Consider the following 57,671-nt stretch of genomic DNA (forward strand, 5'->3'; position numbering starts at 1 on the left):
ACAAGGTGCTCAGCCTCAGCACCGAGAATCGTTTCTTCAACCGGGCCCAACGCCGCGCCATCGCCGCCCGCGACGGCGGCTGCGTCATCCCCGGCTGCACCGTGCCCGCCGCCTGGTGCGAAGTACACCACGTCATCCCCTGGCACCGCGGCGGAAAAACCGAGATCGACAACGGGGTCCTCCTGTGCTGGTACCACCACCACAGCATCGACACCTCGGGCTGGAACATCCGCATGATCCGGGGCACACCCCAAATCCGGGCACCCTACTGCTACGACCCCACCCGCACCTGGCGGCCTGGGGGAGGGAACCGGTTGGGGGCTCGACAGGCTCCACCAACGTTGGCGTGATTTTTCGGGATCGGGTCACCAAATGGCCCAGACACGGACGTTGGTTAGAGCCTCCGGAATCAAGTCACAGGTGCGTTCCGGGACAGAAAAACCCCCGCACCCAGTGAGAAAAACCGGGATGCGGAGGAACGAGAAGCGCGGGTAGTTTACGTAATTCCCACAGGCCACTCATAGAGCTAAAGGGAGCTGCGACGAATAGTTTCGATTCCATCACATCGCCGAATTAATTCCATCTCAGTGCCCGACCGGTCGCCGTCCTAGCGATGCCGGCCCTCCATGTAGCGAACGGTGGGTTGCGCCGAGGAAGAAGCAGCGGATTGCAAGGCATACGCAGCCGCAGATTCCGCAGGCGTTGCCGGTAATGATCCTGTCTTACGGGCACAGGTAAAGCAGTCTCATTTCAGCTGGCTCGTCTGAGCATCGTCGAAGGATGGAGCGTTTCGTCAGCCGCGAAGATGTTCCGGGTCTCGTAGCCGAACGCGAAACGGTGGGCCGACCGATTCTCCCAGCACTGCGTACTAAGGATGCAGGATCGCTCCGCCCGACGGTGGCGGCCACCGCTACGTCGGACGCCAACAGGGCGGCGCGAACCGGGCGGCGACTTCCCGGCGCGCCGGACTTCGGGCAGCTAACCGCACGGCCCGGCTGGGCACCTCGTTCATGCATACCGTCATCGATGACAACTCCAGCGTCGCCTACGCGGAGATCTGCGCTGACGAGAAAGCCGACACCGCCATCGGGGTGTTGCGACGGGCGGCGGCTGGGCCTACGGACGCTTCTACACCTCAGACACCGAACGCCGCGCAGCCTTGGAGCCCTGGCTGCACTACTACAGTCACCACAGACTCCACTCAGCAACCGGAAACGAACCATCCCACAGCCGCATAACCAACCTCCCTGGGCATTGCACCTATGTCGTCCTCAAATTAGAGCAAAAGTCCAGCAACGCGAGCTAGCTTGACCGTGGGAGCTGCACTCGGTGCGTCTCCGTCTTCGTGCCCGGAAAGGCCGTTCTCATGCCAGACAACACCGTCACTGGTCGCCGCATTTCTACCTCCGTCCTCGTCATCGGGACCGGGGGTTCCGGCCTGCGCGCCGCAATCGAACTCTCCGAACGCGGAGTCGACGTTCTCGCCGTCGGCAAACGCCCCAAGAACGACGCACACACCTCGTTGGCGGCTGGCGGAATCAATGCGGCTTTGGCCACGATGGATGCCGAAGACAGTTGGCAACAGCACGCAGCCGATACCATTCAGGAGAGCTACTTTCTCGCCAACCCACACACGGCCGAGATTGTGACGAAGAACGCTGGCCGAGGCATCCAGGATCTCGAGCGCTGGGGTATGCCGTTCGCGCGCGAGGCTGATGGTCGTATCAGCCAGCGATATTTTGGAGCCCATAAGTACCGTCGGACCGCGTTCGCCGGCGACTACACGGGACTCGAGATTCAGCGCACCCTGGTCGCCCGAGCCGCCCAGCTCGAGGTTCCCATCCTGGATTCGGTGTACATAACCCGCATCTTGGTGCGCGACAACGTGGTGTTCGGTGCGTACGGCTTTGATCTACGCGACGGCAGCCGGGTGACGATCATCGCAGACGCGGTCATCATCGCCGCTGGCGGACATAACCGCATCTGGCGTCGCACCTCCAGCCGGCGGGACGAGAACACGGGCGACTCCTTCAAGCTGGCGGTGGATGCCGGCGGTCGACTGCGCGACGCAGAGCTGGTCCAGTTCCACCCGAGTGGCATCCTCGAGCCGGAAAATGCCGCGGGCACCCTGATCAGCGAGGCCGCCAGGGGCGAGGGCGGGGTGCTGCGAAACGTACTCGGCGAGCGGTTCATGGCCAACTACGACCCTGAGCGAATGGAGCTGTCGACCCGCGACAGGGTCGCGCTGGCCGCATACACCGAGATCAAGGAGGGACGCGGCACTGCGAAGGGCGGCGTGCTGCTCGACATCTCCCACCTGCCCCGCGAGACGATCATGACGCGCCTGCCCCGCGTCTACCAGACCATGCTGGAACTGCAGGTGCTGGATGTCACCACCACTGCCATCGAGATCGCCCCGACCGCGCACTATTCCATGGGCGGCGTGTGGGTGCGACCGGACGACCACTCCACCGATGTCGTGGGGATGTACGCGATCGGCGAGGCCTCCAGCGGGCTGCACGGAGCAAATCGACTGGGCGGAAACTCGCTCATCGAGCTCCTCGTCTTCGGCCGGATCGTCGGTCAGGCTGCAGCGGAATACAGCGCAGGCATCACCTCCCAGAACCGCTCACAAGAAGCAATCGACGCCGCGGAACGCGAGGTGACCGACACTCTTGCCTCGGACGGAGAAGAGAATGTGCGAGCCCTGCAGCGAGACATCCGCAACACCATGACCGACTTCGGTGGGGTCGTACGCGACGAGGCGGGGCTGCTCGAGGGCCTACGCGAGCTGGACGAACTCGACGATCGCCAGAAACGAATCGGCGTGCATCCGGATGTCGCCGGCTTCTCCGGCCTCGCGCATGCCTTCGACCTGCGCGCCTCCCTCATGGCCGCCCGAGCAACCCTGGCCTGCGCTCTGGAGCGCCGGGAGAGCCGCGGTGCTCACAACAGAAGCGATTACCCGGACATGGACCCCGCCTTGCAGGTGAACCTGGTGTGGTCAGCCGATGGCTCGATCGCCCATGAGCAGATCCCGCCGGTTCCCGCCGAGATCGCGGCACTGATGGAAAACGTCAGCCAGACCGGCAAATTGCTCGAATAACGGCAGGGCCAGCGCAACTAGGTGTACTGCCCAGAGAGGTTGGTTGGGGTTGTGTGGTGACACGCCCTGAGCTTCGGGCGTGAAGAAGGCCTCCGGTTGTGAAGTGAAGATCTTCAAGTGCTCGCTTCACAAGACCGGAGGCCTTTGCGTCGCTGGCCGTGACACTCGCACTCGTCTCGGCCAATATCCGAAAGATTTTGACGTTCATCCAGAGCGAGCTCGCCCGAGTGCCCCTCACCACGAAGAACAAATCCTTCGCGAGCACATACTATTCCAGCGCTGAAATCACTGCGGCGACGCCACCCACCGACACAGCGCCGTCACCACCCAGCTAAGCCGTCCGGTCGTCAACAATTCCCTTACCTGCATTAAAAGCCGATTCGCCCTGCCAAAAACAGGGCGAAGCGGTGTTTAACCGCCGACCACGCCCAGATCGCAGCGTGTCTTGGGACGAGCACTCTCAGAATCGGCGCCTTAATGCAGAAAACCGGCGATGCGATCGCCGGTTTTTTGTTGCCGCAGGAATTTCGTAAACTAATCGCCGGAATTACGTAAACTCCTCAGCGCGGAGACGGTGGGATTTGAACCCACGGTACCCCGTGAAGGGTACTCCACCTTAGCAGGGTGGTGCACTAAGCCGTACTATGCGACGTCTCCTTGGGGTCTGCAGCGCAAACCCACGTAGGCAAGCATAACGGTACTGACGGCATCCGCACGAACCGAGGACTGCGGGCGCCGCCCGGAGACTACTGGTCCTCGAGCGACCGGCCTGCAGAGCAGGTGACGTCTCCGGCGGTCTGGCCCTGGACTGAATCGGAAAGCACTGCGGTCGGGGGCGTCGCGGCCGGATCCGGGACCGGTGCGGCCGGATCGGTCGTGGCATCGGGATCCGGGATCGCAGCCGGGTCCTCCGCAGCCGGGTCTCCGGCCAGTTGGAGCGAGTCGTCATCTTCGACGGCGGTGAACAGGTCGTCGAAGTCCGGCTGGATCGGTTCCACGCCGCCGTCAACATTGCCGGTCGGGGCCTGCACGAAGACCACCTTGCTGAGGTCGATGTCCTTCAGGGCCACGGCGATCGACGCCAGGGTGGAGACGTCGTTGAGACTCGTGGACAGGTTCATGTTGGCCGTGACGGCCTTGGCCAGCGAGTACACCTTGACGGGATCGGAGAGTGTGGACGCACTCTTCACGGTTCGTACGAGGGAGGACAGGAACACCTGCTGGTTGCTGATCCGCGTCAGGTCGCTGCCGTCGCCGACGCCGTGGCGGGTGCGCAGGAACTGCAGCGCCTCCAGACCCTCGAGCGTGTGCATTCCGGCCGGAAGGTAGGTGTTCGTGTACTCGTCTTCGATGTCTTCGGCGACACAGACCGGCACGCCGCCGACGGCCGTCGACATGGCCATGACGCCGTCGAACTGCACCTCTGCCGCATAGGGGATGCTCAAACCGGTGAGCTTCTCGACCGTGAGCACGGTGCAAGCCAAGCCACCGTAGGTGAGCGTGGTGTTGATTTTCTGGCTGCTCATCGCGTCGAAGGTGCCGCCGTCAGGGTCCGGGCACTCGGGGATGGGAACATACATGTCCCGGGGGAAGCTGATCACGGAGGCGTTGGTGTGGTCTTCGGAGATGTGCAGCAGCATGGTGACATCGTTGAGGTCGCCGGTGGAATCCTCCGGCCCGAACGAGGCATCCTGACCCTTTCGGCTGTCACTGCCGACCACCAGCAGGTTCACGCCGCCCGGGATCGCATCGATCTTGGGGGCGGGACCCTCGGTCTCGTTGGCCAGGGGCACGCTCTCCTGCACACTCGACGCGACATCGTAGGTCGCGATCGCGGCGACGGATGCGCCACTCACGAGCAGCACGGCCAGTGACGCGGCGAGCACCTTGGCCACGGTCACGAACGGGTTGGAGCGGCGCAGCCGGCCGTGGCGGGCGATGGTACTGAGTTTTTTCGATCGTGTCGAGCGGGGGCGTAATTCGTCGCTCACTCAGGTCCCTTCGTTTGTGCAGGCCGTGGAGAATTGAGGTGCGGAGGGCGTGGGATTCGAACCCACGAGACATCTCTGCCCACCAGTTTTCAAGACTGGCTCCATCGGCCGCTCGGACAGCCCTCCCGGTTCGCTGCCCGCGGCGCTGGTGGAACACGCGGTCGCGGGCTAACGAATACCGACCGATTCTAACCGCTTGCAGACTAACCACAGTGCCAGAGGATGCTGGCAGCGGGCTGGGCACCGCCTACAGGCTGCTCAGAACGAGCGCGAGCCCATCTTCGTGAACGGCACCGGTGATCTCGCCGGCCGCCGCGAGCACCTCGTGCGGAGCCTGCCCCATGGCCACTCCCCGACCCTGGACCGACGCCCACTGCAGCATCTCGATGTCGTTGCGCCCGTCGCCGACGGCCATCACGCGGCTCCGCGGAATCCCGAACTCGGCGCGCACCCGCTCCATGGCGGTGGCCTTGTTCACGCCGTCGGGGGCGATATCGAGCCAGGCAGTCCAGCCGATCGCGTAGCTCACCCGGTTCAGCCCCATCCGGTCGACGATCTGAAGAAAATCCTCCATGTCGTGGTCAGGCGAGATGACGACCACCCGGGTGGCGTCCTGGCGCAGCAGATCGTCGAACTCGACGTGCTCGCTATCCAGCCCGATCGTGGCATCCGGGAACGGCTCCGTGTAGCGGTAGAAGCCGCGCTCGTCTTCGACGGCGTACCTGGCCCCGACCAGGTGCGAGCGGATCTGCATCAACACATCGGTCGGATCGAAGGTCTCGACCCATTCGCGCCGGTACCCGGTGGGGGAAGCCGGGTCGCGGTGCAGGGTGATCGCACCGTTCGAGCAGACCACGAAGCGCGGGGTGATGTCCAGGCGCTCGAGCACGGGGAGCGTGGCGGCGGACGAGCGCCCGGTGGCGAGCATGACCTCATGACCGGCCGCGGCGAGCCGCCGCACCTGGTCGAGGACGCCGTCGCTGATCGTGCCGTTCTCGTGCATGGTGGTGCCGTCGATGTCGAGGGCCACCAGCCAGGGGGCATCCGTCGGCGTCGTCATGCGCCCACCGGCCGAATGACGTCGAGGCCGCCCAGCCATGGGCGCAGCGCCTCGGGTATGAGTACCGAGCCATCCGCCTGTTGGTGCGTTTCGAGCAGGGCCACAATCCAGCGGGTCGTCGCCAGGGTGCCGTTGAGGGTTGCGACCGGCGTGGTCTTGCCCGACTCGGTGCGGTAACGGATATCGAGCCGGCGCGCCTGGTAGGTCGTGCAGTTGCTCGTGCTGGTCAGTTCGCGGTAGGCGTTCTGGGTGGGGACCCACGCCTCGATGTCGAACTTGCGGGCGGCGCTGGAGCCGAGGTCGCCGGCGGCCACGTCGATGACGCGGTAGCTGAGGCCGAGCGCCTGGAGCATGTCCTCCTGCAGGGCGACGAGGCGGTCGTGCTCGGCCTCGGCATTCTCCGGCAGCACGTAGGTGAACATCTCCAGCTTGTTGAACTGGTGCACCCGGATGATGCCGCGGGTGTCCTTGCCGCCCGAACCGGCCTCGCGCCGGTAGCAGGTGGACCAGCCGGCGTAGCGGAGCGGTCCGCCGGACAGGTCCAGGATCTCGTCCGAGTGGTAGCCGGCGAGCGCGACCTCGCTGGTGCCGGTGAGGTAGAGGTCGTCGGCGGGGAGGAAGTAGACCTCGTCGGCGTGCTCGCCGAGGAACCCGGTGCCGTCCATGATCTCGGGCCGCACCAGGGTGGGCGTGATCAGGGGGATGAAGCCGGCCGCCAGCGCCCGGTCGAGCGCCATGTTCATCAGCGCGATCTCGAGGCGGGCACCGATGCCGCGCAGGAAGTAGAACCGGGCGCCGGACACTTTGGCCCCTCGGGCCATGTCGATGGCGCCGAGCAGTTCGCCCAGCTCGAGGTGGTCGCGCGGCTCGAAGTCGAAGGCGGGCACGGCGCCATGGGTGCGGAGGGTGACGAAGTTCTCTTCACCACCGGCCGGTACGCCGTCGATGACGGGGTTCGCGAGGGTGCGCACGACCGCGGTGAACAGCGCCTCGGCCTCGCTCGAGGCGGCCGCGGCGGACTTGACGTCGGCAGCGAGGCTCTGTGCCTGGGCGACGAGGGCCTTCTTCTCCGCGGGAGGCGCGGAGGCCACTTGCTTGCCGAACTGGTTCTGGGCGGCACGCAGCGCCTCGAACGCCCGGATAGTGGCGCGACGCTCCGCGTCGGCGGCGAGCGCGTCGTCGACCGCCTCGACCGACGCACCGCGCGCTTTCTGCGAACGCTTGATGAGGTCAGGATTCTCTCGCAGCAGCACAGGATCAATCACCGAATCAGTCTACAAGCGCATGGTCCGGCACCTTGCTAGCCTTACCGCGTGGATACTCCCGATCAACCGACAGTTGTTCGGCGGGCGGCAATCATCTACAACCCCACCAAAGTCGACCTGGACCGCCTGCGGGCGAGCGTGACCCGCGCGGAGACCGCGTCGGACTGGGCCGGCTCGCTCTGGCTCCCGACCGCCGCGGACGACGCCGGCAGGCAAGCCGCCCGGCTCGCCCTGGCGAAGGGTGCGTCCCTGGTGCTCGTGGCGGGCGGCGACGGCACGATTCGCGCGATCGCCGACGTGCTCCGTGGCTCCGGTGTGCCCCTGGCCATCGTGCCCCTCGGCACCGGCAATCTGCTGGCCCGCAACCTGGGCCTGCCGCTGTCGAACCTTGACGAGGCCACCATGGTTGCCTTCACGGGCGGAAACAAGCCGATCGACGTGGGTGTGGCATCCGTGCGCACCGACGACGGCGCCCTGTCCGACCACGTCTTCCTCGTGATGGCGGGCATCGGCATCGACGCCCAGATGGTCGTGAGCACGCGGCCCGAACTGAAGCGGGCGGTGGGCTGGCTGGCCTACGTCGACGCCGTGGCGCGCGTGCTCCCCCGGGTCAAGCCGTTCCAGATCCGGTACAGCCTGAACGGGCGCCCACACCGGCCGGCGCACGTGAGCACCATCCTGATCGGCAATTGCGGCCTGCTGCCGGGAAATATCCAGATTCTGCCGGATGCCCGCCTCGACGACGGCATCCTCGACATCGCCATGCTGCAGCCCAAGGGTGTGCTCGGCTGGCTCACAATCTGGCGCCGGGTGACGTGGGAGAACGGCGTTCTGCGCCGCTCGGCGGCCGGGCGTCGCATCATCGAGCGAACCGAATCGACCACTGCACGGGTGATGACGACGCTGCACGCAGCCGATATCCGGATCGTGCTGGTCGAGGCGCAGGAGTTCGAGGTGGACGGCGACGCGCTCGGCCCGGTGCGCTCGGTGTCCCTGCGCACCGACCCTGCCGCCCTCGTCCTGCGGGTTCCCGTCGCAGCCTGAGGGCCGGGCTGGACTGGGCTGGTGGGACCGTCAGACCGCGGGCTCGCCGAGCAGGCCGCGCAGCCAGGCGCGCGCACCGATGAAAACGTTGTCGTTGTAGCGCGAGGTGAACTCGATCGGCTGCTTGTCGGCCCGCGGGTACGAGCCGAGGAAGATCACCTGGGGGCTGAACCGGCGCAGGCCGAGCAGCGCGTCGGCCACGCGTTCGTCGTGGATATGACCGTCGGCATCGATCACGAACCGGTAGCGCCCCAGGGCGTCGCCGATGGGGCGCGACTGGATCAGGCTGAGGTTGACGCCCCGGGTGGCGAACTGCTCGAGCATCTCGAGCAGGGCGCCTGAGCGGTCTTCGGGCAGCTCCACGATCAGGCTGGTCTTGTCGGCGCCAGTGCGGGGCGGCACGGTGGTGGTTCGGCTGACGAGCACGAAGCGGGTGACCGCGTTGGCGTTGTCGCCGATACTGCGGGCGAGCACGACCACATCGTGGTGCTTCTCGATGCCGGGCGGGGCGATGGCAGCATCCGCCTGCCCTGATTCGACCAGCGACGCGGCGGCGGCCACGTTGCTCGACGCCGGAAGGTGGCCGTGGTGCGGCAGATTGGATTCCAGCCAGCGGCGGCACTGCGCATAGGCGACCGGATGCGCGTTGACGATCTTCACATCGGCCAGCGCGGTGCCCGGGCGAGCCACCAGGACGAAGTTCACCGGAACCAGGTACTCGCCGATGATGCGCAGGTCGGGCACGCTCGCGAGGGCATCCTGCGTGGCGGACACGCCACCGTCGACGGAGTTCTCGATCGCGATCATCGCGGCCACACTGCGGCCGGACACGACGTCGTCGAACGCCTCGCCGACATTGTTCACGGCCCGCCACGGCTTGCCCTGGGCTTCGACGACCTGGGTGAGGGCTGCCTCGGTGAAGGTGCCCGTCGGCCCAAGGAAGCTGTAGCTGACATTGCGCGACTCGGACATGCAGATCAGCCTAGTTGCAGTGCAAGACTGGACACCATGAACGAACGCGCGGGCACAGCGGCCCTGGAATCTGACCTTGTCGATGTCGAAGCGCTGGTGAAGGCGTACTACGACCTGAAACCGGATGTCACGGTGCCAGGCCAGCGAGTGGCCTTCGGCACCTCCGGTCACCGAGGGAGCTCCCTCAACACGGCCTTCAATGAAGACCACATCATCGCGACCACGCAGGCGATCGTTGAATTCCGCGCCATGCAGGGCATCACCGGGCCGCTCTTCATCGGCACCGACCCGCACGCCCTGAGCGCGCCAGCCTATACGACCGCCCTCGAAGTGCTCGTCGCGAACGGCGTGCGCGTGCTGGTCGACGAGTTCGACGACTATGTGCCTACTCCGGCCCTCTCGCACGCGATCCTGGCCTACAACCGGGCCGGGAACAGCGACGAGGCCGATGGGATCGTGGTCACCCCGAGCCACAACCCGCCCTCCGACGGCGGCTTCAAATACAACCCACCGCACGGCGGACCGGCCGACAGCGACGCCACCTCGTGGATCGCCGCCCGGGCCAACGAACTCATCGCCGCCGGGCTCAATGATGTCAAAAAGAGCGAGCCCAGCGCGGTCGAGACCTACGACTTCCGCGGTGGGTACGTGAATGACCTTGAGAACATCATCGACATGGCCGCCATCAAGGCCAGCGGCATTCGTATCGGAGCCGACCCGCTCGGCGGCGCGAGCGTGGGCTACTGGGGTGCGATTCGCGACCGCTACGAGCTCAACCTGACCGTGATCAACCCCCACGTCGACCCCACCTGGCGCTTCATGACCCTGGACTGGGACGGCAAGATCCGGATGGATCCGTCGAGCCCGTCCGTGATGGCATCCGTCGCCGCCCACAAGGACGAGTTCGACATCGTCACCGGCAACGACGCCGACGCCGACCGGCACGGTATCGTCACCCCCGACGGCGGGCTGATGAACCCGAACCACTTCCTGGCCGTGGCCATCGACTACCTGTACAGCCACCGCGAAGGCTGGCGGGCGGATGCCGCGATCGGCAAGACGCTCGTCTCCTCCACCATGATCGACCGCGTCGCGGGTTTCCTCGGCCGCGACCTCTGGGAGGTGCCGGTCGGATTCAAGTGGTTCGTTCCGGGCCTGATCGACGGCTCGGTCGCCTTCGGCGGCGAGGAGAGCGCCGGCGCCAGCTTCGTGCGCTTCGACGGAACCGTCTGGACCACCGATAAAGACGGCATCCTGCTGGCCCTGCTCGCCTCGGAGATTCTCGCCGTGACCGGCAAGACGCCCAGCCAACGCTACGCCGAGCTGGCCGAGCACTTCGGCGACCCGGCCTACGCTCGCGTGGACGCGGCCGCGACGCCCGCCCAGAAGGCGCAGCTGTCCAAGCTCGACGGAGCCGCCATCACTGCCACCGAACTCGCCGGCGAGAAGATCATCGCCAAGCTGAGTCACGCTCCCGGCAACGGTGCGGCAATCGGCGGCGTCAAGGTCGTCACCGAGAACGCCTGGTTCGCGGCCCGGCCGAGTGGCACCGAGGACGTTTACAAGATCTACGCCGAGTCCTTCACTGGCCCGGAACACCTGAAGCAGGTGCAGATCGAGGCCAAGGCCATCGTCGACGGCGCCATCGCCTGACGCGTCTGATCCGGACCGGCTTGACCACCGCGGCGGTCGAGCCTGTCGGGACCGGAGATCAGCGGTAGGGAGTGCTTCGGTACTTAGGGAATGCTCCAGTAGTACGCCGTGGCGCCCGGGTGCTTCTCGGTGATCGCGTAGTCAACCGACCGGAAGTCGGTGTCGTCGGTGTGGCCGGCATAGTAGATCTGGATGTCGTCGCCCGACCCCTCGATCCGGGTGACGACCCCGGTGTGGTCGCGGTCCCCGGAGTTGTCCCAGTCGAACTGGGCGACGTCGCCGAGCTTGACCTGGTCGCGCTGGTCATCCGTCAGGGCGGTGGCGCGGCCGGACTGCACGACGTAGTCCCGGAACGCGGTTGAGCTGATCCACGGTGACGAGGTGTCGAAGTCGGAGCCGATTCCCTCTGCGTACCACTGGTCGTCCATGGTCCAGCCCCGCTCAATCAGGGATTGGCTGGTGAAATTGACGCAGTCGTTGTCGGTGATGACGCCGTAGCCATCCGTGTTGTAGTCGGTCCAGTGGGCGAGCATGTAACTCACCTGCGCCTGCACCTGGGCGTCGATGGGAACCGGCTCTGCGGCCTCCGCGGGGGCGACCCGATCTGTGGCCGTCGCGTCAGACGCGGCCGCATCGGCCTTCGGCGCCGTTTGCGTGGAGTCAGCAGCCGGGGTCGGAGTCGCCGAGACGACGGGTTCATCCCCAGTCATCCCGGCCACGGCGGCCGTTCCGGCCACGAGGCCGCCCAGAACGAGTACGGCAGCGACGATGCGGAAACGTCGGGTCAGAACCACAGATTTCTCTCTTCGTTCGAGGTGCCACCGGGGTGTGTGGCAGACACGCCCTGTTCGGGGGACGGTTCCCAGATAATCACACTTATCCGGGAAATGCCCGGGTGGACGACACACCGGCCCTGCGCCGATCAGGAAACGGGATTGGGGAACGAGATCAGTGGTAGCCGGGAGCCGCCGGGAGCCCGAAGAACTCCTCGAGGGTAGCGGTTCCGGTGGCGTGCATCTCCGTGGCCAGTTCCGTTCCGATGTAGCGGAAGTGCCAGGGCTCGTAGCCGTAGCCGGTGATGGCCACCTTATCGGCCGGGTAGCGCAGCAGGAACCCGAAACGCCAGGCATTCCCGGCAAGCCACTGCCCCTGTGGGGTGTCGCCGAAGCAGGCATCCAGCGAACAGATCCGGGGCAGTGCGCTGATGTCGATGGCCAGGCCGGTCTGGTGCTCGCTGTTTCCCGGCCGGGCCGTGCTGGTGTCGGCGAACGCCTGTCCGTTCGCGGCGACATCCGCGTCGTAGACCATCACCTGGGCCGCGAAGCTCCGGTAGGCGCTGTGGGACTGCAGCTTCAGCCCGGTCTCCGCCTCGAACGCGGAGAACAGGGCCACGGTTGCGTCCGACGCCTCCCGGCGAAGTTGCGGGCTCCAGACGTGAGCCACCGGGACGTCGACAAGGTCGGTCGGGGCGTAGTCGGTGGGGTTCAGCGGGCGGGTCTTGTCAACGACGACCCAGAGGCTGGCCGGGTCGTCGAGTGAGCGCGCGGAACGGTCAAAGGTAGGCATCACGGCCGGCTCCGGGGAACCTGTCGGGGCGGAACGAGGCGGGGTGGGGGTGGCGCTCGGTTCGACACGGGCAATCAGCGTCGGAGCGACGGCGGAACCGACGACGGGCGGCGCGGTTTCCCCGGTCAGGGCTCCGGCCGCCACCGCACCGGCGGCGAGTACAGAGATGACGATGGACAGCACGACGATACGCCTCCGCCGTAACGGATGCGCGACCCCCACTGCCCGATCTGCCCACACGATGCTGAGCCTAGACCGGAGCGGGTTCCCCCAGCCTCCGACGGCCCGCAGGCGCTTGAAGATTGTTTGCCCATCGTGTAACTTTGCGCACAATGCAAACTTCTCCCGCTCTCGCCGCCCCGCCGCTGATGTCCCACCGGCAGATTCTCTTCGTCATCTTCGGACTGATGGCCGGAATGTTCCTCTCCGCCCTCGATCAGACCATTGTCGGAACATCGATGCGCACCATCGCCGACGACCTCGACGGCATGGCGCTGCAGGCCTGGGTGACGACCGCCTACCTGATCGTGTCGTGCATCAGCACGCCGATCTACGGCAAACTCAGCGACATTTTCGGGCGCCGCCCGCTGTTCCTGATCGCGATCACGATCTTCCTCATCGGCTCGCTCCTGGCCGGCCTGGCGAACTCGATGTACGAGCTCGCGATCTTCCGGGCCATCCAGGGGCTCGGCGCCGGCGGCCTGATGGCTCTCCCCCTGACGATCATGGGCGACATGCTGGCACCCCGGGAGCGGGCGAAATACCAGGGGTACTTCCTGGCCGTCTTCGGGGTCTCCAGCGTGATCGGCCCGCTCATCGGCGGCGTCCTGTCGGGCTCGGACACGATCCTCGGAATCACGGGCTGGCGGTGGGTCTTCCTGATCAACCTCCCGATCGGCATCATCGCCCTCGCAATCGTGCTGAAGTTTCTACACGTTCCCCACTTCGCCCGGCCCGTTCGCATCGACTGGTGGGGAGCGGTGACCGTGATCCTTGCAGCCGCGCCGCTGCTGCTCGTGGCCGAGCAGGGCCGCACCTGGGGCTGGGGTTCGATCCCCTCGATCGCCTGCTACGTGATCGGACTCTTCAGCATCGCGGCCTTCATCCTCGCCGAGCGGCTGATGGGCGACGACGCGCTCATCCCGCTGAAACTGTTCCGTTCGTCCACGTTCAGGATGGCGACCATCCTGGGCGTCTTCGTCGGCTTCGGCATGTTCGGCGCCATGATGACGGTGCCGCTCTACCTGCAGCTCGTGAACGGGGCCACCCCGACGGAGAGCGGGTTCCTGATGCTGCCGATGATCGCGGGCCTGATGATCTCCTCCATTGTGAGCGGCCAGCTGATCGCCCGTACCGGCCGCTACAAGGTTTTCCCCACCATCGGCACTGCCTTCATGTCGGCAGGCTTCCTGCTCTTCACATTCGCCACCGCCGACAAGCCGGTCGGATTCATGATGGCCGGGATGCTCCTGATCGGCCTCGGCCTCGGCCAGCTGATGCAGACGCTCACCATCGCCAGCCAGAATTCGGTCGGCCCTCGGGATATCGGCGTGGCCACATCCGCCGCGACGTTTTTCCGCCAGATCGGCGGCACGCTCGGCACCGCCGTGCTCTTTTCGGTGCTGTTCACCCGCATCCCCGACACGATCGGCGCGGCCTTCGACAACCCGACCATCGTCTCCGGGGTCAGGGACGCTGCAACGGACCCGGCCGTGCAGGCCGACCCGGCGAACACCGGCATCCTGGCCCTGTTGGCCAACCCGGGCAGCGTGGGCGGCGCCCTCGACGGCGACACCTCGTTCCTCAACACGGCCGACCCGCGGCTCGCAGAGCCGTTCCTCGTCGGCTTCAACGACGCATCCGTCACCGTCTTCTGGGTGAGCCTGGCCGTCGTGCTGGTCGCATTCGTACTGAGCTTCTTCCTCACGGCGCCGCCGCTGCGCAACACCTCCGCCCTGCAGGAGGCCGCGGACGAGAACGCGGCCGAGCTGACCGCGCAGGCCGAGCTGACCCGGGACGCGCAGCGGGCCGCCGACAGGATGGGCGCCCTGGTCGAGCCGGGGATCGACGTCGACGAGTTCGAGCGCGAGGCCCGCACCCAGCCCCGCTAGCACCCGAACGAATTCGACGGAGATTTTGCTCCTACCGCCCCATTTAGGCCTCAAATCGTCACTTTGTGGCAAAATCTCCGTCGAATGCGCACAGGGCGCGCAGTCACGGATGGCCCGGTCCGGGCGTTGGGGAATTGTGGGGGCCGTCGGGGCGTTGTATTGGTAATGCGCATTGTTATTGCAGGTGGACATGGAAAAATCGCCCGGCAGCTCACGCGGGAGCTCACGAAGAACGGCCACGAGGTCCTCGGGCTGATCCGCACGGAGGAACAGAGGGCGGACCTCGTCGCTGACGGAGCCGTTCCGGTGGTGTTCGACCTCGAAAAAACCTCATCGGCCGAGGCGGCGCACCTCTTGGCCGGTGCCGACGTCGCGGTGTTCGCCGCGGGCGCCGGAGCCGACGGCAGCGAGGAGCGCCGTCAGGCCGTCGACTTCGGCGGCTCCGTGCGACTGGCCGACGCGGCTGAGTCCGCCGGCGTGGCGCGCTTCATCCAGATCTCGTCGACCGGCACCGAGAAGGTGCGGGACGGTCAGACCCCGGCGGATGTACCGGCGGACTTCCTGGGCTACCTGCAGGCCAAACTGGCGGCCGAGGAAGACCTGATCGCTCGGCCCCTGGCTTGGACGATCGTTCGCCCCGGCGGCCTCGTCGACGACGCAGGAACCGGACTGGTGCGCCTGAACCCGGCCGGCCCCGGCCTGCCGGAAGATCGCGCGACTGTGCCCCGCGCGGACGTCGCGGCCGTGCTGGCCGCACTCATCGAGACCGGCGCCGCCGAGCGCCGGGTGCTGCACCTGGTCTCCGGCGACGAACCCGTCGCTGTCGCCGTAGCCGCGTTCGCCTAAGGCTTCGGCCGCCAGGCGGGCCCCCGCCGGTCGACCCGGTGCACCTTCAGCCGACCCAGCGCCGGCCCTCCGCACAACACCGCGGGGGGCCGGCGCTTGAATGCGCGATAGATGTCTGGCAGTCTGTGAGAGCGCTCTCATCAGTGAGATGGTGGAGCCTTCGCCGGCCGGAACATCCGCCGGAGTGAATCCAATGGAGGATCGCATGCCCCTCGAGACCATCATTCAGCCCACCGGCCGGGGCGAGATCCCGTTCGACCCCGCAGATGGCACTGACCCTGCGGAGGGCACCGTCCGGGGCGGACCGGTCGATCTGGACGGGCGCCGGTTCTACCGGATCGAGGCCTACGACCAGATGCCGCCGTTCTTCATGACCCTCGTCGGCGCGAGCAACGTCTGGCTCTTCATCTCGAGCACGGGCGGCCTGACGGCAGGACGGGTCGACGCCGATCGGGCCCTGTTCCCGTATTACACCGACGACAAGGTCACCGAGAGCGGCGGCCGAACCGGTGGGCTCAGCGTGCTGCTCGTTCGACGCCCCGACGGGACCGGGATTCACTGGCAGCCGTTCGCGGAGGTGCGTCCCGGCGATCAGGCCGTGCAGCGCACGCTGTACAAGGACGCCCTCGGCACGACCCTGGTCTTCGAGGAGACCCGCCCGGATCTCGGCCTGCGCCTGCGCGTGACCTGGCAGACGAGTGCCCGCTTCGGCGTCGTGCGCAGCTGCGCCCTGACCTCGCTCACCGACCAGAAGCTCACCGGCGAGCAGCTCGGCGAAACGCTCGACGTCGACCTCCTCGACGGCCTGGCGAACATCCTTCCCGCCGGAGCCCTCAAGAAGACGCAGAACGAGCTGAGCGTGCTGCTGGACGCCTACAAGCGGGCCGAACTCGACTCTTCTACGGGCCTCGGGCTGCTGACGCTGAACGCGACGCTCTCCGACCTCGCTGAGCCCAGCGAGTCGCTGCAGGCCAACGTGGCCTGGCAGGTAGGGCTAGGCAACGCCGAGCACCTGCTCTCGATCAGCCAGGTGGCTGCCTTCGCCCGGGGCCGGGGCATCACCGCCGAGACGGATGTCCGCGGCCAGCGCGGCGCTTACCTCGTGCACGCGCGGATCACGCTGGCCCCCGGAAGCACGCAGCGCTGGCAGATCGTCGCCGACGTCAACCAGGACGCGGCCGATGTCGTCGCCCTGCGCGAGAAGCTGCGAGATCCCGCCGGGCTCGCCGAGGAGCTCGCGGCCGACATCGTCGGCACCCGGTCCGACCTGGAGACGATCCTCGCGGCCACCGACGCCGCCCAGCACAGCGGCGACGAGCTCGCGACCATCCACCACACCGCCAACGTGCTTTTCAACACGATGCGCGGCGGCGTTCCCGCCGAGGGCTACACGGTGGAGTTGAGCGACGTGCGGGCGTTCATCATTCAGCGGAGTCAGTCGACCGCCCAGCGCTGCGCCGGCGTGCTGGCGGCGCTGCCCGAGCGGCTGCGCGCCGACGAACTCATCGCCATCGCCCAGGAGCACGGCGACGTAGACCTGTGGCGCCTCGCCACGGAATACCTGCCGCTCACGTTCAGCCGCCGGCACGGCGATCCGAGCCGGCCGTGGAATCAGTTCCGGATCGTTCTGAAAGACGAGAGTGGCATCCGTCGCCTGGAATACCAAGGCAACTGGCGGGACATCTTCCAGAACTGGGAGGCGCTGGCCTGGTCATTCCCCGAATACGTGGAGTCGATGGTCACGATTTTCCTTGACGCCACGACCGCCGACGGCTACAACCCGTACCGGATCTCTCGCGAGGGCATCGACTGGGAGGTCCCCGAGCCCGAAGACCCCTGGGCCAACATCGGTTACTGGAGCGACCACCAGATCATCTACCTGCTCAAGTTGCTCGAGACCTCCCGCCGCTTCCACCCGGGGCGCCTCGACGCGCTCATCAACCGGGCGGCCTTCACCCACGCCGACGTGCCGTACCGGATCGCCGCCTATGCGGACATCCTCACGGACCCGTACAACACCATCACCTTCGACGACGAGCGGCAGCGCACGATCACGCGGCGGGTCGCCGAGGAGGGCTCGGACGGTCGGCTCGTGCACGGTGCCGACGGCGACCTCGTGCGGGTAACGCTGGCCGAGAAGGTGCTGCTGCTCCTGCTGGCCAAGCTCGTCAATCTGGTGCCGGACGGCGGCATCTGGATGACGACCCAGCGCCCGGAATGGAACGACGCCAACAACGCGCTCGTCGGCCGTGGCCTGTCGGTGGTCACCCTCGCCTATCTGCGCCGCTACCTCGTCTTCGTGCAGGACCTCCTGACGGTCGACGTCGAGCTCTCGAGCGAGCTCGCCGGACTGCTCACCGCGGTGCGCGACGTGCTCTTCGAGCATGCGGACGGCCTGGCCGTCGGGTTCGATTCCACTCGCCGCCGGGCCGTGATGGACGGCCTGGGCGAGGCAGGGACCGCCTATCGCGAGCGGGTCTACGCCGGGTTCGGTGGGGAGCGGTCGGCGGTCGCCGCGGGAGACGTCGCCGAGCTGCTCGATCTGGCTCGGCGCTTCATCGAGTCCGGCCTGCATGCCAACCGGCGGGACGACGGGCTCGTGCACTCCTACAACGTGCTGGAGTTCGGAGACAATGGGGCCGATGTGCGACGGCTCGCGGAGATGCTCGAGGGCCAGGTCGCCATCCTTTCCTCCGGCCTGCTCGGCCCGGAAGAGACGCTGGACCTGCTCGGTGCCCTGCGCACGAGCCGGCTGTACCGCGCCGACCAGCACAGCTACATCCTCTATCCCGACAAGGACCTTTCGTCCTTTCTCGCCCGCAACACCTTCAGTGCGGCACGGGCCGCCGACTGCCCTCTCGCCCTGCGCCTCATCGCTGCCGGCGACCGCAGCATTGTTGTGCGGGATGTTCAGGGCGACCTGCACTTCGCCGCCCACATCCGAAACGCCAGGGGCGTTTCGGAGGCGCTCGACCGGCTCAGCGTCGACCCGACGCTGCAGGGCGCCGTGGAACAGGACCGGGCCGAACTGCTCACCATCTTCGAGGAAGTCTTCCGGCATGCGGAATTCACCGGGCGCTCCGGCTCGTTCTTCGCCTACGAGGGCCTCGGCAGCATCTACTGGCACATGGTCGCGAAGCTGCTGCTCGCGGTGCAGGAGACACTCGACCGGGCCGTCGCCGAGCAGGCGGATGAAACTTCGATCCAGGGGCTGATGGCGGCGTACGAGGACGTGCGTGCCGGCATCGGCTACCGCAAGGATCCGCTCACCTACGGTGCGTTCCCCACCGATCCTTACTCGCACACGCCCGCCGGCCAGGGCGCCCGGCAGCCGGGGATGACCGGGCAGGTCAAAGAGGAGGTGCTCACCCGCCTGGGCGAGCTCGGCCTGCGGGTCGAAGACGGTCGCATCCGTTTGCGGCCCACCCTGCTGCGGGCCGGCGAGTGGACCACGGCTCCCGGCACGTTCGCCTACCGGGATGTTCTCGGCGAGCAGCACAGCGTCGAGCTACCCGCGGACACGCTCGCGTTCACGTTCTGTCAGGTCCCGGTCGTGTTCCACCGCGGCGGCCCGCTCGAGATGGTCGCACACCTCGCCGACGGCGCCCAGGTGCCCGGTCCCGGCGGCACGCTCGACGCCGACGTGAGCGCGAGCGTCTTCCGCCGCGACGGCCGGGTGCGCTCCCTCACGGTGACCGTACCGGACCAAGACGGACTCTGACCGCCGAGCCAGGAGAGAGCGCTCTCTTGACAAACCATCGATGCGCGCACTAACGTAAGCACCACCACGTGAGAGCGCTCTCACGGCACAATGAGAGCGACCTTGCATCCACCCATCAGCACGCACACAAGGGAGTGACCGTGAAGCGTTTCCCGCGCACCACACTTGCAGTAACAGTCGCCGGAGCAGCATCCTTCGCACTGGTTCTATCCGGTTGTTCAGCGAACGCCGGCGGAGAGCAGTCGACCGACGAAAACGTCAAACTGACCGTCGCGACGTTCAACGAATTCGGCTATGACGACCTGTTCGCCGAGTACGAGAAGGCCAACCCGAACGTCACCATCACGCACAAGAAGGCCGCCACCTCCAACGAGGCCCGCGACAACCTCACGACCCGTCTCGCCGCAGGCAGCGGCCTGAGCGACATCGAGGCCATCGAGGTCGACTGGCTGCCGGAACTGCTCCAATACTCCGACCAGTTCATTGACCTCGCCTCTGACGACGTCGACGAGCGCTGGCTCGACTGGAAGACCGAGGCCGCGACGGATGCCGACGGCCGCCTGATCGCCTACGGCACCGACATCGGTCCGGAAGCCGTCTGCTACCGCTCCGACCTGTTCGCCGCCGCCGGTCTTCCGACCGACCGCGCCGAGGTTGCCGCACTCCTCGGCACCAGCTGGGAGAGCTACTACGCAGCCGGTGAGAAGTTCGCTGCTGCCGGCACGAACGTGCCGTGGTTCGACTCTGCCGGAGCCACCTGGCAGGGCGTCGTCAACCAGATCCCCAACGCCTATGAAGAAGAAGACGGCACCATCATCGCCACCGGGAACCCGGAGGTGAAGAAGGCCTACACGAGCGTGCTCGAGGCCAGCAGCACGCTGTCCGCGCACCTCGGACAGTGGAGCGACGACTGGACCGCCAGCTTCCAGAACGACGGCTTCGCCACGATGCTCTGCCCGGGCTGGATGCTCGGCGTGATCTCCGGCAACGCTGAAGGCGTCGCCGGCTGGGACATCGCCGACACGTTCCCCGGCGGCGGCGGCAACTGGGGCGGCTCGTACCTGACCGTTCCCGAGCAATCCAAGAACCAGGCCGAGGCCCAGAAGCTCGCTTCCTGGCTGACCGCCCCGGAGCAGCAGCTCAAGGCGTTCGCGTCCAAGGGCACGTTTCCGAGCCAGCTCGAAGCCCTCGAGAGCGACGAACTCCTCGGCGCCACGAACGAGTTCTTCAACAACGCGCCGACCGGTGAGATCCTTGCCAACCGCGCCGCCGCTGTGGACGTGACCCCGTACAAGGGCGAGTTCTACTTCGCGATCAACGACGCCATGCAGCAGGCGCTCACCCGCGTCGAAGACGGCACCATGACGGCTGACGAGTCGTGGGCTCAGTGGGTCACCGACGTCGAGTCGCTCGGCTAACCAGCACCATCCCGCCGGTCGGGCCTGTCGAGACCACCTGGTCCCGGCCGGCCCGACCCCGGTCTCGACCGGCTCACCCGGGCCTCGCCAAGCTCAACCACCGAAGGACTTTCATGACTACCGTTGCCGCTGTCGAGGTGAATGCCCGCAGCATCCGCCGCATCGCCCTCAGCCACACACTGAGCCGCTGGGATGTGCGCTTCTCGCCCTACCTCTACATCTCCCCCTTCTTCCTCGTCTTCGCCGTCATGGGCCTCTTCCCGCTGCTGTACACGGCGTGGGTGTCGGTGCACGACTGGAACCTCATCGGCGGCCAGGGCGACTTCGTCGGCCTGGAGAACTTCGTCACGGTGCTGAGCCAGGGATACTTCTGGAACTCCCTGCGCAACACCTTCAGCATCTTCCTGCTCTCGAGCATCCCCCAGATCATCGTCGCGCTCGGCATCGCCGCCGTGCTCGACTTCAACCTGCGCGGAAAGACCTTCTGGCGCATGGGCGTGCTCCTTCCCTACGTCGTGGCCCCGGTCGCCGTCGCACTCATCTTCAACGACCTCTTCGGCGACAAGTTCGGCTTGATCAACAGCGCGATCATGAGCCTGGGCCTCGAGCCCGTGCGCTGGCACGTCGACGTGATCCCCAGCCACCTCGCCATCGCCACAATGGTGAACTTCCGCTGGACCGGTTACAACGCCCTTATCTTCCTCGCCGCCATGCAGGCCGTCCCGCGCGATTACTACGAGGCCGCCATCATCGACGGCGCCAACCGCTGGCGCACCTTCGGGTCGATCACCCTGCCGCTGCTGCGACCGATCATCATCTTCGTCATCCTGACCTCGACGATCGGCGGGCTGCAGATCTTCGACGAGGCACGCATGTTCGACAACGTCGGCCAGGGCGGAGCCAGTCGCCAGTGGCAGACGCTCACCCTGTACATCTACGAACTCGGCTGGAACCAGCGCAACTTCGGCCGGGCGTCCGCCGTGGCCTGGCTCCTGTTCCTGATCATCATCCTCATCGCTGTCATCAACTTCCTCATCACCCGTCGCATCGCGGGCACCGGCGACCGCAAGCTGCGCGTCCGCGCGAAAGGCATCTCATGAGCAAGACCATCATCGGCGGGCACGACCGTCGGCCGTCCCTCTGGGTCTACGGCATCCTGATCGCGGTTATCCTCGGCTCGGCCTTCCCGATCTGGTGGTCGTTCCTGATCGGCAGCCAGGATGCCTCCGCGCTGAACCAGAACGGGATGATGTGGATCCCGGGCGGTAACTTCATCGCCAACGCGGCCACGGTCATCGACAGCATCCCGTTCTGGACGGCGCTCGGCAACAGCATCATCGTGTCGTCCGTGGTGTCGCTCAGCGTCGTGATGTTCTCGACGCTCGCCGGCTACGCCTTCGCCAAGCTGAAGTTCCGCGGCCGGGAAGGTCTGCTCATCTTCGTGATCGCGACCATGGCCGTGCCGACCCAGCTCGGCGTCGTGCCCCTGTTCATCGTCATGTCGAGGCTCGGCTGGACCGGCAGCCTCTGGGCCGTCATCGCGCCCGCCATGGTGACCGCGTTCGGCGTGTTCTGGATGACCCAGTACCTGCGCGACGCACTGCCCGACGAGCTGATCGAGGCGGTGCGCATGGACGGAGCGTCGATGATCCGCAGCTTCTGGCACATCGGTCTCCCGGCCGCCCGCCCGGCCGCGGCGATGCTCGCCCTGTTCACGTTCATCGGCACCTGGACCAACTTCTTCTGGCCGTTCATCGTGCTCGGCCCCGGCAACCCGACCCTCCCGGTTGCACTGCAGCAGCTGCAGGCCGCCTTCTACGTCGACTACTCGCTCGTGCTGGCCGGCGTGGTGCTCTCGATCATCCCGCTGATCCTGGTCTTCATCTTCCTGGGTAAGCAGCTCGTGGCCGGAATCATGCAGGGCGCGGTCAAGGGATGACCTCGTTCGGAACACTCGAAACAATCACCGAGAATATGGGTATGACCTCACACGTTCGTTCCTTCCCGCCCGAGTTCCTCTTCGGGGCGGCGACGGCCGCCTACCAGATCGAGGGCGCCGCCCATGAGGACGGCCGCACGGATTCCATCTGGGACACGTTCAGCCGCGTGCCGGGTGCTGTCCTCAAGGCCGACAACGGCGACGTCGCCTGCGACCACTACCACCGCTATCAGGGCGACGTCGCCCTGATGAAGGACCTGGGGCTGCAGACCTACCGCTTCTCCACCTCCTGGGCCCGGGTGCGTCCCGACGGCGGGCCGGTCAACCCGAAGGGCGTGGACTTCTACTCCCGCCTGGTCGACGAGCTCCTCGGCGCCGGCATCAAGCCGTGGCTGACCCTCTACCACTGGGACCTGCCGCAGGCCCTCGAGGAGAAGGGTGGCTGGACCAACCGCGACACCGCCGCACGCTTCCGGGACTACGCCCTCACCGTGCACGACACCCTCGGCGACCGCGTGGGCGTGTGGACCACTCTCAACGAGCCGTGGTGCTCCTCCTTCCTCAGCTACACCGCCGGCGCCCACGCGCCCGGGCGCCAGAGCCCCCGGGACGGCCTGGCCGCCGCACACCACCTGCTCCTGGGGCACGGCCTCGCCGTCGAGGCGCTGCGCGAACGCGACTCGAAGCTCGAGCTCGGCATCACGCTCAACCTCACCGTCGCCAAGCCGGTCGATCCGACGCATGCGGGCGACGTGGATGCCGCGCGCCGCATCGACGGGCAGTTCAACCGGATCTTCCTCGACCCGGTCTTCCGCGGCTTCTACCCGGAGGATGTGCTCCAGGACGTGGCCGAGTACGGGCTGACCGATTTCATCCACGAGGGAGACCTGGCCCAGATCAACCAGCCGATCGACACCCTCGGCGTGAACTATTACCACGGCGACCTGGTCAGTGATCGCCCGGCCGAACATCCGTTGCTCGCCCAGGCCCCGACCGACCGCCCCACCCGGTCGCCGTTCCCGGCGGCCGACGGCGTCTACGACCACCCGCAGGGGCTGCCGCTGACCGCCATGGAGTGGGAGGTGCAGCCCGACGGGCTACGCGAACTGCTCGTTCGCGTGAACACCGACTACGCCGCCCCGACCGGCACGAGCCTCTACGTCACCGAGAACGGCGCGGCGTTCGACGACGTCGTCGCCGCGGACGGCAGTGTTCCGGATGCCCGGCGCACCGTATTCCTGACCGACCACCTGGGCGCCATCCTCGACGCGATCGATGAGGGAGTCGACGTCAAGGGCTACTTCTACTGGTCGCTGATGGACAACTACGAGTGGGCCTGGGGCTACGAGAAGCGCTTCGGCATCGTGCGGGTCGATTACGAGACCCAGGAGCGCACCGTCAAGGACAGCGGACGTTCTTACGCCGAGATCATCCGCAACCGCGCCCTCTCCTGAACCGGAACCGCGAGGGATGCGGGCAAAATATAATGGCGTCATGATAACGAGTGTGCGCCAGGTCCGTCCTTCGCAGCCCACCCTGGAAATGGTGGCCGAGGTGGCCGGGGTTTCCCGGGCCACCGTGAGCCGGGTCGTGAACGGGTCTACCAGGGTCAGCCCAGAGATCGTCGCCTCGGTGACGGAGGCCATCAACCAGCTCAACTATGTTCCGAACCGGGCGGCCCGCTCGCTCGCGAGCCGGCAGACCGAGGCCGTGGCCCTGGTCGTGCCTGAGGATATGACCCGGTTCTTCGGTGACCCCTACTTCGCCGCGGTCGTGCAGGGCATCACCCGCCGACTCGACCAAAGTGATTACACGCTCAACCTGCTCGTTGCGTCGAGCGACCCACGGCACAAGACTCTGCGCTACCTGCGCTCGGGCAACGTCGACGGGGCGCTCATCATCTCGCACCACACCGGCGACGACTTCGTGGCCGAACTCGACAAGACCATGCCGGTGGTCTTCGGCGGCCGGCCGTCGAACGCGGACAACCTCGCCGCCTACTTCGTTGACGTCGACAACGCGGCGGGCGCCGAGACGGGCACCCAGCACCTCGTCGACATCGGGCGCCGCCGCATCGGCTCGATCGCCGGCGCGGTGGACATGCCGGCCGGCATCGACCGCCTCACCGGGTTCGAGCGCACGCTGGAGCGGGCCGGGCTGCCCGCGGATGCCGTCGAACTCGCCGACTTCACGGCCGCCGGTGGCGCGGCAGCCACCCGCCGGCTGCTGGAGCGGTGCCCCGACATCGACGGCCTCTTCGTGGCGAGCGACCTGATGGCCACCGGGGCGGTGGATGTGCTGCGTGAGCTCGGCCGCTCTGTGCCCGGCGACGTGGCCATCGTCGGGTTCGACGACAGCCCGGCCGCGACGAGCGGCCCGGTGCCGCTGACCACGGTGAGCCAGCCCTCCGAGGAAATGGGCTACGCGATGGCGGACATTCTGCTGCGCCGGCTCGCCGCCGACGAGAGCATGCCGCACCGCACCCTCATGCCGACCCGTTTGGTGCTACGCGAGTCGGCGTGACACGCGCGGCTTCCCCGGTGCGGGTGCTGCGCCGTTGCGCGCGTGGCGCGCCGGCAGCGTAGCGGCGCAGCACCCGCGCACCGGCAATACCGGCGGGACGGGCAGGACGGGCAGGGCGGTCAGGCCAGCTGAGGCATGACCTCGCGGGCGATGAAGTCCAAGTGGCCGAGGTCGGACAGGTCCATGATCTGCAGGTAGACGCACTCGACCCCGTCGTGGGCGAGGGCGCCGAGGCGGTCCACGACCTCGGACGCCGTGCCGGCCACGCCGTGCGCCCGCAGCTCGGCCGGTTCCCGGCCCACGGCCGCGGCCCGGCGAATGAAGTCTGCCTCGTTCGCGCCCGCGACGGCGATCAGCGCCGCCGAGTACACCAGCTCACGGGGATCGCGACCGATGGCCGCGCATGCAGCGCGCACGCCGGCGAACTTGGCCGGGACATCCGCGAAATCCGGGAACGGCAGGTTGAACTCGGTGGCGAAGCGGGCAGCCAGGGCCGGGGTACGCCTGGCGCCGCCACCGCCCACGATCACCGGGATGCGGGCCTGCACGGGCTTGGGCAGGGCGGGCGAGTCGACGAGCGTGTAGTGCTCGCCGGCGAAGCTGTAGCGGTCGCCGACCGGGGTCTCCCAGAGCCCGGTCACGATCTCCAGCTGCTCCTCGAGCATGCCGAACCGTTTGGCAGGGAACGGGATGCCGTTGGCCAGGTGTTCCTGCTCGAACCAGCCGGTGCCGAGGCCGAGCTCGACCCGCCCGCCCGACATCTGGTCGACCTGCGCCACCTGGATCGCGAGGATCCCCGGCGGACGGTAGGTCACCGACGAGACCAAAGTGCCGAGGCGGATGCGCCGGGTCTCCCGGGCGAGGCCCGCCAGGGTGGTCCAGGCATCCGTCGGCCCCGGCAGCACGGGAGCCGTGTCTCCCATCGCGAGGTAGTGGTCGGAGCGGAAGAACGCGTCGAAGCCGAGCGTCTCCGTGGCCTGGGCCACGGCGAGGATGTCGTCGTAGGAGGCACCCTGCTGCGGTTCGGTGAAAATGCGAAGCCTCATGCTCCCAGCCTCGCCCCGGGCCGGTCGGCGCCGAAATCGAACAGCGCCGGCTGGGCCGGCTCCGGCGCGGCCGGCTCGGGCACGGCCGGCTCGAATCCGCCGGGCAGGAACTCCACCGCGGGCAGCAGCGCGAAGCGCGTGCGCATGACCTGGATCGACTCGGGGTTCTGGTCCACCAGCACGAAGCGGCGGCCGAGGGCCGCGGCAACCGCGCCCGTCGTGCCGCTGCCGGCGAAGAAGTCGAGCACCCAGTCCCCCTCGCGGCTGGACGCCTGGATCATACGGCGCAGGATGCCGACGGGCTTCTGGGTGGGATACCCGGTCTTTTCCTTGCCGGTGGGCGACACAATCGTGTGCCACCAGACATCCGTCGGCAGCTTGCCCTTCGCGACCTTCTCGGGGGTGACCAGACCGGGCGCCATATAGGGCTCACGGTCGACCGTGGTCGAGTCGAAGTAGTACCGGGCCGGGTTCTTCACGTAGACCAGGATCGTGTCGTGCTTGGTCGGCCAGCGGTTCTTCGACTTCGCGCCGTAATCGTAGGCCCAGATCAGCTCGTTCAGGAAGCAGTCCCGGCCGAAGAGGGCGTCGAGCAACACCTTGGCGTAGTGCGCCTCGCGGTAGTCGAGGTGCAGGTAGAGGGTGCCGTCATCGGACAGGAGGCGCCAGGCCTCGATCAGGCGCGGCTCGAGGAAGGCCCAATAGTCCTCGAACTGGTCGTCGTAGCCGAGCAGGTCACCCTTGATCCGCTCATACCGCTGGCCCTTGAAGCCGGTGATGATGCCCGCGGCGTCCGCACCCAGGGCGACGGATACCGGGCTCGCCGGTGCGCGCACCGACGTCGTGGTCTGCCGGTTCTGCTTGCGCCCCGTGTTGAACGGCGGGTCCAGGTAGATCAGCGTGAAGGCCGCGTCGGGCAGCTGCGGCAGAACCTCGAGGTTGTTCGCGTGGACGACACGGCTGGGGGAGGAGGGAGACCACGCGATCGGCATTCCTTCATTGTGTCAGGCAGCCTACGCTGAGGGGATGACACCAGATGCAGCATCCCCGGAAACGACCGGGGAATCCGACTCGGTCGTATTCCGTCACGAACCGGCCCTGGCCCGGTACACGCTCGAGCTCGCCGGCACCACCGTGGGCTTCGCCGACTACGAGGTCGCCGGCCAGGATGTGCTGTTCACCCACGTCGAGGTGGACCCGGCGCACCGGGGCGAAGGTCTGGCGGGCATCCTCGTCGAGCAGGCGCTCGACGATGTTCGCACCCGCACCACGCTCACGGTCGTGCCGGTGTGCCCCTACGTTGTGCGCTGGATCGACCTGCACGCCGAGTACCAGGACCTGCTCACGCGCGGACGGTAGCCCGCGTATTGACGGCCCCGTGGCCTAGGGAACCCGCCCGATCCACTCCTCGGTGCCGAACTTGGTCTCTACCAGCTCGGTCGCCCTGGCATATTCCGCTTCGGTGATCTCTCCGGCGACGGCGCCATAGAGCCCGGTGAAGGTCGCCTTCATCCGGTCGATGATCGCATCCCGGCTGAGGCCGGTCTGGCTGCGCAGCGGGTCGACGCGCTTCGCGGCGCTCGTGATGCCCTTGTCGCTGAGTTTCTCCCGGCCGATGCGGAGCACCTGCACCATCTTGTCGCCGTCCATGTCGTAGCTCATGGTGACGTGGTGCAGCACGGCGCCGCTGCCGAGACGTTTCTGCGCGGCCCCGCCGATCTTGCCCTTGGGGCTCGTGATGTCGTTCAGCGGCTGGTAGTAAGCGTCGATGCCGAGGGATTTGAGCGCCGTGAGCACCCACTCGTCGAGGAATGCATAGGAGTCAGCGAACGTCATGCCCTGAACGAGGTCGGTCGGTGCGTAGATCGAGTAGGTGATGACCGAGCCGGCTTCCATGAACATGGCGCCGCCGCCGCTGATCCGGCGCACGACGGTGAAGCCGTGCTTGGCGGCCTGGACCGGGTCGACCTCGTTCTTTAGGGACTGGAAGCTGCCGATGACGACGGCCGGCTCCGTCCATTCCCAGATCCGCATCGTGGGGTTGCGGCGCCCCTCGCCAACCTCGATCGCGAGCACCTCGTCAAGCGCCATCTGCATGACGGGAGCGACAGCCTTGGTGTGGATCAGCTGCCACTCGTAGTCGCGCCAGCCGCTGGCCTGGGCGAGGGAGCGACGGATGGCCACCGCCACCGATTCGGGCGAGAACCCGAGCAGCGTGGCATGGGCCGGGAGCGCGGCGCGCACTGCGGCGGCGATGCTGACCGCGTCGCTGTCGGCGGACAGGCCGTTCACGGCCGCGTTGATGTCGCCGAGCGCACTGTCGGGCTCGAGGAAGAAATCACCGGCCAGCCGGAAGTCGACGATCGTGTTGTCAACGACATCGAGATCGACGACGACGAGCTTGCCGCCTGGAACTTTATATTCACCGTGCATGACGCCAGCCTAATCGGCGCGCACGGCAAAACGTTTGGCCAGCCACCCGATCAGGTCGTCGAAGACATCCTCACGGTTCGTCTCGTTGAACACCTCGTGGCGGGCACCGGGGTAGGTGATGACCCGGATGTCCCGAAGTCCCGACCGCCCGGAATAGGCCCGAACCAGCCTGCGAGCGCTGCGCTCCCCGCCCACGATGTCGTCACCGCCGACCAGGATGAGCAGCGGCAGGCCCGGCGGCAGGTCGCGGCCCGGCCTGCCGAAGAGGCGCGCCGCCTCTCGCAGCCCGAACAGCTTGGCCAGCGGGGTCGTGGTCGTGAGCGGGTCGGCGATGAAAGCGCGGGCCACCTCTGGATCGCGGCTGAGCCACTCCACCCCGGTGTCGCCGAGGTGCTTGTGTCGGCGGTTGAGGTCGCCGCTGTCCAGGTAGCCGGGCATCCGGTAGGCCGTGCCGCTGAGCACGACCGCGTCGTAATCGGCGGCGTGCGCGTTGACGATCATCTGGACCATGAAGGACCCCCAGCTGTGGCCGAGCAGCACGAGCGGCAGGTCAGGGTGAGTGGCGCGGATGATCCCACTCAGCTGGCGTACGCCGGCCACTGCCGCGCGCAGTCCGCCGGGGCCGAGGCGGCCGAGGCGGGACAGGTCGCCGTCATACTGGTGCACTCCGGTCTGGCCGTGGCCGCGGTGGTCGTCGGCGTAGACCGTGTAGCCGGCCGTGTTCAGTCGGGTGGCGAGCTCCGCATACCGCTGCGCATGCTCACCGACCCCGTGAGCGAGCTGCACGATTGCCCGCGGGCGATCGACCGGCCAGGTGAAATACGTGATCGAGACGCCAAAGTCATCCGTGTAGGTAGGCACGAGGCCAGTCTGGCAGGACTCGCCCCGCGCGTCTCTGGATTCCGGTTCTTTGCCGTCGATCCTGAACTAGGCTGCGAGCAGGGAATACTTAGCGAGGCTAAGTGGTTAGGGTGGGTAGCTATGGAATCTTCACCGACATCTCACGTGCTTGCGCCGGAGGTCTCCCCTGGTCGACGTGCGACGGTAGCCGAGTTGAGTCACGATTTCCGGCTGGCCAACGGCCGGCTGGCCCGCCGCCTGCGGCAGGAGAAGGCCGACAATGAGCTCAGCTCGAGCCAGTTCTCGGCCCTCGGCACCCTGTTTTTCCATGGCCCGTTCACCCTCCGCGAGCTCAGCGAACGCGAGCGGGTCACGCCGCCGTCGATGAATCGCACGGTCAACGCGCTGGTCGAGGCTGGCCTCGTGAACCGGGCCGGCTCTGCCGACGACGGCCGCAAGGTGGTGCTCACGGTGACCGACCAGGGGCGCACCCTGATGCGGGAGACGCGCAAACGCCGGGATGCCTGGCTCGCCCAGCGCATCGTCACGCTCAGCCCCGACCAGCGCCGGATCCTCACCGAGGCCGTCGACATCATGAAGGAACTCGCCAACAGTTGAACAACATGTTTCGCTCCCTGAGCATCCCGAACTATCGAATCTGGTTCGCGGGGGCCCTCGTGTCGAACATCGGAACCTGGATGCAGCGCACGGCCCAGGACTGGATCGTGCTGACCGAACTGACCGATTACAACGCCACCGCGGTGGGCATCGTGATGGCTTTGCAATTCGGGCCCCAGCTCGTGCTGATGCCCTGGTCCGGCCTCATCGCGGACCGGTTCAACCGGCGCAGACTGCTCATCCTGACGCAGACCCTGATGGGCCTGCTCGCCCTCGGCCTCGGTGTGATCACCGTCACCGGAGTCGCGGAGCTGTGGCACGTCTACCTCTTCGCCCTGGGCCTCGGGATCGTCGCGGCGATCGACGCCCCCGCCCGCCAGACCTTCGTGTCGGAGCTGGTCTCCGACAACGACCTCCCGAACGCCGTGGCCCTCAACTCCGCATCGTTCAACGGCGCCCGGCTGATCGGACCGGCCACCGCGGGGCTGCTCACGGTCGCCGTCGGCGCCGGCTGGGTCTTCATGATCAACTCGGCGACGTTCGCGGCGACGGTGCTCGCGATGACTCTTCTGCGCACCGTTCAGCTGAGGCCGCAGCCGCGGGCCACCCGCGAGCGGGGACAGCTGATGGCTGGCTTCCGGTACGTGTCCCGCCGGCCAGACATCATCGTCGTGTTGATCACCGTCTTCCTGGTGGGCACCTTCGGCTTCAACTTCGCGATCTTCACGGCAACGATGGCCACGGTCGAGTTCGGCATGGGTGCCAGCGAGTTCGGGCTGCTCAGTTCGATCATGGCCATCGGCTCCGTCGCGGGCGCGCTGATGGCCGCCCGTCGCGGCCGGCCGCGGCTGCGTCTGGTCATCGTCGGATCCTTCGCGTTCGGCCTGTCCTGCGCTGTGGCCGCGGTGATGCCCAACTACCTGACCTTCGCGATCTCCCTGACCTTCGTCGGCCTGTCCTCGCTGACCCTGATGACCACCGCGAACGCCTACGTGCAGACCACGACGCGGCCGGCCATGCGCGGCCGGGTGATGGCGCTCTATATGGCGATCTTCGCCGGCGGCACGCCACTCGGGGCGCCCCTGGTGGGCTGGGTAGCCGACCAGTTCGGCCCGCGCTGGGCGCTGGGCGTGGCCGCGCTCTCGGGCCTCCTCGCGGCCGGGGCGGTGCTCTTCTGGATGGTGCGCTACCGCAGCCTGCGGGTACGGTTCCGCCGGGGCATGACCCCACGAATGCGGGTGCACCACGACGGAGACGGCCGCACCGCCGAGACCGCCACCCGCGAAATCGCGATCGTCGAGGCCACGGCGACGCGCTAGCGGAGTGAGACCCGACGAGCCTGGCGGCAGTTCTCCCCGAACGAATTCGACGGAGATTCTGCCCAAATCGTTGCCATAAGGCCCGAAAAAGCAGGTTTCGCTCAGATTCTCCGTCGAATTGGTTCAACACCGGACACCGCGCCCCCCTTGCTGAACAGAGTCCGCGCGGTGCAGCCGGCTCTGAGCCTGTGGGGCGCAACACAACGAATCGCTTGGCATCCACTCGGCTGACGGATGCCGGTCAGCGCACGCCGTTCATCAGCCGCAGGATCGGTCGGGCGATCAGTGCGAGCAACAGCCCGAGCACGATCGCGACCCCGCCGATCACGCTGAAGTAGACCGTCTCCGACACCGATGTGTACCACTCGGCGAGCCAGCCGGACACCGCGGTGCCCAGGGCGATCGAGAGGAAGAACAGCGCGACCATCTGGGTCTTGAAGGGTTCCGGGGCGAGCCGCGTCGTGACGGCCAGGCCGACCGGTCCGATCAGAAGCTCCGCCACCGTGAGCACGAACAGGATCGCGATCATCGCGAGCAGTGGCGTCGAATTCGGGCCGCCGTCGACGAACGGGAGGAACAGCAGGAACGCGGAACCCATCAGCGCGGTGCCGAACGCGAACTTGACCGGGGTGGACGGCTGACGGGAACCCCAGCGCGTCCACAGCGCGGCGAAGGCACCCGAGAGCAGGATGATGAAGACCGGGTTGAACGACTGCACCCACGACACCGGCAGCTCCCAGCCGAACACGTCGCGGTTGAGCCGTTCGTCGGTGTAGATGGTCACCACCGTGAACTGCTGCTGGGAGAGGGACCAGAACGCGGCACTGGCCACGAACAGCGGCATGAACGCGTAGACGCGTTTGCGCTCGAGGGCGGTGATCTGACGGTTGCGCAGGATGACCACGAAGTAGCAGACCGTGGCGATCAGGGTCAGCGCGATAACGATGGTGACCAGGCCGGATGCCGTGATCACGCCGAGCAGGACCAGCACCACGATCACGGCGGTCGTTGCGATCGCGGCCCAGAGGTAGCCGGCGTGGCGCGACGCCGGCAGCGGGTTCGGCACCTCGTGCACGATGGCCGGCAGGCGCTTGCGGCCGAAGGAGTACTGCACCAGGCCGATCGCCATCCCCACGGCGGCGAGCCCGAACCCGTAGTGGAAGCCGAGGGTCGTCTGCAGCAGGCCGGTCAGGACCGGCCCGAAGAAGGCACCCAGGTTGATGCCGAGGTAGAAGAGCGAGAAGCCCGCGTCGAGCCGAGGGTCGTCCTTGGCGTAGAGCGCGCCCACGACGCTGGTCGCGTTGGCCTTGAGCCCGCCGCTGCCCAGCGCGATCAGGATGAGCCCGGTCGCCACGCCGCCGAGGCCCGGCAGGAGAGCGAGTGCCACGTGCCCCACCGCGATCACGATGGCGCTGCAGAAGAGCACCCGCTCCGAGCCCACCAGGCGGTCGGCCACCCAGGCTCCCAGAATGGTCGACAGGTAAACGCCGCCGCCGTAGGCCCCCACGATTCCTGCCGCGGTGGCCTGCGGGATCCCGAGGCCGCCGTCGGCCGCGGAGTAGTACAAATAGAGCAGCAGGATGCCCTGCATCCCGTAGAACGAAAACCGCTCCCACATCTCGACGCCGAACACGTTGGCGAGGGCGCGAGGCTGTCCGAGGAAGCTTCGGTCGTCACGGGTGGGGGATTGTTCAACGACCGAGCTCATTGCTTGACCTTACCGTGTGCCCCCAGACCTGGGGGCATCGGCAGGGTCGCGGCATCCGGCCCGGAGGGCACGGTACGATTTTGCCCGTACCGTTACGACGACCGGGAAGGGGCAACGTGGACACCTTCTCGCTCGTTTCCCTCCTCAGCGAGGTGCTGACTCTGATCGGCCTGGCCGTCGGCGGGGCACTCTTCGCGGCCGGTCTCGTCGCGCGCGGCGTGAAGGGTCGCTGGGTACTGACGGATGGCGTCATCGCGTCCTCCCGGGCCGGAACGGTCATCCGCTGGTTCGACCGTGACGGCGAGGTGCACGAGTGCCCGGCGAACACACACGAGACGCACGGGCTCGCGCCCGGCGACGACGTGCCGGTCTGGTTCAGCCTCCGCACCCCCTCCCGGTGTCGCACCCACACCCCGGAGGCCGAGGGCCGGGCACTGCGCCTGACCGGCCTGATCCTGCTCGGCATCGGTGCCGCGTCCGGCGTGCTCGGCATCGTGCTGCTCTTCATCTGAGATCCTCTGCGTTCGCACGGAGCCCGCCGCCGTGACCAGGCCCGGTCAGCGCTCGGAACGACCTCTCCACCCCGGCCACGTCCGGTTCGCAGCGTGGAGAACCGGAGGCGGACTGCCGCCGGTTCACGCAACTCCAGGGGAACCACGCAATGTGCTCAATCCTGATCGCGGCGGCCGCGGCCAGTGGACCGAGGAATCACTGACCGCCTTCGCCGGGTCTCCCGAGTTGGGTGTGAGCACACTCGAGCTGGACACCCATTTGTCCAGTGCCAACCAGGTGGTGGTGTGGCACGACGACGTGATGACGTCCAGCAAATGCGCCGACGCCGCGCCCGCGTTCCCCGGCGACTCGGCCTTTCCCTATGCCGACGACCGGGTGCGCGACCTGAGCCTGGCCGAGATCCGCACCCTGGACTGCGGCTACCAGCAGTCGCCGGGCTTCCCTGAGCAGGCGAACACCCCCGGCAGTCGGATCGGTCAGTCCTGCAGAGCTTCGACTGGGCGTCACTGAACCTCACCCGGCAAATCGCCCCGGATCTGACCCTGGGGGCCCGATCGAGCGGGGATTCCTGACCGGGCGTCGGGCAGCCCGAATCCAGCCCGAACCTAGGCGGCCTCGGCCTCCCAGTCGTCCCGTGGACGGTGAACGAGACCGCGGACTTGACCAGCCTGAGTGCGGCCTGAAGGTGCCGGCGGCGTATACCCGGTGACGGATGCGCCCCGGGCGCTGGTGCGCATCGGGCGCGTCGTGTAGCGTGTGGTCAGACCACACCGCCCGACGCATGATCCCCGCCGGGCACACCGCATGCCACCCCAACGTCGAGGAGGAGCCCATGAGCATCGAACGCCGTGCCTGGGAAGTCGTGTTGCAGAACATCGAGCTGGATCTCCTCAGTGGGCGACTACGCCCGGGTGACCATCTCCCGCCCGAGCGGGCCCTCGCCGCCGAGCTGGGCGTCGGACGGTCCAGCGTGCGCGAGGCCATCCGGGTGCTCGAAGTGCTCGGGCTGCTTCGCACGTCCGCCGGGTCGGGGCCCACGGCGGGTGCGATCATCGTGGCCCTGCCCGGCGGCGGCATGTCGGCGCTGATGCGTCTGCAGGTGGCGGCGCAGGGGTTCCCCGTCTCTGACGTGGTCAAGACCCGGCTGGTGCTCGAGGCCTCGGTCGTGACCGAGCTGGCGGAGGCATCCGCCCAGGCCAGTTCCACCATGGACGCCAACGCCTCCCTGCACCCCGACCTGACGACGCCCGAGCTGCTGCTCTGCGCCATGGAGTCTCCCGCGCTGACCGAGGGGGAATTCCTGGCCCTCGACGCCGCGTTCCACCTGGCCCTGGCCACCGCATCGGGCAACCAGGTCGTGACCGCCACGATGGCGGGGCTGCGCAGTGCCATCGAGGGCTATGTGCGGGCGGGCGCGACCAGCCTCACTTCCTGGCCCGACACCTCCGCCCGACTCCGCACCGAACACCGCGCGATCCTCGGCGCGATCGAGGCCGGCGATCCCCCGGCCGCCCGCAGCCTCGTGCAGTCCCATATCGCGGGTTACTACGCCGAAACCCACCTTGCCAACCACCTGCCCGACCTCTTCGCCAACGACCACACGGATGCCAACGGGCACCCGGTGGCCCGATAGAAAGGACCCTTCGACCATGGTTCAACGACGCATCCCGAAGATCAAAGACCTTGCCCCGCTGATGCACTTCAAGACCCCCGAACTGAACGCGAAGAAGCGCCGCCTCGAGGGCGCGCTCACCATCTACGACCTGCGCGACATCGCCAAGAAGCGCACCCCCAAGGCCGCGTTCGACTACACCGACGGCGCCGCCGAGGCTGAGCTGTCGCTGGGCCGTGCCCGCCAGGCCTTCGAGGACATCGAGTTCAACCCGTCGATCCTGCGGGACGTGTCGGCCGTGTCGACGGGCTGGGACGTGCTCGGCGCCCCCGTGGCCCAGCCCTTCGGAATCGCCCCGACCGGGTTCACCCGGATGATGCAGACCGAGGGTGAGATCGCGGGCGCCCACGTCGCGGCCCGGGCCGGCATTCCCTTCTCCCTGTCGACCATGGGCACCACGTCGATCGAGGACGTCAAGGCCGCGAACCCCCACGGGCGCAACTGGTTCCAGCTCTACATGTGGAAGGACCGCGACCGCTCGATGGCGCTCGTGGACCGGGCCGCGAAGGCCGGCTACGACACCCTGCTGGTGACTGTGGACGTGCCCGTGGCCGGCGCGCGCCTGCGCGACAAGCGCAACGGTTTCTCGATCCCGCCGGCCCTGACCGCCGGAACGGTCATCAACGCACTGCCGCGGCCGGAGTGGTGGATCAACTTCCTCACCACCGAACCGCTCGCCTTCGCCAGCCTCGACCGCTGGAGCGGCACAGTCGCCGACCTGCTCGACACCATGTTCGACCCCACCGTCACCTTCGAGGACCTGGCCTGGATCAAGGCGCAGTGGCCCGGCAAGATCGTCGTCAAGGGCGTACAGAGCCTGGCGGATGCGCGCACGCTCGCCGACCTCGGCGTGGACGGCATCATCCTCTCCAACCACGGCGGGCGCCAGCTCGACCGCGCCCCGATCCCGTTCCACCTGCTGCCGAACGTCGTGCGCGAGGTCGGCAGCGAATACGAGGTGCACCTGGACACGGGCATCATGAGCGGCGCCGACATCGTCGCGTCCGTTGCCCTCGGTGCCCGCTTCACCCTGATCGGCCGCGCCTACCTCTACGGCCTGATGGCCGGCGGCGAGGCCGGCGTCGACCGGGCCGTCCAGATCCTCTCCGAGCAGGTCTCCCGCACCATGCGACTGCTCGGCGTGAACAGCCTGGAGGAGCTCGAGCCGGGCCACGTCACCCAGCTCGCACGCCTCGGCCGCATCGCGCAGCCGGTGGCGGCATCCGTCGGCGTGTAGTGTCGTGGCCGCCCGGCCGGTCGCACCTCGCCGAGTGTCGGCGTTTGTGCCGAGCTGACCCGTTCCAGCGGGTCAACTCGGCACAAGCGGGATAACTCGGCGGCTCGGCTACGCGGCGGCGAGCTCTGCGAGCACGGCGGCCAATTGCTCGACCGCCCAGTCGAGGTCGGCCTCGGAGACCACGATCGGCGGGGCCAACCGGATGGTGAAGCCGTGGGTGTCCTTCGCGAGCACGCCGCGGGCCAAGAGGGCCTCGCAGACCACCCGGCCGGGGGCCAGCGTCGGGTCGATGTCGATGCCGGCCCAGAGGCCGGCGCCACGCACGGCCACGACGCCCTGGCCGATCAACCCGGTCAGCCCGTCGTGCAGGCGGGCGCCGAGAACGCGCGCGCGCTCCTGCTGCTCGCCGGTGGCCAGCAGTTTCACCACGGCGAGGCCGACGGCCGCCGCCAGCGGGTTGCCGCCGAAGGTCGAGCCGTGCTCGCCGGGGCGGAGCACGCCGAGGATGTCCCGATTGCCGACGACCGCCGAGACCGGCACGATGCCGCCGCCGAGTGCCTTGCCGAGCAGGTAGAGGTCAGGAACGACGCCCACCAGGTCGCAAGCGAAGGTCGCTCCCGTGCGGCCGAGGCCGGACTGGATCTCGTCGGCGATGAACAGCACATTGTGGCGGTTCGTGATCTCGCGCACGGCCGGCAGGTAGTCGGCCGGCGGCACGACGATGCCGGCCTCGCCCTGGATGGGCTCGAGCAGCACCGCGACCGTGTTCGCGTCGATCGCAGCCTCGAGGGCCGCGGCGTCTCCGTAGGGAACCGTGCGGAACCCCGGCGTGAACGGCCCGAAATCCTTACGGGCCGACTCGTCGTCGGAGAAGCTGACGATCGTGGTGGTGCGGCCGTGAAAGTTCTCCCCGGCCACGATGATGTTCGCCATCCCGGCGGCGACGCCCTTGACCCGATAGCCCCAGGCGCGGGCCACCTTGATGCCGGACTCCACCGCCTCGGCGCCCGTGTTCATCGGCAGGACCATGTCCTTGCCGGAGAGCTCGGCGAGCGCGGTCACGAACGGGCCGAGCTGGTCGTTGTGGAAGGCGCGGCTGGTGAGCGTGATGCGACCGAGTTGCTCGCGAGCGGCGTCCAACAGGAGCGGGTTGGAGTGGCCGAAGTTGACCGCGGAGTACGCGGCCAGGCAATCCAGGTAGCGGCGGCCGTCGACATCCGTCACCCAGGCGCCGTCGCCGGACGCGACGACCACGGGCAGCGGATGGTAATTGTGGGCCGCGTGCTCGTCTTCCAGCGCGATATACGCGGCCTGTCCGAGCGCGGCGGCCGGGGCGGTGGCCTGGTCGGTGGCCTGGTCGGTCATCGGGTCGGTCATCGGCGCAGCTCCAGGGTGCAGCACTTCACGCCTCCTCCACCGAGCAGCAGCTCGGACAGGTCGACCCCGATCGGGTTGAAGCCGCGGGCGCGCAGTTGGGCCTCGAAGCCCTTCGCCCGCGCGGCGATGACCACGTTGTAGCCGTCGGAATAGGAGTTGAGGCCGAGGATGGCCGCGTCCTCCTCGGCGACGATGATGGCGTCCGGGAATCGCTCGCGCAGGATGGCCAGGCTCGGCTCGTCGAACGCGCTCGGCAGGTAGGCGATCTCGCCGTTGCCCGTGGCCGGCGACGCGTCGAGCACGGCGATGGCCGTGTCGAGGTGGTAGAAGCTCGGATTGATCAGGTTGAGCGTGATCACGGGGCGGCCGTAGATCGCCGACACCTCTTCATGGCTGTTCGAGGCGCTGCGGAACCCGGTGCCCGCGAGGATCACGTCGCCCACGAGCAGGAAGTCGCCCTCGCCCTCGTTGATCTCCGCCGGCACGCGCACGTCGAAGCCGTTGGCACCGAACCAGTCCATGTAGGCCGGACCTTCCGGCTGGCGTTCGGCGTAGGTGAAGGCCGCGCCGTAGGAGATGTTGTCGATGACGAATCCGCCATTGGCCGCGTAGACCATGTCCGGCAGGCCGTCGACGGGTTCGATCAGGTGCACGTCGAAGCCGAGGCCGACATAGGTGTCGTGAAGCGTTTGCCACTGGGCGACGGCGAGCGCGGTGTCCGTCGGGATGGCGGGATCCATCCAGGGGTTGATGCGATAGACGACGGAAAAGAATTCGGGCTTGCACATCAGCACGGTGCGCCTGACGGGCGTGCGCACGGGAAGGGCCGGCGAGACGAGCTCGTCCAGGTTCGGGGCGGTGAGGTTGGTCGACATGGTGACTCCTTCGGCGGCCATCCGCCCCCTTCGGGTGAGGTCGGCTGGCGGGGTGGATGGCGGACCAGGTCACTCACGAGAGCTCTGCCGACACGAAACGCCTGGGCAGAGACGCCATACTTAGTCTCACACAGCACGAATCGGATGTGCACCCCACTCTGCGCCGAAAACGTGCGCGCGTCCGGCCCCTCACGCAGTTTTCCGCCACAACGGGCGATGACGGATGCCGCACGTCCGCCCGCTGGTCCGCTCGCCACGGCGCAGCTATCCAGTGAATTGCGCTATCGGGCGCGGGTTTTCTGCGTTAATGCGTGCGCCAGCGCAACGATGCCCCCTAGACTCTCGGCATGGACAACCTCGACCGTGGCATTCTCGACCTGCTCCGCCAGAACGCCCGGGCGGGATACGGCGATATCGGCTCGGTCGTCGGACTCTCGGCGTCGGCCGTGAAACGCCGGGTCGACCGGCTCGTGGCCGACCGCGTCATCCGCGGTTTCACCATCCAGGTGGATCCGGCCATCGACGGCATGAGCACCGAGGCCTACGTCGAGCTGTTCTGCCGCGGCACCGTGGCGCCCGAGGAATTACTGCGCATCCTGTCCGGGGTGCCAGAGGTCGTGGACGCCGGAACCGTCACGGGCAGCGCCGACGCCATCGTGCACATCCGGGCCCGGGACATCCCCGGTCTGGAGGCGGCGCTGGAAAAGGTGCGTTTGGCACCCAACGTGGACCACACCCGCAGCGCGATCGTGCTCTCCCGGCTGATTCACCGCTCCGCCGAGTAGCCGCCCGGCTCCCAGCAGGATCGGACCGGCCGGCGCCGAGGACATCAGCGCGGCGCGTGTCGCTAGCCCGGCACCGGGACAGGGCGCCGGGTCACGGGGGCCAGCAGGTGGATCAGGGCGACCGCCGCGATCGATCCGGCGCAGAGGATGCCGGCAAGCACCACGATCTGGAACCGCCCTGCCTCGAGCGGCGAGGCTCCACCGAAAATCGCTCCCACGAAGGCTCCGGGCAGCGTGACCAGCCCGGTGGTCTTCGTCTGGTCGGTCGAGGGGATCAGGGCGAAGTACACCGCGCGGCAGGCCAGTTCTCGGGTGGACTGGCGCGGGGTGGCGCCGAGGGCCAGCCAGCCCTCGACCTCCTCCCAGTGCTCGGTCACGCCCTCGGTGAAGCGCCGGCCGGAGAGCGTGGCGATCGACATGGCGTTGCCGATGATGATGCCGCCGAACGACAACACGTAGCGCGGCGTGAACTCGAGCGCGCCGGTGCCGAAGACCACGAGGAGGGTGACCATCACGCCCAGGCCCATCGAGGCGGCCACCCAGGCCGCGTGCCGCCGGGTGGCGCCGATCCGGCGGGTGACCGTGCCGACCGCAGCGGTGAACATGACCGCCAGACCCACGCCGACCCAGAACGGGTTGGAGATGATGCCGCTGAGGATCAGGCTGATCGCGGCGAGCTGCAGGGCGCCGCGCAGCACGGCGAGGGCCGGTGCGAACGGATGCGGCACCCGGTAGCCGCGCAGCACCAGCGTGACGATCGCGATGAGCAGCGCGATCCCGAGCAGGGTCGGCGCCAGTCCGGCCAGCTGGGCGGGGAGGTCGCGGGGCCAGGTCACGTGACGAGCCTAGCGAGCCGCCGCGCCCGGCAGGCCCCGGTGATCGGAATCCGTCAACGACTGGGCTCCGTCAGCGCGCGGAAGGGGCGCTGGCGATCGCATGGACGGCCCTGGGCATCCGTTGAGGCCGCCAGTGCCCGAGAAAGCTAGCCGTCGTACGAGGCGGCGAGGCGGCGGAAGCCCTCATCGAGGCTCACCGCGGGCGTCCACCGCAGCTCGGACCGGGTGCGGCGCTGGTCGAACCAGTGCGCGGTCGAGAGCTGCTCGGCCAGGAACCGGGTCATCGGCGGCTCGTCGGCGCCCGGACGGATGCGCCAGGCCGCCTCGATCAGCGCCCCCGCACCGCGGGCAACCCCGGCCGGGACCCGCCAGGCCGGCGCCGGCACGCCGGCGGCCCGGCACATGCCCGCGAGCAGTTCGGCGACCGGCCGCGGCTCCCCGTTCGTGATCACGTAGGAGCGGCCGTGCACGGCGTCGGCCTGATCGAGGGCTGCCGCGATGGCCGTGGCGGCGTTGTCGATGTAGGTGGTGTCGATCAGGGCGGCGCCGTGGCCGAGCAGCGGCAGGCGTCCGGCGCGGGCACGCTCGACGATCCGGGCCACGAGCTGGGTGTCTCCCGGGCCCCAGACCAGGTGCGGCCGCACGGCGACCACGCGCAGGGCGGCCGAATCCGCGGCGAGGGCGACCAGTTCGGCCTCGGCCTTGGTGCGGGCGTAGGGACCGCGGGCTTCGGCCGGGTCGGCCGGCTCGGCGTCGCTGCCGACAATGGATGCCCCGGTGTGGGCGACCGAGGGCGACGACACGAAGACGAAGCGGGAGGCTCCGGCATCCGCGGCCGCGGCCAGCAGGGTGCGCGTGCCGCCCACGTTCACGGCGGCGAACTCGGCCGGGCTGCCGGCCAGGGACACCTTGGCGGCCAGGTGCACGACCACGTCCATTCCGGTGACGGCGCGCCGGGCCTCGGCGGGCGCGGTGACCGAGCCGAGCAGGTCGGTCACGCCGGGCACGCCCGACGGGCGCCGCTGGAAGGCTCGCACCTCGTGTCCGGCGGCCGCGATCTCGGCCGCGACGGCCCGGCCGAGGAAGCCGCTGGCCCCGGTGACAAGCACCCTCACGGCAGCACCGTCGGCGAAAATGTGCTGCGCGGGTGCTGCGTCGCTGCGCGCGTGGCGTGCCGGCAGCGGAGGGGCGCAGCCTGCGCGTGACGCGAGAGGCGCCTCACGGGCGGGTCATCCGCGCGCCGGATAGGATGCCGCCGGCCCAGCGCCCCAGCCGGGTGCGGTCGATCTTCGAGTTGTGACGGATGTCCGTGGGCAGGTGCGGCACGACCAGCACCGCGGCCAGCGGCAGCCCCGCGACGGCACGCACGGCGGCGGCCAGCCCGGGGTCGGCCAGCGCGACCCGGCGGGTCGGCGTGCGGGTCTCGACCACGGCGACCACCTGCTGGGTGCCGGTCGGCCCAACCCCGACGACGGCGGCCCGGGCCACCGCTGCGACGGACTCGATGCGCTGCTCGGGACCGACCGGGGTCACGACGCCGGTCGCCGTCGTGATCACATGCGGCAGGCGCCCTTCCACCCAGAGGCGTCCGGCGTCGTCGAAGTGCCCGACGTCGCCCGTGCGGTGCCAGCGTTCACCGGGCACGGCGCCGCTGCGGGCGGCCCGGTCGGTCAGCCACAGGCGGTCGTAGTGGTCCTCGACGTGCGGCGCGGAGACCACGATCTCGCCGGTGACCCCGGCGGCCTCCGACAGCTCGCCGGTGGCGTGCCCCTGGGCGTCGAGGGCGCTCGTGCGGATGCGCGTGGTCGCCGTCGCGCGGCCGACGCAGACCCCGCCGGGACCGGCCGGGGCATCCGTCGCCGTCGCGGCAGAGGACAAGGCAGACGGCGAGACCCCCGGCGTGGTCGCCGTGGCCATCGCCTCGCGGATGCCGTCGAGCGAGATGTCGGCCATCAGCAGCCCCTCGGTCATGCCGTAGGGCGTGTGTGCGGAGGCCGACGGCATCAGCCGGGCCGCGGCCGCGAGCAGTGGCTCGGAGACGGGGGCACCGGCGGAGAGAAAGCTCGACACGCCGGCGAGGCTGACATGGTCGGCGGCGGTCAGGCTGCCGGCGGTGGCCACGACGTTGGCCAGCGCGGCCGGCGACAGGAATACCACGGTCGCGTCGATGGCGGCGACCGCGGCGGCGACGGATGCGGCGGTCAGGGTCTTCGGCTTCGTCACGTCCATGTCCGGGGTCACCGAACGGGCGCCGAGGGCCGGGCCGAGCAGCGCGAACGGGGCGAAGCCGGCCACCAGGCCGGTGCCGCGGCCCACGCCGTACTGCGCGAACAGCGCGTGGCTGACCGCGGCGAGCTGGCCGTGCGTGTAGACGACGCCCTTGGCCGGCCCGGTCGAGCCGGAGGTGAACAGCACGGCGGCAGTGTCTCCGGGTTCCGGCGGCGGCGGAAGCTGCTCGTCCCCGCCGAGCGCGATCAGCTCGGCGAGGGTGGCGGAGATGTCGAGGGCGCGCATGGCGGCGCGGGGAAACCGCGCCACGGAGATCTTCTGGCCGGGCCAGTCGAGGGCCCGGGCGGCGAGCAGCCCGGGGGCGGCGCCGATCACGTGGTCGGGGCGCGCGCCGCGCACGGCGCGGGTCAGCCCGCGTAGGCCGAGGCCGGCATCCGCGACCACCACGATCGCGCCGATCCGCACGCAGGCGTAGAGCACCGCGGTCAGGTCGGCGCCGGGTGGAACGAGCAGCGAGACCCGGTCGCCTTTCCGCACGCCGATACGATCGAGGCCGCAGGCGAGCTGCCGCACCCGCCGGGAGAGCAGGCGCCAGCTGACGACGCGGGGTGCGCCGCCCCCGGGCGGGGCCATGTCGATCAGCGCGGTCTCGTCGCTGTTCTGCAGTTCGTCCAGATAGTGCCAGAGCGGATGCCGCTCGCCGGCCGCCCAGCCGTCCACACCCTGTTCGACCGAAACGGCAACCTGAGGGGCAGCGGAGGAAGCGGCGGAGGCGGCAGCGGCGATTGCAGCGGCAGGCACCGCGCGGTCGCCGAGCCAGGTCAGGGCGGCCGCGGCGTAGTCGACGTCTTCCATGACGAGATGCCCGGCACCCTCGAAGCGATGCACGTCCGCGTGCGGCAGGCGGTCCACGAGGTCGTCGAGGTAGCGATCGCTGAAGATCGGGTCGGTCGGGCCCCAGAGCATCAGGGCCGGTACGGTCAGGTCACGGATGCCGCCGGAGATGCGGGCGATTTCGGCCGCGCTTTCGTGTGCGCCATGCACCGGGATGTCGGCGACGAACGCGCCGATCCCGCCGCGGCGGGCCGCGCCGCGGTAGGGCGCGCGATACGCCTGCTTCACCGCGGCCGGAAGCGGCGGGTGCGCCAGTGCCAGTGTCGTCTCCAGAAACGCCGGCGTGGCCACGGTGCCGGAGCCGAGCACGCTGCTCCGCAGGGCCAGCCGCAGCGGGGCCGGCACCGGCGCATCGCCCGGCTGGTGCACGGCCGTGTTCAGCAGCATGACCCCGGCGAGCACGTCCGGGTGGTCGACGGCCCAGCCGAGCGAGATCGACCCGCCCCAGTCGTGACCGAAGGTGACCACCGGGCCAGCCAGGCCGAGGGTGTCGGTGAGCTCGCCCAGGTCCCGCACGCGCGTGGCGAGCGGGCGCACCGCGCCGCTTCGCTCGGAGAAGCCCATCTCGAGCTGGTCGACGGCGATGACGCGCCAGGCCTCGCCGCCGTGACAGGCCGCATCCGTCGCCGCCGTGACGAACTCGCGCCACAGGTAGGACCAGGTGGGGTTACCGTGCACGCAGAGCACCGTGCCCACGGGGGTGACGCCCAGCTCGGCGAGACGCTCCGCGTTGTCGAGCAGGTGCCAGGTGCGGGTGACCGGATGCCCGGAGGCGGTCGACACGACCGGCACCAGGCGCGAGAACGCGGCATCGAGCCCCGACAGGCCGGCCGGCGGCAGGGACGCGGGCGCCGGCGTCGCCGCGGCGCGCGGGAGACGGTAGGACACGGGGGCAGAGCCGCGCTTCACCAGGCGAGTTCCATCATGGCCGTGTTCAGGCCACTGCCCACGCCCATCAGCAGCACCCGGTCGCCGGTCCTGAGCCGCGCGGCTTCCTCGGCCAGGGTGATCGGGATCGACGCGGGCCCCACATTGCCGTACAGCGGGTAGGTGAGCGGCACCCGGCTGCGGTCCAGCCCGGTCGCCTTCACGATCGCGTCGGTGTGCACGTCCGACACCTGGTGCAGGATGTACCGGTCCATGCCCGACCAGTTCCAGTCGCGTTTGGCCTCGGTCCAGGCCGAAACGACGAGCTCCATGCCGCCCTTGAGCAGCGCCCTGGCGTCGGTGAACATGCCGTCGACGCTGCCGACGCAGAGGCCGTTGAACTCGGTGGCGGCGCGGGTCACGCCGCCGAGGATGCGGTGCCCTTCCGGATGCGCGTCGGCCCGACCGAGCACGGCCGCGGCCGCGCCGGAGCCGAGCGTCAGGCTCGCGAACTCGCTCATGAAGTCCTTGCGGTTGATGTCCGGGCGGCCGAGGCGCTCGATCGTGTTGGTCTGGATCTCGTCGGCGTCCTCCCCGTCGATGATCACGGCGTACTGCACCTGGCCGGAGTCGATCAGCTGTGCGGCCAGGGTCATGCCGTTGACGAAACCGAGGCAGGCGTTCGCGATGTCGAAGTTCGTGGCCGAGGAGGGCAGGCCGAGGCCGTGGTGGATGCGCACGGCCACCGAGGGCTCGAGGTGCTTGCGGGTCACCGAGGTGTTGATCATCAGGCCGACCTGGCCCGGCTGGATGCCGGCGGCGGCCAGGGCGCGAGTGCCGGCCGCGACGGCCGCGTCGTCGAAGGCCTGGCCGGGCGCCCAGTTACGGCGCTCGTGCACGCCCGCCACCCGCTGGAGCAGGCCGCTCGGCAGCTTCAGCCGTTTGAGGGCCGGCTGCAGGCGACGATCGATGTCCACCGAGGTCGTGACCTGCGGGGCGAGCTCGGTCGCCACCGACAGCAGGGCGACATTGCGGTGCGTCGTCGTTGCGTTACCGTCCAACTGTGGATCCCCTGTCGAATTGCAGCAGTGGTCAGCCGCGCCTCGATCATTGTGCACCAGAAGCCTGATCGTTGTCCGCACTCCTGCTGGTGCAGTCGACCGCAGACTGCGGCCACCAAAGGCCTATTTTAGCCTTGTGGTCGGCCGCCGTCGCACGGAACGCAGCCCGGCCCCTAGATGATCCCCTCGGAGAGTGTGCTCGGGTTGCCGAAGCGGTGCGCCGTGATCGAAATCGCCTGCTCGCGCAGGAACGGGAGCAGCTCGACCCGGCCGGCCTGGGTGACGGGGTGTGCGTACACCGCGATGTCCGGGCTGCCGCCGAGCGCGTGGGCCAGGCGGGAGGCCTCCGCCTGCGCCCCTGTCAGGCGGTCCCCGCCGATCAGGCGCACCCGGCTGGTGCGGATGCCACCGGCCTCGGCCCGCTGCAGCCATTCGTCGTCGCTCTCGACCGAGACCGCGATCTCGCGCTCGGCGAGCACGTTGCGCACCATCGGCGGCACCGGGATGGCGCTGGAGACCTCGAACGACGCCGTCGACAGGGTCGCGGCAATGATCACGCGCAGCAGGTCGGCGAGGGTCCCGGCCTCGGTCAGGCGCACGGTGACGGGCAGCGGGCGGTAGCGGAACAGGTTGCGTTCGAGACCGAGGTCTGAGACGTCCCTGACCGCGCCGAACTCGTCGCGCCAGGCCAGCGCGTCACTCAGCGCCGACCGGCGCAGCACGTCGAAGTCCGCGTAGTCGAGCACGGTCTGCGCCGCCTCTATCAGGGCGGTGACGGTTTGGTCGAGGCCGCGCAGGTGGAGCGTCGAGCTGTTGCGGCCGGCTTCGCTCACCCAGCTGCCGAACCCGTACAGGTAGTTCGGGCCGCCGGCCTTGGTGCCCGGTCCCACGGCCGAGCGCTTCCAGCCGCCGAAGGGCTGGCGCTGCACGATCGCGCCGGTGATGCCACGATTCACGTAGAGGTTGCCGGCCTCGATCGTGTCCAGCCATTCGGTCAGCTCGGCCGGGTCGAGCGAGTGCAGCCCCGAGGTGAGGCCGTAGTCGACCGCGTTCTGGAAACGGATGGCTTCCGCCAGGTTGCGGGCGTGCATCACTCCGAGCACGGGCCCGAAGAACTCGGTCAGGTGCACGTAGGAGCCGGGCAGCACCCCAGTGCGGATGCCCGGCGACCAGAGGGTGCCGGACTCGTCGAGCTGCTGGGGCTCGACCAGCCACTTTTCGCCGACGCCGAGGGTGGTGAGGGCGTGGCGCAGCTTGCCCTCGGCCGGCTCGATGATGGGGCCCATCTGGGTGACCGGGTCGGAGGGGCGGCCGACGCGCAGGGAGGTCGCGGCATCCGTCAACTGACTGATGAAGCGCTCCGATTTGGCGACCGATCCGACCAGGATGACCAGGCTCGCGGCCGAGCACTTCTGCCCGGCGTGCCCGAAGGCGCTCTTGATGACATCGGCGGCGGCGAGGTCGAGGTCGGCGGAGGGAGTGACGATGATGGCGTTCTTGCCGCTTGTCTCGGCCAGGAGGGGCAGGTCCTCGCGGAAGCTGCGGAACAGCTGCGCGGTCTCGTAGCCCCCGGTCAGGATGACGCGGTCGACGGCCGGGTGCGAGATCAGGCGGGTACCCAGTTCCCGGTCGGCGAGGTCCACGAGCACGAGCAGGTCGCGCGGCACGCCGGCTTCCCAGAGCGCCTCGACCATGACCGCGCCGGAACGCTGGGCGAGCTTGGCGGGCTTGACGATGACGCCGGAGCCGGCCGCGAGGGCGGCGAGCACGCCGCCGGCGGAGATGGCTACCGGGAAATTCCACGGCGGGGTGACCACGGTCAGCTTCGAGGGCACGAAGATCGCGCCCTGCACGGCGTCGAGGTCGCGGGCCCGTTCGGCGTAGTAGTGGGCGAAGTCGATCGCCTCGCTGACCTCGGGGTCACCCTCGGCGATGGTCTTACCGGTTTCGGCGGCCATCACCTCGATCAGGCGGTCGCGGTTCGCGGCGAGCGCGAGCCCGGCCCGGTGAAGCACTGCGGCGCGCTCCGCTCCGGTGCGCTGCCCCCAGGCGGCGCCGCAGGCCGCCGCGGCCTCAATCAGGCGGTCCAGCTCGGCCGGGTCGCTGACCCGGGCGTCACGGATGGCGTCCAGCCCGAGCGTGGAGGTCTCGACCCGGCTCAGGATGTGACGACCCCAGGCCCGGTTCGCGGGCAGGGACGGGTCTGTGTCGGGTTCGTTGTGGAAACCGGGGTGCGGCAGGCTCTCGACCGAGCCGCGGGTGAGCCCGAGCACGGCTGCGGTGAGCCCGACGCCGGACTCGTCGCCGAATTCATCCTCGTCATCGCCGGATTCGCTTGCGGGTACCTCGCCGCGGCCGGCTGCATCGAGCTGGGTGACCTGGGTACGGTCCTGGCGGCGGTTCGGCTGTGGGACGACCGCGTCGAGGCCCGCGAGAGAGGCCAGGAACCGCTCCTTCTCGCGGTCGAAGAGCTGCGGGGAACTCGTCAGCTCGAACACCGCCGACATGAAGTTGTCCTGGCTGGCGTTCTCCTCGAGGCGGCGGATCAGGTAGCTGATGGCCACGTCGAATTCGGCCGGGTTCACGACGGGCGTGTAGAGCAGGAGGCGGCCGACGTCGCGGCTCACGGCCTCGGCCTGGCTGGTGGCCATGCCCAGCAGCATCTCGAACTCGACCCGGTCGTCCACGCCGCGCTTCGTGGCCAGGAGGTGGGCCCAGGCCACGTCGAAGAGGTTGTGGCCGGCGACGCCGATCTTGACGGCATCCGTGTTCTGCGGGGTGAAGGCCCAGTCGAGCACGCGCTTGTAGTTCGTGTCACTGTCCTGCTTGGTGGAGTAGGTCGCCAGCGGCCAGTCGTGCACGGCCGAGTCGACGTGTTCCATGGCCAGGTTGGCGCCCTTGACGACGCGCACCTTGATCGGGGCTCCGCCCGCGGCCCGGCGGCCCTGCGCCCAGTGGGTAAGACCCTGCAGGGCCCCGAGGGCGTCGGGCAGATAGGCCTGCAGCACGATGCCGGCCTCCAAGTGCAGCAGCTGAGGCTGGTCGAGGATGCGCTCGAACACCGCGATGGTGAGGTCGAGGTCGCGGTACTCTTCCATGTCGAGGTTGATGAACTTGGCCCCGGTGGTGGAGCCGCCCCCGGTGGTCGAACCGCCCCCCGCCGCCAGCTCGTAGAGCGGGGTCAGGCGTTCGACGACGCGGTCGACGGCCTCGTCGAAGGACCACATCGACAGTTGGCTGGCGATGGAGGAGACCTTGATCGAGACGTAGTCCACGTCGTCGCGGGCCAGCAGGGCGCGGGTTCCCTCGAGGCGGCGCAGCGCCTCCTTCTCCCCGAGCACGGCCTCGCCGAGCAGGTTGATGTTGAGCCGGTTGCCGGACTCGCGCAGGTGGGCGATCGCCGGACCGAGCTTCTCGGGCGTGGCGTCCACGACCAGGTGCCCGACCATCTGGCGCAGCACCTTCCGCGCGGCGGGGATGACCACCCAGGGCACCACCGGGCCGAGCACGCCGCCGAGGCCGATGGCCCCGCGCAGGTAGGAGGGCAGGAAGCCGGGCGCCTGTTTCGCAACCTTCTGCAGGTTGTAGCCGGCGACCATGAGGTCTTCCGGGCGCATGACGCCGTCGACGAAGCCCACGGTGAAGTCGAGCCCGTTCGGGTCTTTCAGCACGCCGGCGAGGCGCTGGGCCGACAGGTCGGCGGGGATCGTGGCGCTCTCGGCGAGCCACTTCTGCACGAGGGCGACCACATCGGCGCTGAGATCGTGCTGCACGGATGGAGTGGAGTTGGTCATGGTCACGAGGCTAGTTCTTTCGTTCACGGCGGACGGCTGATCTCAGTGTGAGGTTTTCGTTCCTTTAGCAAAAGCGAATCTTTATGATCGATATTGATTAGCATTTATGATCAGTATTGAGACGATCGAGGAGGGTGACGGATGCTGGATGTGCGCCGACTGCGTCTGCTGCACGAGCTCAAGATCCGCGGCACCCTGGCGGGAGTCGCCGAGGCCCTCGCTTACAGCCCGTCCGCCGTGTCGCAGCAGCTCGCGCTACTGGAGAAAGAGGCCGGGGTTTCCCTGTTGCAGAAGGTCGGGCGCCGGGTGCGGCTCACCCCGCAGGCCGAGGTTCTGGTGCTGCACACGACCTACCTGCTCGAACGGCTGGAACTGGCCGAGGCGGAGATGACCGCGTCGCTGACGACCGTGTCCGGCACGGTGCGCGTGGCCCTGTTCCAGTCCGCGGCGCACGCCCTCATCCCTCAGGCCCTCACGTTGCTCGCCGAGGAGTTCCCCGAACTGCGGGTCGAGGTCACCGAGCGCGAGCCGGAGCGCGGCCTGTTCGAGGTGTCTGCGCGCGATTTCGACCTCGTGCTCGCCGAACAGTATCCCGGGCACACCCGGGTGCACTGGCCTGACCTGGACCGTGTGAACCTGGCGACGGATGCGCTCCGGCTGGCCGTTCCGCCCTCGCGCGGCGGCCGCGCGGCGGCAGCGTCGCTCGCCGACGCCGCCGATCTGCCCTGGGTGATGGAGCCGGAGGGAACCGCCTCACGGCACTGGGCGACCCAGCTCTGCCGGTCGGCGGGATTCGAGCCCGACGTGAGGTTCGAGACGGCCGACCTGATCGCGCACATCCGCCTGATCGAATCCGGCAATGCCGTCGGCATCCTGCCGGACCTGATCTGGGCCGGGAAGATGCCGACCGTTCGCGGTGTCGAGCTGCCCGGCGGGCCGCTCCGCACCGTCTTCTCCTCGGCCCGGCGCTCGAGTGCCAGCCGACCGGGCGTGCTCGCCGTGCGCGACGCCCTGGCCCGCGCCGTGGAACTGGTCGCCGCCCCGGTGACAGGCTGACCTTCCCCGGCTTTGATCGTTGAACGGGCGCGTCCGGCGGCTCGCGTCGACACCCGTGAACGGAGCCCCACCATGACGAAGCCAACCGCTGTGCTCGCCTTCGCCGCCGTCGCCCTCGCGCTGGGCCTGACCGGATGCTCCACCGGCACCGACGGCTGCAACCGGCTCGTCGGCACCTGGTCGATGAGCGGCGACGCCGTCGAGCTCGGCACGCTCGCACGTGCCGACTGACCCGGCCGGGCGGGCAAGCTGCGCGGGCCCGACGCCCCGGGCTGGACTCGGTTCCTGAGTAGTCTCGGTGCATGAGCGAACCCACACACGATGTCGTGATCATCGGCGGCGGACACAACGGCCTGACGGCCGCCACCTATCTGGCCCTGGCCGGCAAAAGCGTTCTCCTACTCGAGCAAGGCGAACACGTCGGAGGCGCGGCCATCTCCGCCCCGGCCTTCCCCGGCGTCGACGCGCGGCTCTCGCGCTACTCCTACCTGGTCAGCCTGCTGCCGCAGCGAATCATCGACGAGCTCGGTCTCGAGATCGGGCTGGCCCGGCGCCGGTACTCCTCGTACACCCCCGATCCGGCCGACACCCGAACCGGACTCCTGGTCGACCGCGGCGACGAGCCGGCCACCCGCGCCAGCTTCGACCGGGTCGGCGCGGCCGTCGATTTTTCTGCCTGGAATGCCTTCTACCGTGACACGGAGAGCGTTGCCCGGGCGCTCTTCCCCACCGTCTGCGAGCCGCTGCCCACGCGCTCGGAGGCCAGGACCCTGCTCGGAGACGACATGCTTTGGGAGCAGTTCTTCGAGCGGCCGCTCGGCGGCGCGCTCCGTGATCGCTTCCAGAACGACCTCGTGCGCGGGGTGGTCGCCACCGACGGCCTGATCGGCACCTTCACGTCGCTGGACAGCGCGGAGCTCGACGCGAACCGCTGCTTCCTGTACCACGTCATCGGCAACGGGACCGGGGACTGGGACGTGCCGGTCGGCGGCATGGGCGCCGTCTCCGGCGAGCTGGAGAAGGCCGCCCGGCAGGCCGGCGCCCGGATCGTGACGGAGGCCGAGGTCACCGGCGTCACGCCGGAGGGCGAGGTGAGCTACCGGCACGGCGGCGCCCTGCGGGTCGTTCAGGGCCGGCACGTGCTCGCCAACGTCGCCCCGTGGGTGCTGCGGGGTCTCCTCGGCGAGGCCGCGCCGGCATCCGTGCGCCCCGACGTCGAGCCGGGTGCCGGCCCGAGTGCCGGGCCGAGCGCGGGGCCCGACGCCAAACCGGAGGGCGCGCAGGTCAAGGTGAACCTGCTGCTCCGCCGACTGCCGCTGCTGCGCGACGAGGACGTGTCCCCCGAGGCCGCGTTCGGCGGCACCTTCCACATCAACGAGACCCTGACCCAGCTGGAGAGCGCCTACGACCAGGCCGACCACGACGGCTTCCCCGAGCTGCTGCCCTGCGAGATCTACTGCCACTCGCTCAGCGACCCGAGCATCCTCTCCCCCGAGCTCGTCGCCGCCGGCGCGCAGACCCTCACGGTGTTCGCGCTGCACGCCCCGCACCGCTGGCTCACCGAGGAGAACAACGACGTCAGCCGCGACCGGCTGCAAGCCGCCGTTCTGGCGTCGCTGAATTCCGTTCTGGCCGAACCCATCGAGGACCTCTTGCTGAGCGATGCCGCCGGCCGGCCCTGCATCGAGACGAAGACCACGCTCGACCTGGAGCACGCCCTCAACCTCCCCGGCGGCAACATCTTCCACGGTCCTCTGGAATGGCCGTTCCTCGAGGACGACGCGCCGCGATCCACCGCGGCCGAGCGTTGGGGGGTGGCGACGGAGCATCCGCGGATTCTGATCTGTGGGGCGGGCGCCAGACGCGGCGGCGGCGTCAGCGGCATCGGCGGTCACAATGCGGCGATGGCGGTGCTCGAGGGGTAGGCGCCGGGTCCCGGCCGGAGGGCGTGGCTGTTGATCCCCGCCCGGAGAAGGGCATAGTTTTGTACTGAGGCCCGTGCCTCACTCACCGTGGAGGTTCGCATGTCATTCAAGCCAACCGGACGCCTTGCCTATCGCGAAGACGGTCTGTACCTCATGCTCGACCGGCTCTTCAGCGCGTCGAAGGACGACGTGTGGGCGAGCGTGAGCCGGTCCGCCGGTCTCCACGGCTGGATCGGAACCTACACGGGCGCTCCCGAGACCGGCGCCGTGCGATTCAAGTTGGACGAAGCGGATGCCGAGTGGGAGTACGTGAGCATTATCAAGTGCATCCCGCCGAAGCGGTTCACCGCCGACATCGGTGAGGGTGCCGCCGCCCGGCACGTGATTCTGCACCTCGTCGAGGGGGCGGGGATGACCACCCTCACCTTCGGCCAGCGCCTGCACTCCGCCGCGGAGGCCGCCACCGTCGGCCCGTTCTGGGACTACTACTTCGACCGTCTCGTTGCGGCGCGCACCGGCCAGCCGATACCCGCCCGGACCCACTACAAGCCCCACGTCGAGTACTACAGTGAGCTCATCCCGCCCAAGAAGGCCACCGAACCCACCGTCTAGTCCTGATCGATTGGTTGTGTCGCTCGCGGAGGATCAGAGCTGATCGCCCTGCGTGGACGCTGGTCAGCACAGGCGCCACGCCAGGCCCGGCGTCGAACCAATTCGACGGAGATTCTCGGGTAAAACTGCATTTCCGTATTGTTTCGGGTTGATTCGGGTTGATTCGGGCAGAATCTCCGTCGAATTCGTTCGGGCTACGGGTGGGGGTGCCGCAGGACCCCGGACTCGGCTGACACGGCAGACACGGCGCGTGGCGCTCCCACTCAGGTCCAGTGGCTGGGCGCGGCGGCGCGGGTGGCGGGCATCGCGACATCCGCGCTCCACTCGAGCAGCCAGGCCGGCACCGTCACGTCCTCGGGCACCGCGCCCACGGCGTCGACGAGCTCGTCGATGCCCACGACCCCTCCGCTGCGCTTCAGGAACCGTCCGCGGATGAAGCCCTGCGCATAGATCTCCGGGGTTCCGTCGGCGTCCGGCCGCACGAACCGCTGCTCCACGTAGACGGCCTTCTCGTCGAAGCCCAGGATGCGCGACTCCACCGTGAACTTCTGGCCGAGGGTCAGCGACTTGCGGAAACTAATCGTCTCCGACACCACCACCGGGTACCAGCCGCGCTTCAGGAAGATCGCCCAGATGCCGGTACGGTGCAGCATATCGAAGCGGGCGATGTCCATGATCGACAGGTATACGCCGTTGTTCATATGCCGAAGGATGTCCTGGTCGGTCGGCAAAGTGATGAACCGGGTGCTGGCCACGTCGTAGTGGCCCAGGCGCGGGCCGAAGCGGGAGAGGACGGAGTGCAGGAGGGTGCGCCAGAGCATGTGCATCTTGAGAGGCTAGCCACCGGCGGTGCCGGGGCGCATTCTGCTGCCGCGAGCCACAAGCATCCGGGCCCGCACGACCGGAACCTGCACGATTACCACAGTGCCTCCGGTTGAGCGTGCCCGTTCCGCGGGTCACTCTCGACCGGACCAGGCACACTCGCGACAGCGGATGCCCCGGACTCCCGGCCGGGTTAACCTTTCGTATATGGTCCCATTGCCCAACCTGCTGACGTTCGCGCTGGCATCCGTCGCCCTGATCGTGCTGCCCGGACCCACCGTGCTGTTCGTGATCGGGCGGTCCCTGGCGCTCGGACGCCTCGGCGGCCTGCTGAGCGTGCTCGGCAACGCCCTCGGGCTGATCCCGGTGGTCGCGGCCGTCGCGCTGGGCCTCGGCGCAATCGTGACCGGGTCGATCGTGGTGTTCACGACGATCAAGTTCGCCGGTGCCGCGTACATCGTCTACCTCGGCGTGCAGGCCATCCGGCACCGGCACGCGGCCGCCCGGAGCATCGGTCTGAGCAGCGTGCCGAAGACGAAGTGGCGCCTGCTGGCCGAGGGATCGGTCGTGGGGATCAGCAACCCCAAGTCGATCGTGTTCTTCGTGGCCGTGCTGCCCCAGTTCGTGGACTACTCGGCCGGGGCCGTCCCGCTGCAGCTGCTGACCCTGGGCCTTGTGTTCGTGCTGCTTGCCCTGCTCGGCGACAGCGTGTGGGCCCTCGCGGCAGGCTCGGCCCGCGATTGGTTCGCCTCGTCCCCCCGCCGCATGGAGCACCTCTCCGCGGGCGGCGGCGTCATGATGATCGGCCTCGGCGGCGTGCTCGCCGCCACGGGCGCCCAAGCCTGACCTTGCCCCCGGTGGTCGACCGCGGTTCCGATATCGGCCCCGAAAGTCGGGCCTGTCGGACCCGGTGAGCCGATGTCCGAAGGTTTCTCTGCGGCCCGCATCCGTCGCGGCGCACCCGGTGGAAGCTGGCGGACCGTAGAACATGCGCCGGCTTCCACAGGGTGCGCCATGAACGTTCTCGGCGACGGTTGCGACGGCCGCGAGCGGCACCCCGGCGACGCGGCGCACGAAGGCACCCAGGCGGCGGTAGACCTCTTGCGATTCCGGATGTGCGGCGTCCTGCTGCCAGGTGTGGCGCGTGTTGGTCTGCTTCCGGTCGTAGATCAGCGCGTCGACCGCGATGGAGCGCCGGCGCAGCGCAGCGATGAAATTGAGGTTCGCCCGGTAGAAGTGGTCACGCTCCGAGGTGGTCACGAACACCGGCGGGAACCCACGCTCGAGCCACTCGATCGGGGACATGAACCGGGCCGCGGTACGCAGCACGACCCCGCGGCCGCGCTCCGGCAGCAGCATCCGCAGAAGATTCAGGCTCAGCACGAATCCGCGCTCGAACATCACCGAGATGTCGGCGATGTTCGAGCACGATCCGGTGGGGATCCCCGCCGAACTCCTCGATGTGGCGGGCCACCCAGCGCAACACCTCGTTGCCGTCGTCCAACATGTGCTTCAGCTGGAAGCGCGTCGCCATCCGGTAGTTCGCGTTGACGACGATCATGCCGTCGACCGCCTGGCTGGCCGCGTACTCCGTCAGCGGCGCCTTGTCGCCCGAGGACAACCTCGGAAGACCTCAGCTCAGGGGTTGTGGGCGGCTCCTCCGTGCACACCCGTGGCCTCGAGCACCGCGCGCGCCAGGGTGTGGAAGTGCAGGTTGAACCCCAGCACGGCCGGCGTGGAGTCCGGGTCGATGTCGAGCCGGGCCACATCGACCGCGTGCACGATGAACTGGTACCGGTGCGTGCCGGTGCCGGCCGGAGGGCTCGCGCCGACGAAAGCCGACTGACGGCCTTCATTGGGCAGGGTCACGGCACCCCTCGGCAGCAGCCGGCCGCCCGGAGCGCCGGCGTCTGCGGGCAGGGCCACGCAGTCGGCCGGCAGGTTGACGACCGCCCAATGCCAGAATCCGGACCCGGTCGGAGCGTCCGGGTCGTACAGGGTCACCGCGAAACTCTTCGTGTCGGCCGGGAATCCCGACCACTCCAGGTGCGGGGACAGGTTCCGGCCGCCGGAGCCGGTGCCGTACTGCGCCGCGGTGAGGGGCACTCCGTCGGTCATGTCCGTGCTCGTCAGCGTGAATAGCGGTACAGCGCCGAACCGGGCGAGAGGATCGTTCTGGGCCATTGGGCCTCCAATTGGTTGCCAGAAGCTTAGCCAGCCGGCCACCCGGCCCGCGCCCCCCATCCAGGCACCCACCCGGATATCAGCCGAATACAAGCCGGCGAACTCGGTAAAATGGCGCGGTGGCTATTCCGAAGATCCTGCTCTACTACGTCTTCACCCCTCTGGCCGACCCCGAGGCCGTGCGTCTCTGGCAGCGAGACCTGTGCGAATCGCTGGGCCTGCGCGGGCGAATCCTGATCTCCACCGACGGCCTCAACGGCACCGTCGGCGGCGACCTTCCCGCGATCAAGCGCTATCTGCGCAAGACTCGGGACTACGCCCCGTTCAAGAATCTCGACGTCAAGTGGAGCGAGGGCACCGGGCTCGATGAGCAGGGTTTGAGCCTCGACTTCCCCCGGCTGGTCGTGAAGGTGCGGGATGAGATCGTGAGCTTCGGCGCACCCGGCGAGTTGCGCGTCGACGCCGGCGGCGTGATCGGCGGCGGCGCCAAGCTCTCCCCGGCCGAGCTGCACGCCCTCGTCGGTGAGCGCGGCGACGAGGTCGTTTTCTTTGACGGCCGCAACGCGTTCGAGGCCGAGATCGGCCGCTTCCAAAACGCGATCGTGCCGGATGTCGCCAACACCCGCGAGTTCGTGGCTGAGCTGGAGAGCGGCACGTACGACCACCTCAAGGACAAGCCCGTCGTCACCTACTGCACCGGCGGCATCCGCTGCGAGGTGCTCAGTTCCCTGATGAAGGAGCGCGGCTTCGGCGAGGTCTACCAGCTTGACGGCGGCGTCGTGCGCTACGGCGAGGCCTTCGGCGACGACGGCCTCTGGAACGGTTCGCTCTACGTCTTCGACCAGCGGATGTCGCTGGACTTCAGCGACCATACCGCCATGATCGGGCGCTGCTTGGTGTGCGGTGAACCGACGAAGAACCTGCTCAACTGCCGAGATCCCTCCTGCCGGGAACAGCTCGTCGTCTGCCCGGGCTGCGTCGCTGCCAAGGCCCCGGCGTGCGCGGCCCACGCCACCGCCCACGTTGACGCGCACACCCGGGCCTGACCGGCCGCGGTGCGCCCTCTCGCAGATGCCGACATGCTACTTCCCAGGGGCAGGAGGCGGGGCTGTGATTGGATGCACTGTGACCTTTGATGCGCAGACGATCCGACCCAGCTTTCCCGCCCTCGCCACCGGCACGGCCTTCTTCGACGGCCCGGGCGGCACCCAGACCCCCCTGGCGGTCGGTTCCGCGATCGCGTCGACGCTGACCGGTCCGCTCTCGATCCGGGGAACCGGAAGTACCTCCCAGCAGAACGCGGAGGACGCCGTCACCGGGTTCCGGAGCGCCATGGCGGATCTGCTCGGCGCCGAAGAACGCGGAATCGTCTACGGACGCAGCGCCACGCAACTGACCTACGACCTGGCGAACGCCCTGTCCGCCGGATGGGGCCCGGGCGACGAGGTCGTGGTCACCCGGCTCGACCACGACGCGAACATCCGCCCGTGGATGCAGGCCGCCGACCGGGCCGGCGCCACGGTGCGTTGGGCGGACTTCGACCCGGCCACCGGTGAGCTGAGCGTCCCGGACATCGCCGCGGTCCTCAGCGAGCGCACCCGGCTGGTAGCCGTGACCGCCGCCTCCAACCTGATCGGCACCCGCCCGCCCGTGGCGGCGATCGCCCGGCTCGCACATTCCGTCGGCGCGCTCCTCTACGTCGACGGCGTGCACTACACGCCGCACGCGTCGGTGGACGTCGCGGCGCTGGGAG

Annotated in this window: 48 protein-coding genes, 2 tRNA genes and 1 pseudogene (1 of these 51 running past the window's edge); 28 read left to right on the top strand and 23 right to left on the bottom strand. The window is 68.6% G+C overall.

The window, feature by feature from the left end:
- The 3 genes and pseudogenes from E3T25_RS14905 to E3T25_RS14915 all read left to right on the top strand — a co-directional run.
- Positions 1 to 350, top strand: a 350-nt coding sequence (locus E3T25_RS14905; protein WP_134375145.1) for an HNH endonuclease signature motif containing protein, incomplete at its 5' end; no start/stop codon positions are given.
- A 540-nt stretch (positions 351 to 890) separates the two neighbouring features.
- Positions 891 to 1,306 (top strand): annotated as a pseudogene (locus E3T25_RS14910) (hypothetical protein); the annotation flags it as partial.
- Between the two features lie 60 nt (positions 1,307 to 1,366).
- Positions 1,367 to 3,106 (top strand): FAD-binding protein, encoded by a 1,740-nt coding sequence (locus E3T25_RS14915; RefSeq protein ID WP_134375147.1) that lies wholly within the window; start codon positions 1,367 to 1,369, stop codon positions 3,104 to 3,106.
- Positions 3,107 to 3,672: 566 nt separating this feature from the next.
- Here E3T25_RS14915 and E3T25_RS14920 read toward each other — a convergent pair.
- The 5 genes from E3T25_RS14920 to serS form a co-directional block, all read right to left on the bottom strand.
- Positions 3,673 to 3,763: transfer RNA gene (locus tag E3T25_RS14920), tRNA-Ser, on the bottom strand.
- Between the two features lie 89 nt (positions 3,764 to 3,852).
- Positions 3,853 to 5,097: an LCP family protein gene (locus tag E3T25_RS14925; RefSeq protein ID WP_134375149.1), complete on the bottom strand. Its 1,245-nt coding sequence runs from the start codon at positions 5,095 to 5,097 to the stop codon at positions 3,853 to 3,855.
- A 41-nt stretch (positions 5,098 to 5,138) separates the two neighbouring features.
- Positions 5,139 to 5,223: transfer RNA gene (locus E3T25_RS14930), tRNA-Ser, on the bottom strand.
- Positions 5,224 to 5,344: 121 nt separating this feature from the next.
- Entirely contained in the window at positions 5,345 to 6,157 is an 813-nt protein-coding gene (locus tag E3T25_RS14935; RefSeq protein WP_134375151.1) for an HAD family hydrolase, read from the bottom strand.
- Positions 6,154 to 7,422: a serine--tRNA ligase gene (gene serS, locus E3T25_RS14940; protein ID WP_104099896.1), complete on the bottom strand. Its 1,269-nt coding sequence runs from the start codon at positions 7,420 to 7,422 to the stop codon at positions 6,154 to 6,156. The genes E3T25_RS14935 and serS overlap by 4 nt, the downstream gene beginning before the upstream one ends.
- 48 nt (positions 7,423 to 7,470) lie before the next feature.
- Between serS and E3T25_RS14945 the strand changes: the two genes are divergently transcribed.
- Positions 7,471 to 8,466, top strand: a complete 996-nt coding sequence (locus E3T25_RS14945) for a diacylglycerol/lipid kinase family protein (protein ID WP_134375153.1) — start codon at positions 7,471 to 7,473, stop codon at positions 8,464 to 8,466.
- A gap of 30 nt (positions 8,467 to 8,496) precedes the next feature.
- Here E3T25_RS14945 and pheA read toward each other — a convergent pair whose 3' ends face one another.
- Complete coding sequence (gene pheA, locus E3T25_RS14950; protein ID WP_104099898.1) at positions 8,497 to 9,438, bottom strand: prephenate dehydratase; 942 nt, start codon at positions 9,436 to 9,438, stop codon at positions 8,497 to 8,499.
- A gap of 36 nt (positions 9,439 to 9,474) precedes the next feature.
- Between pheA and pgm the strand changes: the two genes are divergently transcribed.
- Positions 9,475 to 11,091, top strand: coding sequence for a phosphoglucomutase (alpha-D-glucose-1,6-bisphosphate-dependent) (gene pgm / locus E3T25_RS14955; RefSeq protein ID WP_104099899.1), 1,617 nt, complete (start codon positions 9,475 to 9,477; stop codon positions 11,089 to 11,091).
- Positions 11,092 to 11,174: 83 nt separating this feature from the next.
- Here the strand turns inward: pgm and E3T25_RS14960 are convergent, their stop codons facing one another.
- Together E3T25_RS14960 and E3T25_RS14965 are read right to left on the bottom strand one after the other, a co-directional pair.
- Positions 11,175 to 11,885, bottom strand: a complete 711-nt coding sequence (locus tag E3T25_RS14960; protein ID WP_134375155.1) for an amidase domain-containing protein — start codon at positions 11,883 to 11,885, stop codon at positions 11,175 to 11,177.
- Positions 11,886 to 12,039: 154 nt separating this feature from the next.
- Positions 12,040 to 12,840: a M15 family metallopeptidase gene (locus E3T25_RS14965; RefSeq protein WP_241973016.1), complete on the bottom strand. Its 801-nt coding sequence runs from the start codon at positions 12,838 to 12,840 to the stop codon at positions 12,040 to 12,042.
- 149 nt (positions 12,841 to 12,989) lie between these two features.
- Here E3T25_RS14965 and E3T25_RS14970 point away from each other — a divergent pair, with 149 nt between their 5' ends.
- The 8 genes from E3T25_RS14970 (at position 12,990) to E3T25_RS15005 (ending at position 25,215) form a co-directional block, all read left to right on the top strand.
- On the top strand, positions 12,990 to 14,768 hold the full coding sequence (locus tag E3T25_RS14970) for an MDR family MFS transporter (RefSeq protein ID WP_233191231.1): 1,779 nt from the start codon (positions 12,990 to 12,992) through the stop codon (positions 14,766 to 14,768).
- Positions 14,769 to 14,933: 165 nt separating this feature from the next.
- Entirely contained in the window at positions 14,934 to 15,614 is a 681-nt protein-coding gene (locus tag E3T25_RS14975; protein ID WP_134375157.1) for an NAD(P)H-binding protein, read from the top strand.
- 205 nt (positions 15,615 to 15,819) lie between these two features.
- The gene (locus E3T25_RS14980) at positions 15,820 to 19,335 is read left to right on the top strand and encodes a hypothetical protein (RefSeq protein WP_134375159.1); all 3,516 of its coding nucleotides are present in this window, start codon (positions 15,820 to 15,822) and stop codon (positions 19,333 to 19,335) included.
- A 140-nt stretch (positions 19,336 to 19,475) separates the two neighbouring features.
- Positions 19,476 to 20,753, top strand: a complete 1,278-nt coding sequence (locus tag E3T25_RS14985; protein ID WP_104099954.1) for an ABC transporter substrate-binding protein — start codon at positions 19,476 to 19,478, stop codon at positions 20,751 to 20,753.
- A gap of 113 nt (positions 20,754 to 20,866) precedes the next feature.
- On the top strand, positions 20,867 to 21,853 hold the full coding sequence (locus tag E3T25_RS14990; protein WP_104099904.1) for a carbohydrate ABC transporter permease: 987 nt from the start codon (positions 20,867 to 20,869) through the stop codon (positions 21,851 to 21,853).
- Positions 21,850 to 22,692 carry a carbohydrate ABC transporter permease gene (locus E3T25_RS14995; RefSeq protein WP_104099905.1) on the top strand — a complete coding sequence of 281 codons (843 nt, stop codon included), beginning with the start codon at positions 21,850 to 21,852 and terminating at the stop codon, positions 22,690 to 22,692. Before E3T25_RS14990 ends, E3T25_RS14995 begins: the two co-directional genes overlap by 4 nt.
- Positions 22,693 to 22,733: 41 nt before the next feature.
- Positions 22,734 to 24,146 carry a GH1 family beta-glucosidase gene (locus E3T25_RS15000; protein ID WP_104099955.1) on the top strand — a complete coding sequence of 471 codons (1,413 nt, stop codon included), beginning with the start codon at positions 22,734 to 22,736 and terminating at the stop codon, positions 24,144 to 24,146.
- A 40-nt stretch (positions 24,147 to 24,186) separates the two neighbouring features.
- Positions 24,187 to 25,215, top strand: a complete 1,029-nt coding sequence (locus E3T25_RS15005; protein WP_134375161.1) for a LacI family DNA-binding transcriptional regulator — start codon at positions 24,187 to 24,189, stop codon at positions 25,213 to 25,215.
- 119 nt (positions 25,216 to 25,334) lie between these two features.
- Here E3T25_RS15005 and E3T25_RS15010 read toward each other — a convergent pair whose 3' ends face one another.
- Both E3T25_RS15010 and E3T25_RS15015 read right to left on the bottom strand, forming a co-directional pair.
- Positions 25,335 to 26,261, bottom strand: coding sequence for an LLM class F420-dependent oxidoreductase (locus tag E3T25_RS15010; protein ID WP_134375163.1), 927 nt, complete (start codon positions 26,259 to 26,261; stop codon positions 25,335 to 25,337).
- Positions 26,258 to 27,253, bottom strand: coding sequence for a DNA-methyltransferase (locus E3T25_RS15015; RefSeq protein WP_134375165.1), 996 nt, complete (start codon positions 27,251 to 27,253; stop codon positions 26,258 to 26,260). The genes E3T25_RS15010 and E3T25_RS15015 overlap by 4 nt, the downstream gene beginning before the upstream one ends.
- A gap of 34 nt (positions 27,254 to 27,287) precedes the next feature.
- Between E3T25_RS15015 and E3T25_RS15020 the strand changes: the two genes are divergently transcribed.
- Positions 27,288 to 27,620 carry a GNAT family N-acetyltransferase gene (locus E3T25_RS15020; protein ID WP_104099909.1) on the top strand — a complete coding sequence of 111 codons (333 nt, stop codon included), beginning with the start codon at positions 27,288 to 27,290 and terminating at the stop codon, positions 27,618 to 27,620.
- Between the two features lie 24 nt (positions 27,621 to 27,644).
- Here the strand turns inward: E3T25_RS15020 and E3T25_RS15025 are convergent, their stop codons facing one another.
- Both E3T25_RS15025 and E3T25_RS15030 read right to left on the bottom strand, forming a co-directional pair.
- Positions 27,645 to 28,694, bottom strand: a complete 1,050-nt coding sequence (locus tag E3T25_RS15025; RefSeq protein ID WP_104099910.1) for a lipoate-protein ligase LplAB — start codon at positions 28,692 to 28,694, stop codon at positions 27,645 to 27,647.
- A gap of 9 nt (positions 28,695 to 28,703) precedes the next feature.
- Positions 28,704 to 29,555, bottom strand: a complete 852-nt coding sequence (locus tag E3T25_RS15030; protein ID WP_104099911.1) for an alpha/beta fold hydrolase — start codon at positions 29,553 to 29,555, stop codon at positions 28,704 to 28,706.
- 192 nt (positions 29,556 to 29,747) lie between these two features.
- Between E3T25_RS15030 and E3T25_RS15035 the strand changes: the two genes are divergently transcribed.
- Both E3T25_RS15035 and E3T25_RS15040 read left to right on the top strand, forming a co-directional pair.
- Positions 29,748 to 30,152 carry a MarR family winged helix-turn-helix transcriptional regulator gene (locus E3T25_RS15035; protein ID WP_233191233.1) on the top strand — a complete coding sequence of 135 codons (405 nt, stop codon included), beginning with the start codon at positions 29,748 to 29,750 and terminating at the stop codon, positions 30,150 to 30,152.
- A gap of 5 nt (positions 30,153 to 30,157) precedes the next feature.
- Positions 30,158 to 31,471: an MFS transporter gene (locus E3T25_RS15040; protein WP_134375167.1), complete on the top strand. Its 1,314-nt coding sequence runs from the start codon at positions 30,158 to 30,160 to the stop codon at positions 31,469 to 31,471.
- A 241-nt stretch (positions 31,472 to 31,712) separates the two neighbouring features.
- On the opposite strand, the gene E3T25_RS15045 is transcribed toward E3T25_RS15040, so the two are convergent.
- Positions 31,713 to 33,179 carry a peptide MFS transporter gene (locus E3T25_RS15045; protein ID WP_134375169.1) on the bottom strand — a complete coding sequence of 489 codons (1,467 nt, stop codon included), beginning with the start codon at positions 33,177 to 33,179 and terminating at the stop codon, positions 31,713 to 31,715.
- A 116-nt stretch (positions 33,180 to 33,295) separates the two neighbouring features.
- On the opposite strand from E3T25_RS15045, the gene E3T25_RS15050 reads away from it, so the two are divergent.
- From E3T25_RS15050 to E3T25_RS15065, 4 genes are all read left to right on the top strand, one after another.
- Positions 33,296 to 33,691: a sortase gene (locus tag E3T25_RS15050; RefSeq protein ID WP_104099914.1), complete on the top strand. Its 396-nt coding sequence runs from the start codon at positions 33,296 to 33,298 to the stop codon at positions 33,689 to 33,691.
- Between the two features lie 151 nt (positions 33,692 to 33,842).
- Entirely contained in the window at positions 33,843 to 34,202 is a 360-nt protein-coding gene (locus E3T25_RS17570; RefSeq protein WP_233191235.1) for a glycerophosphodiester phosphodiesterase family protein, read from the top strand.
- A gap of 322 nt (positions 34,203 to 34,524) precedes the next feature.
- The gene (locus E3T25_RS15060) at positions 34,525 to 35,325 is read left to right on the top strand and encodes a FadR/GntR family transcriptional regulator (protein WP_104099915.1); all 801 of its coding nucleotides are present in this window, start codon (positions 34,525 to 34,527) and stop codon (positions 35,323 to 35,325) included.
- A 16-nt stretch (positions 35,326 to 35,341) separates the two neighbouring features.
- Complete coding sequence (locus tag E3T25_RS15065) at positions 35,342 to 36,601, top strand: alpha-hydroxy acid oxidase (protein WP_134342538.1); 1,260 nt, start codon at positions 35,342 to 35,344, stop codon at positions 36,599 to 36,601.
- A gap of 108 nt (positions 36,602 to 36,709) precedes the next feature.
- Here E3T25_RS15065 and rocD read toward each other — a convergent pair whose 3' ends face one another.
- Together rocD and ddaH are read right to left on the bottom strand one after the other, a co-directional pair.
- Positions 36,710 to 37,966 carry an ornithine--oxo-acid transaminase gene (rocD, locus tag E3T25_RS15070; protein WP_134375185.1) on the bottom strand — a complete coding sequence of 419 codons (1,257 nt, stop codon included), beginning with the start codon at positions 37,964 to 37,966 and terminating at the stop codon, positions 36,710 to 36,712.
- A gap of 8 nt (positions 37,967 to 37,974) precedes the next feature.
- A complete protein-coding gene (gene ddaH / locus E3T25_RS15075) occupies positions 37,975 to 38,853 on the bottom strand; it encodes a dimethylargininase (RefSeq protein WP_134375171.1) in 879 nt (292 codons plus the stop codon).
- Positions 38,854 to 39,200: 347 nt separating this feature from the next.
- Between ddaH and E3T25_RS15080 the strand changes: the two genes are divergently transcribed.
- Positions 39,201 to 39,638, top strand: a complete 438-nt coding sequence (locus tag E3T25_RS15080; protein ID WP_104099917.1) for an Lrp/AsnC family transcriptional regulator — start codon at positions 39,201 to 39,203, stop codon at positions 39,636 to 39,638.
- Between the two features lie 62 nt (positions 39,639 to 39,700).
- Here the strand turns inward: E3T25_RS15080 and E3T25_RS15085 are convergent, their stop codons facing one another.
- The 5 genes from E3T25_RS15085 to E3T25_RS15105 all read right to left on the bottom strand — a co-directional run bounded on the left by E3T25_RS15085 (position 39,701) and on the right by E3T25_RS15105 (position 49,319).
- Entirely contained in the window at positions 39,701 to 40,474 is a 774-nt protein-coding gene (locus E3T25_RS15085) for an ABC transporter permease (RefSeq protein WP_174843003.1), read from the bottom strand.
- 146 nt (positions 40,475 to 40,620) lie between these two features.
- Complete coding sequence (locus E3T25_RS15090) at positions 40,621 to 41,589, bottom strand: NAD-dependent epimerase/dehydratase family protein (RefSeq protein ID WP_134375173.1); 969 nt, start codon at positions 41,587 to 41,589, stop codon at positions 40,621 to 40,623.
- Positions 41,590 to 41,692: 103 nt separating this feature from the next.
- Positions 41,693 to 44,506: an alpha/beta fold hydrolase gene (locus tag E3T25_RS15095; protein ID WP_241980913.1), complete on the bottom strand. Its 2,814-nt coding sequence runs from the start codon at positions 44,504 to 44,506 to the stop codon at positions 41,693 to 41,695.
- Positions 44,503 to 45,525 (bottom strand): 3-oxoacyl-ACP synthase III, encoded by a 1,023-nt coding sequence (locus E3T25_RS15100; protein ID WP_134375175.1) that lies wholly within the window; start codon positions 45,523 to 45,525, stop codon positions 44,503 to 44,505. Before E3T25_RS15100 ends, E3T25_RS15095 begins: the two co-directional genes overlap by 4 nt.
- 173 nt (positions 45,526 to 45,698) lie before the next feature.
- Positions 45,699 to 49,319 (bottom strand): proline dehydrogenase family protein, encoded by a 3,621-nt coding sequence (locus tag E3T25_RS15105; RefSeq protein WP_134375177.1) that lies wholly within the window; start codon positions 49,317 to 49,319, stop codon positions 45,699 to 45,701.
- A 141-nt stretch (positions 49,320 to 49,460) separates the two neighbouring features.
- On the opposite strand from E3T25_RS15105, the gene E3T25_RS15110 reads away from it, so the two are divergent.
- The 4 genes from E3T25_RS15110 to E3T25_RS15125 all read left to right on the top strand — a co-directional run bounded on the left by E3T25_RS15110 (position 49,461) and on the right by E3T25_RS15125 (position 52,912).
- Positions 49,461 to 50,375 (top strand): LysR family transcriptional regulator, encoded by a 915-nt coding sequence (locus tag E3T25_RS15110; protein WP_104099920.1) that lies wholly within the window; start codon positions 49,461 to 49,463, stop codon positions 50,373 to 50,375.
- A 72-nt stretch (positions 50,376 to 50,447) separates the two neighbouring features.
- On the top strand, positions 50,448 to 50,606 hold the full coding sequence (locus E3T25_RS15115) for an META domain-containing protein (protein WP_134342534.1): 159 nt from the start codon (positions 50,448 to 50,450) through the stop codon (positions 50,604 to 50,606).
- A 71-nt stretch (positions 50,607 to 50,677) separates the two neighbouring features.
- Positions 50,678 to 52,300: a phytoene desaturase family protein gene (locus tag E3T25_RS15120; protein WP_134375179.1), complete on the top strand. Its 1,623-nt coding sequence runs from the start codon at positions 50,678 to 50,680 to the stop codon at positions 52,298 to 52,300.
- Positions 52,301 to 52,399: 99 nt separating this feature from the next.
- Complete coding sequence (locus tag E3T25_RS15125; protein ID WP_104099922.1) at positions 52,400 to 52,912, top strand: SRPBCC family protein; 513 nt, start codon at positions 52,400 to 52,402, stop codon at positions 52,910 to 52,912.
- A 263-nt stretch (positions 52,913 to 53,175) separates the two neighbouring features.
- Here E3T25_RS15125 and E3T25_RS15130 read toward each other — a convergent pair whose 3' ends face one another.
- Positions 53,176 to 53,739 carry an acyl-CoA thioesterase gene (locus E3T25_RS15130; protein ID WP_104099923.1) on the bottom strand — a complete coding sequence of 188 codons (564 nt, stop codon included), beginning with the start codon at positions 53,737 to 53,739 and terminating at the stop codon, positions 53,176 to 53,178.
- 202 nt (positions 53,740 to 53,941) lie between these two features.
- On the opposite strand from E3T25_RS15130, the gene E3T25_RS15135 reads away from it, so the two are divergent.
- Complete coding sequence (locus E3T25_RS15135; protein ID WP_104099924.1) at positions 53,942 to 54,580, top strand: LysE family translocator; 639 nt, start codon at positions 53,942 to 53,944, stop codon at positions 54,578 to 54,580.
- 394 nt (positions 54,581 to 54,974) lie between these two features.
- Here E3T25_RS15135 and E3T25_RS17575 read toward each other — a convergent pair whose 3' ends face one another.
- Positions 54,975 to 55,355: an alpha/beta hydrolase gene (locus tag E3T25_RS17575; protein WP_241980914.1), complete on the bottom strand. Its 381-nt coding sequence runs from the start codon at positions 55,353 to 55,355 to the stop codon at positions 54,975 to 54,977.
- Positions 55,356 to 55,372: 17 nt separating this feature from the next.
- Positions 55,373 to 55,918, bottom strand: a complete 546-nt coding sequence (locus E3T25_RS15145) for a YbhB/YbcL family Raf kinase inhibitor-like protein (RefSeq protein WP_104099926.1) — start codon at positions 55,916 to 55,918, stop codon at positions 55,373 to 55,375.
- A gap of 119 nt (positions 55,919 to 56,037) precedes the next feature.
- Between E3T25_RS15145 and trhO the strand changes: the two genes are divergently transcribed.
- Both trhO and E3T25_RS15155 read left to right on the top strand, forming a co-directional pair.
- Positions 56,038 to 56,964, top strand: a complete 927-nt coding sequence (gene trhO / locus E3T25_RS15150; RefSeq protein WP_134375181.1) for an oxygen-dependent tRNA uridine(34) hydroxylase TrhO — start codon at positions 56,038 to 56,040, stop codon at positions 56,962 to 56,964.
- 79 nt (positions 56,965 to 57,043) lie between these two features.
- A protein-coding gene (locus E3T25_RS15155) for a cysteine desulfurase-like protein (protein WP_104099928.1) crosses the window boundary here: on the top strand, positions 57,044 to 57,671 show its 5' portion. The gene runs 587 nt beyond the window's last position; the window shows 628 of its 1,215 coding nt (coding positions 1-628); the start codon lies at positions 57,044 to 57,046; its stop codon lies off the right edge, out of view.

Origin of the sequence: Cryobacterium sandaracinum, assembly GCF_004403415.1 — a bacterium.
GTDB classification, from domain to species: Bacteria; Actinomycetota; Actinomycetes; order Actinomycetales; family Microbacteriaceae; genus Cryobacterium; species Cryobacterium sandaracinum.

Coding starts and splice junctions, on each gene's coding strand:
- E3T25_RS14915 (WP_134375147.1), top strand. CDS start 1,367: ATGCCAGACAACACCGTCACTGGTCGCCGCATTTCTACCTCCGTCCTC.
- E3T25_RS14935 (WP_134375151.1), bottom strand. CDS start 6,157: ATGACGACGCCGACGGATGCCCCCTGGCTGGTGGCCCTCGACATCGAC.
- pheA (WP_104099898.1), bottom strand. CDS start 9,438: ATGTCCGAGTCGCGCAATGTCAGCTACAGCTTCCTTGGGCCGACGGGC.
- pgm (WP_104099899.1), top strand. CDS start 9,475: ATGAACGAACGCGCGGGCACAGCGGCCCTGGAATCTGACCTTGTCGAT.
- E3T25_RS14970 (WP_233191231.1), top strand. CDS start 12,990: ATGCAAACTTCTCCCGCTCTCGCCGCCCCGCCGCTGATGTCCCACCGG.
- E3T25_RS14975 (WP_134375157.1), top strand. CDS start 14,934: ATGCGCATTGTTATTGCAGGTGGACATGGAAAAATCGCCCGGCAGCTC.
- E3T25_RS14980 (WP_134375159.1), top strand. CDS start 15,820: ATGCCCCTCGAGACCATCATTCAGCCCACCGGCCGGGGCGAGATCCCG.
- E3T25_RS14990 (WP_104099904.1), top strand. CDS start 20,867: ATGACTACCGTTGCCGCTGTCGAGGTGAATGCCCGCAGCATCCGCCGC.
- E3T25_RS14995 (WP_104099905.1), top strand. CDS start 21,850: ATGAGCAAGACCATCATCGGCGGGCACGACCGTCGGCCGTCCCTCTGG.
- E3T25_RS15000 (WP_104099955.1), top strand. CDS start 22,734: ATGACCTCACACGTTCGTTCCTTCCCGCCCGAGTTCCTCTTCGGGGCG.
- E3T25_RS15005 (WP_134375161.1), top strand. CDS start 24,187: ATGATAACGAGTGTGCGCCAGGTCCGTCCTTCGCAGCCCACCCTGGAA.
- E3T25_RS15010 (WP_134375163.1), bottom strand. CDS start 26,261: ATGAGGCTTCGCATTTTCACCGAACCGCAGCAGGGTGCCTCCTACGAC.
- E3T25_RS15015 (WP_134375165.1), bottom strand. CDS start 27,253: ATGCCGATCGCGTGGTCTCCCTCCTCCCCCAGCCGTGTCGTCCACGCG.
- E3T25_RS15020 (WP_104099909.1), top strand. CDS start 27,288: ATGACACCAGATGCAGCATCCCCGGAAACGACCGGGGAATCCGACTCG.
- E3T25_RS15025 (WP_104099910.1), bottom strand. CDS start 28,694: ATGCACGGTGAATATAAAGTTCCAGGCGGCAAGCTCGTCGTCGTCGAT.
- E3T25_RS15040 (WP_134375167.1), top strand. CDS start 30,158: ATGTTTCGCTCCCTGAGCATCCCGAACTATCGAATCTGGTTCGCGGGG.
- E3T25_RS15045 (WP_134375169.1), bottom strand. CDS start 33,179: ATGAGCTCGGTCGTTGAACAATCCCCCACCCGTGACGACCGAAGCTTC.
- E3T25_RS15060 (WP_104099915.1), top strand. CDS start 34,525: ATGAGCATCGAACGCCGTGCCTGGGAAGTCGTGTTGCAGAACATCGAG.
- E3T25_RS15065 (WP_134342538.1), top strand. CDS start 35,342: ATGGTTCAACGACGCATCCCGAAGATCAAAGACCTTGCCCCGCTGATG.
- rocD (WP_134375185.1), bottom strand. CDS start 37,966: ATGACCGACCAGGCCACCGACCAGGCCACCGCCCCGGCCGCCGCGCTC.
- ddaH (WP_134375171.1), bottom strand. CDS start 38,853: ATGTCGACCAACCTCACCGCCCCGAACCTGGACGAGCTCGTCTCGCCG.
- E3T25_RS15080 (WP_104099917.1), top strand. CDS start 39,201: ATGGACAACCTCGACCGTGGCATTCTCGACCTGCTCCGCCAGAACGCC.
- E3T25_RS15105 (WP_134375177.1), bottom strand. CDS start 49,319: ATGACCAACTCCACTCCATCCGTGCAGCACGATCTCAGCGCCGATGTG.
- E3T25_RS15110 (WP_104099920.1), top strand. CDS start 49,461: ATGCTGGATGTGCGCCGACTGCGTCTGCTGCACGAGCTCAAGATCCGC.
- E3T25_RS15115 (WP_134342534.1), top strand. CDS start 50,448: ATGACGAAGCCAACCGCTGTGCTCGCCTTCGCCGCCGTCGCCCTCGCG.
- E3T25_RS15120 (WP_134375179.1), top strand. CDS start 50,678: ATGAGCGAACCCACACACGATGTCGTGATCATCGGCGGCGGACACAAC.
- E3T25_RS15125 (WP_104099922.1), top strand. CDS start 52,400: ATGTCATTCAAGCCAACCGGACGCCTTGCCTATCGCGAAGACGGTCTG.
- E3T25_RS15130 (WP_104099923.1), bottom strand. CDS start 53,739: ATGCACATGCTCTGGCGCACCCTCCTGCACTCCGTCCTCTCCCGCTTC.
- E3T25_RS15135 (WP_104099924.1), top strand. CDS start 53,942: ATGGTCCCATTGCCCAACCTGCTGACGTTCGCGCTGGCATCCGTCGCC.
- E3T25_RS15145 (WP_104099926.1), bottom strand. CDS start 55,918: ATGGCCCAGAACGATCCTCTCGCCCGGTTCGGCGCTGTACCGCTATTC.